This window comes from Nocardioides sp. (genome assembly GCF_035576065.1).
Lineage (GTDB): Bacteria > Actinomycetota > Actinomycetes > Propionibacteriales > Nocardioidaceae > Nocardioides.
The window spans coordinates 1-54,788 of sequence record NZ_DATLWX010000026.1; the positions used below are offsets into that span (position 1 = coordinate 1).

Below are 54,788 nucleotides of genomic sequence, written 5' to 3' on the forward strand. Positions count from 1 at the left end.
ACCCCAAAAAAGAGCCAACACAGGAAAAAGAGAGCCACATCCCCCAACATCAAACAAAACACTGACAAAAAATATTGTCAGAAATTATTGCTCATCATCAAAGAAACCACCACCACAACAACCACCCACCCAACCCAAAAAGGCCGAACGAGCAAAAGTCACGATGACGGGGCAAAACAAACTAATTCGTCGACTATGACACACTGTTGAGTTCTCAAACATCAGACGCACCCAAGCGCCTCCGGACTGGCCGGGCTTGTCTTGGGACAACCTGCACAAACTTACCCCTTCGGGTGAGGCCCGTCAAACTGGCTTCTGCCCTGCAGGGTGTCGCACGCGGCTGTACCCGGCTGATTCGACCGAGTGGGCCGAGGCGGGTGGTCGCTCGCGGCGACAAGAGGAAACATTAGACCCTGCCCGTCCAACTCGCCAACTCGGGGTGGCCAGTGCACCGTTCGTGCAGGTCAGAGGCCCTTGAGGGGCGCTCTGACCGTGGCGGGCCGGTACGTCGAGACACTCCGCTCCCCCGTCAGCCAGAAGCGCCAGGGGTAGTCAGCAGCTCCGCGCAGACCCACCCGCGGCCCACGCGAGACCGCGCCCGGGACGGGCGCGTCGCCGAGGGAGAGCCGGATCCGACCGTCCGTCAAGTTGTTGCCGTTGTCAGCCAGGTCGATGCCCAGGGCCCGGCACAGTCGAGCGGGACCCCTTGCCAGGTCGCGGTCCGTGGACCTGGACCGACGGTCGCGGGCGGTCCAGGTCCCCTCGACCACCTCGCCCGCCCGCAGGAGCACGGCGGCCGAGGTTCCTTCCGACCCACAGACCACGTTGGCGCAGTGGTGCATGCCGTACGTGAAGTAGACGTACAGGTGGCCCGGCGGCCCGAACATGATGGCGTTGCGCGGCGTCGGCCCCCGGAAGGAGTGCGAACCCGGGTCGTCAGCCCCCGCGTAGGCCTCGACCTCGGTGATCCGCACGGCCACGTCGCCGCAGCGCAGCGTCGATCCCAGCAGGGTCGGAGCCACGTCGAGCACCGGCCCCGCCAGGCGCGACGCCAGGTCAGGCAAGGCGCTCACGACAGGCCGCTGAGACGGCGGCGAGCTCGTCGATCTGTTCGCGGACGCGATCAGGGGCGGTCCCGCCCCTGCCGTCGCGGGACGCGACGGAACCCTCGGCGGTGAGCACCAGTCGCAGCTGCGGCGTCAATGCAGGCGAGATGGCGGCGAACTCCTCGTCGGTGAGGCCCTCGAGCTCGGTGCCCTTCGCCTCCGCTGCCCGCACGCAGGCACCGGCAAGCTCATGGGCTATCCGGAAGGGGGTTCCCTCTCGGACCAGCCACTCAGCGATGTCCGTCGCCAACGAGAACCCCTGTGGGGCCAGCACGGCCATCCGCTCCGTGTTGTAGGTCAGCGTCGCGACCTGACCCGTGAAGGCCGGCAGGAGCACCTCCAGGGTGTCGAGGGAGTCGAAGACCGGTTCCTTGTCCTCCTGCAGGTCGCGGTTGTAGGCCAGCGGGAGTCCCTTGAGCGTCGTCAGCAGGCCCGTCAGGTTGCCGACCAGACGTCCCGACTTGCCGCGGGCGAGCTCGGCGATGTCGGGGTTCTTCTTCTGCGGCATGATGCTCGAGCCCGTGGACCAGGAGTCGTGAAGGGTCACGAAGTCGAACTCCCTGGTCGCCCAGAGGATGATTTCCTCCGCGAGCCGCGAGACATCGATCCCGATCTGGGCACACACGAAGGCGAACTCCGAGACGAAGTCGCGCGAGGCGGTCCCATCGATCGAGTTGGCGCTCGAGCCGGTGAAGCCCAGCTCGGTCGCGACCAGCACGGGGTCGAGGCCCAGGCTCTGGCCGGCCAGTGCACCAGAGCCGTAGGGAGAGTCCGACCTCACGCGGTCCTGCCAGTCGGCGAGGCGGTCGACATCGCGCAGCAGCGCCCAGGCGTGGGCCAGCAGGTGGTGCGACAGCAGCACCGGTTGGGCGTGCTGGAGATGGGTGCGTCCCGGCATGATCGCCCCGAGATGCGTCTGCGCTTGTACGGCGAGCGCCTCGACGAGCTCGAGGACGAGCCCAGCGACCACACGACCGTGGTCGAGCAGGTAGCACCGGAACAGCGTGGCGATCTGGTCGTTGCGCGACCGCCCGGCCCGCAGCTTGCCGCCGACGTCCGGGCCGACCTCCTCGATCAGCAGGCGCTCAAGCGCGCCATGGACGTCCTCGTCGGACGGCGAAGGCTGCAGCCGGCCGGAGGTGAACGCTGCGGTGAGGACGTCGAGCCCACGGTGCAGCTCGTTCTGCTCGGCGGCGCTCAGCAGGCCGGCCGCCCCCAGGGCCTTGGCGTGCGCGTGTGATCCGGCGATGTCGTAGAGGGCGAGGCGCCAGTCGAAGTGGGTCGACCGGGACAGCGCCTCCAGCTCCGGAGACGGCCCGCCCTCGAAGCGGCCGCCCCAGAGCTTGCCCTCGTTGGTCGTGCTCAGCTCGCCCATCAGTCGGTCCCGGACTCCATGGCCGCATGGTCCAGGGCGCGGTCCGCGTCGGCCTCGGCCTCCGAGGACGGGTTGTCGGTGATCCGGTCGTAGCCGCCGGCCTCGATCTCCCCGAACAGGGTCCCGTTCTCGACAAGCACCTGTCCCTGGTCGAGCGGCTGGGCGGCGTACTGCTCGAGCTTGGCACGCGAGTCCGCGATGTCGAGGTTGCGCATCGTCAACTGACCGATCCGGTCGGCGGGGCCGAAGGCGGGGTTGTCGGTGCGCTCCATCGAGAGCTTGTCGGGGTGGTAGGAGAACGCGGGTCCGGATGTGCGTACGACGGTGTAGTCCTCACCCCGCCGCAGTCGGATAGTCACCTCGCCGGTGACCAAGGACGCGATCCACCGCTGGATCGACTCGCGCAGCATCAGCGCCTGCGGGTCCAGCCACCGACCCTGGTAGAGCAGGACGCCGAGCCGCCGGCCCTCGGCGTGGTAGTTGGCGAGTGTGTCCTCGTTGTGGATGGCGTTGAGCAGCCGCTCGTAGGCGATCCAGAGCAGGGCCATCGCGGGGGCCTCGTAGATGCCGCGGGACTTCGCCTCGATGATGCGGTTCTCGATCTGGTCGGACATGCCGAGTCCGTGGCGGCCGCCGATCGCGTTGGCCTCGTGGACCAGGGCCACCATGTCGGAGTAGATCGTGCCGTTGATCGCGACGGGGCGGCCGGCCTCGAACCGGACGGTCACGTCCTCGGCCTCGATCGAGACGGCGGGGTCCCAGAACTTCACGCCCATGATCGGCTCCACGACCTCCAGCGAGACGTCGAGGTGCTCGAGGGTCTTGGCCTCGTGGGTGGCGCCCCAGATGTTGGCGTCGGTGGAGTAGGCCTTCTCCTGGCTGTCGCGGTAGGGCAGCCCGTGGTCGGTGAGCCACGCGCTCATCTCGTGCCGGCCGCCGAGCTCGTGGACGAAGTCCGCGTCCAGCCAAGGCTTGTAGATGCGCAGGTCGGGGTTGGCGAGCAGCCCGTAACGGTAGAACCGCTCGATGTCGTTGCCCTTGAAGGTGGAGCCGTCGCCCCAGATGTTGACGCCGTCCTCGTGCATCGCGCGGACCAACATCGTGCCCGTGACGGCCCGGCCCAGGGGCGTGGTGTTGAAGTAGGCGCGGCCGCCGGACCGGATGTGGAAGGCACCGCAGGCGAGCGCCGCCAGGCCCTCCTCGACCAGCGGGGTCTTGCAGTCGACGGCGCGCGCGATCTCTGCGCCGTACTCCCTCGCCCGGCTCGGGACACCGGAGATGTCGGGTTCGTCGTACTGCCCGATGTCGGCGGTGTAGGTGCACGGGACAGCACCCTTGTCGCGCATCCAGGCGACCGCGACCGAGGTGTCGAGGCCGCCGGAGAAGGCGATGCCGACGCGTTCGCCGACGGGGAGGGAGGTGAGGACCTTGCTCACTTAGTGGTCGTCCTTTGCTGTCTGCGGGTTGGGCTGCTGGTTGGACTGCGGGTTGGCGAAGCCGAGGAACCGCTGGGCGAGGGCCTCGCCGCCGTTGGGGTCGCGGCCGATGATGAGGACAGTGTCGTCGCCGGCGATGGTCCCGAGCACGTCGCCGAGCTCGGCCCGGTCGAAGAGGCTCGCGAGGAACTGGGCCGCGCCGGGCGGCGTGCGGAGCACGACCAGGTTGGCGCTGGCCTCGGCGCTGACGAGCAGCTCGGCGCACAACCGGGCGAGCCGGTCGCGCGAGCCGGCCGACTCGCGCGCGCCGGTGGGACTGCGGTCGCCGCCCTCGGCGGGTACGGCGTAGACGAGCGTGCCCTCCGGACTGCGGACCTTGACCGCGTCGAGCTCGAGCAGGTCGCGGCTCAACGTCGCCTGGGTGACGTGCACGCCGTGCTGGGCCAGCAGCTCGGCAAGCTCGGTCTGGGACCTCACGTCGTGGTGCGTGACCAGGTCGATGATCCGCTGGTGACGGGCGTTCTTGGTCGCCGGGCTGACGGCGGAGTTGCTCATCGCGCCTCCTCGTTGTGGGTGTGCAGCCAGGTCAGGATCGCTTTCTGGGCGTGACGCCTGTTTTCTGCCTCGTCCCAGACCACGCTCTGCGGGCCGTCGATGACCTCGGCACTGATCTCGAGGCCCCGATAGGCCGGCAGGCAGTGCATCACGATGGCGTCCGAGGCGGCACCGGCGAGCAGCGAGCTCGTCACGGAGTAGGGCTCGAACAGGCCGGCGCGCGCGTCGGCCTCGTCCTCGCGACCCATCGAGACCCAGGTGTCGGTGACGACCACCTGCGCTCCTTCGACCGCCTTTGCCGGATCACGAGCGAGGGTGACACTGCCGCCGGTCTGCTCAGCGCGGCGGCAGGCCCGCTCGATGACTCCCCCGTCGGGCTCGAAGCCCTCCGGGGAGCCCACCACGACGTGCATCCCGGCGGTCGCACCGGCCAGCACCCACGAGTTGCCCATGTTGCAGGCACCGTCGCCGACGAAGGCGACCCGCGTGCCGGCCAGGGTCCCGACCCGCTCCTGCACCGTCTGCAGGTCGGCGAGGAGCTGGCAGGGGTGGAACTCGTCGGTCAATGCGTTGATCACAGGAACCCCGGCGTAGTCCGCCATCAGCTGGAGATCGCTCTGGTGGGCGGTCCTCCAGACGATGGCCGACGCCTGGCGACCGAGCACCCGCGCCACGTCCTCGACGGACTCGCGCGACCCCATGGCGGCGAGCCCGCCGTCGACGGTCATCGGATTGCCGCCGAGCTCGGCGATGCCGGCAGTGAAGGAGACCTGCGTGCGCAGGGTCGGTCGGTCGAAGACGAGCGCCACCGTCCTCGGTCCGGCCAGCGGCTTCGAGTCGTATGGCGCCGCCTTGAGCTCGGCCGCGAGCGCGAGCACCTCTGCCTGCTCGGCCGGGCTGAGGTCGTCGTCGGCGAGGAGGTGGCGCATCACGACGTCTCCCCCGCTCCGTCGAGGATCGCAGGCCAGGCGTCGATGAGGGCGTGGGCATCGTCGGCGGAGACGACCAGCGGCGGCACCAATCGGATCGTGCTGGGTCCGGTGGCGTTGACGATGAAGCCTGCCGCCATCGCTGAGGCCACTACGGAGGGGGCGTCCACCGTGAGCTCGAGACCGATGAGAAGTCCCTCGCCGCGGGTCTCGGAGACTCGGGGATCCTCTCCCAGGCCGTCGCGCAGGGTCTTCCCGAGAGCCGTTGCATGATCGAGCAGGTGGTCCTGGGCGACCGTGTCGAGCACGGCGAGCGCAGCGGCGCAGGCCACCGGGTTGCCGCCGAACGTGGTGCCGTGGTTGCCGGGTTCCAGGAGCGCCCCGGCCCGGCCGAGACCGATCGTGGCGCCGATGGGCATCCCGCCGCCCAGTCCCTTGGCGAGGGTGACGATGTCGGGAGTGACGCCCTGTCCGCTGGGCAGCTGGTGGGCGAACCAGGCGCCGGTGCGGCCGATGCCTGTCTGCACCTCGTCGAGCCAGAGCAGCGCGCCGTGGTCGTCGCACACCTGGCGAGCAGCCGCGAGGTGGCCGGGGGGCGGGACCCGCACGCCCGCCTCGCCCTGGATGGGCTCGAGCACGACGGCTGCCGTCTCGTCGGTCACCGCCTCGGCGAGGGCGTCGGCGTCGCCGTACGGGACGAAGGTGACGTCTCCTGGCAGCGGCTCGAACGGCTCGCGGTAGGCCGCCTTGGACGTCAGCGCGAGCGCGCCCATCGTGCGACCGTGGAAGGATCCCACGGCCGCGACGAGGTGGGTGCGACCCGTGCGCCGGGTCAGCTTGAGGGCCGCTTCGTTGGCCTCGGCGCCCGAGTTGGAGAGGAAGACCCGCCCGTCGGTCTCGAGCAGGGCCAGCAGGCGTTCGGCGAGGGCGAGCTGCGGCTCGGAGGCGAAGAAGTTGGAGACGTGACCCAGGGTCTGCAGCTGCGTCGTGACTGCATCGACGATCGTGGGGTGGGCGTGCCCAAGCGAGTTGACCGCGATCCCGCCGAGGAAGTCGACGTATTCGCGACCGTCGACGTCCCACACGTGCGCGCCGACGCCCCGGGTGAGCAGCAGCTTCGGGGTGCCGAAGGTGTTCATCAAGGACGACTCGTAGCGGCTCTGCCAGCTCATCGGTCCCCTCCCGTCGTGGTCCGGGCCTTGCGGAGCAGGGTCTTGACGCCGGGCAGCACCTGGGTGCCGACGCCCTCATCGGTGAAGAGCTCGAGCAGCACCGCGTGGATCTCGCGTCCGTCGACCACGGTGGCCCGAGGGACTCCGTTGGTGACCGCCTGGTGGCACGCGGTCATCTTGGGCACCATGCCCGCGTCGAGGGAGGGCAGCATCTCGCCCAGCGCCTCCGGGCCGATCTCCTGGATGACGTCGTCGGAGTTGCCGTAGTCGCGGTAGAGACCCTCGACATCGGTCAGGACGAGAAGCTTCTCGGCGCCGAGGGCGACGGCCAGTGCCGCTGCGGCGGTGTCGGCGTTGACGTTGTGGACCGTGCCGTGGACGTCGGGGGCCACGCTGGAGATCACCGGGATGCGCCCAGCGGCGACGAGGTCGGCGACGGCCTCGGGCCGGACGTGCGCGACCTCGCCGACCAGACCCAGGTCGACCTCCTCGCCGTCGACGATGGTGTTCGTCGCCTTGGCGGTGAACAGGCCGGCGTCCTCACCGGAGAGGCCGACCGCGAGCGGGCCGTGCTGGTTGATCAGGCCCACCAGCTCACGCTGGACCTGCCCGACGAGCACCATGCGGACCACGTCCATCGCCTCCGGAGAGGTCACGCGCAGGCCACCGCGGAACTCCGAGGTGATGTTGAGCCGGTCGAGCATGGCCGAGATCTGCGGGCCGCCGCCGTGGACGACCACCGGCTTGAAGCCGGCGAAGCGGAGGAACGCGATGTCCTCGGCGAAGGCCCTCTTGAGGGTGTCGTCGGTCATCGCGTTGCCGCCGTACTTCACCACGATCGTCTTGCCGTGGTAGCGCTTGAGCCAGGGCAGGGCCGCCGCGAGGGTCCTGGCCTTGTCGTGGTCGGGGGCGGGGGTCGAGGTCGTGGTCGGGGTCGGGTTCATGAGCTGTACGCGCTGTTCTCGTGGACGTAGGCGTGGGTGAGGTCGTTGGTCCAGACCGTGGCGCGAGCGTCACCGGTCTTGAGGTCGATGGTCACGGTGACCTCGCGCGGCAACAGATCGACCGCGGAGGGATCCTCGGCCGGGGTGGAGCTGCGGCACACCCACACGCCGTTCATGGCGACGTCGAGGTCGGCGGGGTCGAAGGCGGCCTGCGTGGTGCCGATGCTGGCGAGCACCCGGCCCCAGTTGGGGTCGTTGCCGAACACCGCCGCCTTGAAGAGGTTGCTCCGGGCAACGCTGCGACTGACCTCGACAGCGTCCTGCTCGGAGGCGGCGTTGAGCGTGGTGATGGCGATCTCGTGATCGGCGCCCTCGGCGTCCTTGAGCAGCTGCATCGCGAGGTCGGTGCAGGCCTGGACCAGCGCCGCGGTGAAGTCCTCGGGGGTCGGCGTGATGCCGCTGGCTCCGCTCGCCATCACAGTCACGGTGTCGTTGGTCGACATGCAGCCGTCGGAGTCGAGGCGATCGAAGCTGACCCGGGTCGCGGCACGCAACGCCTCATCGAGCTCCGTGGCGGGCACCACGGCGTCGGTGGACAGTACGACGAGCATGGTGGCCAGCTGGGGCGCGAGCATGCCGGCGCCCTTCGCCATGCCGCCGATCGACCAGCCGGCACCCTCGACGACGACGTTCTTGGCGACCGAGTCGGTGGTCATGATGGCCTCGGCGGCACTCGCTCCCCCGTCGGCCGACAGTGCGGCGTACGCGTCCTGGACGCCGGTCAGCAGGTCGTCGCGGCTGTTGGCGAGACCGATCAACCCGGTGGAGCAGACCACCACGTCGATGGCACCGATCCCGGCGAGCTCGGCGACCTTCTCAGCGACCGCGTGCGTGGTCTGGAAGCCGTCGGCGCCTGTGTAGCAGTTGGCGCCGCCGGAGTTGAGGACGACAGCCTTGACTGTGCCGTCCTTGACGACCTCTTGGCTCCACAGCACCGGATTGGCCTTGCAGCGGTTGGCGGTGAAGACGCTGGCGGAGTCGAAGGTCGGGCCGTGGTTGACGACGAGGGCCAAGTCCAGCGGAGGCTTGGCGTCCTTGGGTGTCTTCAGGCCGGCGGCGACACCGGCTGCGGTGAATCCGGCTGGATGGGTGATGCTCATTTCTTCGGCTTCTGCTTTCCGGGAGGGCTGGACTTCTTGGCGGGCTTGGCAGGGACGGCAGCGATCACCGTGTGTCCCTGTCGTCGCCAGGCCTCGGTCGCCTTCGCGCCGTCGACGAGCCGCACCATGATCCAGTCGGTGTCGAAGGTGGACAGCGTGTAGACGGGGATCTCCTCCTCCGCCAGGGGAACCAGCAGACCGGCCAGGATGCCGATGGCGTCGGGGTCGAGCGGTCCGCGCACCTGGAAGGCCGTCAGCGGCTTGATGCTCGGCGTCTTGGTCGGCACCGACCGGGTCGCGCAGATCAGGCTGGTCTCGGTGGCCGTCGCCGTGACCGAGAAGAGGCTGGCTGACTCCGCCCACTGGGGGACTTCGGCACCCGGGCCGAGGCGCACGATCGCCATCTTCTCGGGGAACTGGAGCAGGGTGAAAGTCGTGTCAGTCATGGTGCGAGTCCGATCGTGGAAAGGCCTGCGGTCTCGTCGAGGCCGAGGGCGAGATTCATGCACTGCACAGCGGCGCCGGCGGTGCCCTTGGTGAGATTGTCGATGGCGGCCACGGTGACGAGGCGGCCGGCCGCCACGTCGACGGCGACCTGGACGTGCACGGCGTTGGAGCCGACGACGGCCTTTGTCTGGGGCCACTGGCCCTCGGGCAGCAGGTGGACGAAGGCTTCCTGGTCGTACGCCGCAGCGTAGGCCGACCGCGCCTGCTCGTGTGTCGCGTTGCCGGCCAGGGGGGCCGAGACCGTCGCCAGGATGCCGCGGGACATCGGCACGAGCATGGGGGTGAAGCTGACGCGGACCTCACCGTCGTGGACCAGACCCAGGTTCTGGACGATCTCCGGAGTGTGCCGGTGCACGCCGCCCACGCCGTAGGCGCTGGCGTTGCCCATCGACTCGCTGCCGAGCAGGTGCGTCTTGAGGGACTTGCCCGCGCCGCTCAGGCCGCTGGCAGCGACGACGGTGATGTCCGGGTCGACCAGGCCGGCCGCCAGGGCCGGCGCGATCGCCAGGGTGGAGACGGTCGGGTAGCAGCCGGGGACGGCGACGCGTCGGGTCGAGCGGAGGACCTCGCGCTGCCCCGCCAGCTCCGGTAGGCCGTACGGCCAGGACCCCGCGTGCGGCCCGCCGTAGAACATGTCCCACTGGCTGGCGTCGGTCAGTCGGAAGTCGGCACCGCAGTCGATCACGACGGTCTCGTCGCCCAGCGCGGCCGCTAGGGTCGCCGACTGGCCGTGCGGCAGGGCCAGGAAGACCACGTCATGCCCGGAGAGCGTCTCCACGCTCGTGGGCTGCAGCGTGCGGGTGGCCAGCGGCAAGAGGTGCGGCTGCAGTGGACCGAGCAGCTCACCCGCGTTGCTACCGGCCGTCAGCGACCCAATCCGCGCATGCGGGTGGTTGAGGAGAAGTCGCAGCACCTCGCCGCCGGCATATCCGCTGGCGCCGGCCACGGCGATGGAGAACGAGGCGATCATGTGCATGACTATACACCAGATTGCATGTTCATCCGTCACTAGGGTGCGGGGGTGCTCCCGTTCTCCCGGCATCTGGACCTCCTCGCCCACGACACCATGCGGCTCATCGGTGCCATGCGTGGCGCAGATCCCGCGGCTCCTGTCCCCGGCTGCCCGGACTGGCACGCGACGGACCTCGTGGCCCACCTGATCGAGATGAACGACATCTGGGGGTGGCTGGTCGCCCACCGACCCCGGGACTTCACCGAGGGCTACGAGGCCCTCACCCTCCCGGAGGACCATCGGGACCGGCTCGAGCTGCTTGATACGACCAACCATGACCTCATCGAGGCGCTGCGCGCGTCCGGCGCCGACGACGAGATCTGCTATTTCGGCGAGACCGCCCCCGCCGCGCGGGCCGCGCGGTTGATGGCAGTCGAGACCCTGGTGCACTCACGCGACGCCGAGGAGTGCGCCGGGCTGGCGGTCAGCCCCGTCCCGCAGGACGTGGCCGTGGACGCCGCCGACCAGCAGCTGCACCATCTCAGCGACACCAGGCAGGCACCCTGGCTGCCCCGTGCGGTGACATTGAGGAGCGTCGACACCGATGACTCATGGACTGTGCTGGTCGCAGTCGAGCACGACGACGGCACGTTGCGCGTCGTCGACCCCGGTCAGGCCGAGGTGGGTGCAGAGGTCTCGGCGCCCGCCGCTGTGCTCGTGCCGTGGCTCTTCGGTCGGACCCACGTCGGGGACCTGGTCGCAGAATCCGGCGACGCCGAGCTCATCCACGCTCTCCATCTCGCCCTCGGACACGACGTGGCGCCGCTTGCCAATCCGGGCCGGGGAACGGGCCAGCGCCGGTGGTGGCGACGCTAGGTTCGCTGTCCAGTGTCGGCGAGTGGTCCTAGGTTGGGACCATGACCCAGCTGAGTCCTGAGGACTACCTCGAGCACATCCGCAACGAGTCCGCGCGCTTCCGTGAGGTGCTGACCACCTGTGATCCTGCTGCCCGGGTGCCGTCGTGCCCGGACTGGTCGGCCGCGGACCTGATCTGGCACCTCGTCACCGTCCAGTGGTTCTGGGCCACTGCGGTCATCGACCGGCCCGCGGAGGTGGACGAGGCGCAGGAGCCGGAGCGGCCGGAGGCGTACGACGACCTGCTGCGCGACTTCGACCAGTGGTCCGCGACCCTCGTCGGCGCCCTGGAGGGTGTCGACAAGGCCGAGGAGGCGTGGACCTGGTCCGGCGACCCGGCCGACCACACGGTCGGGTTCATCCTGCGGCGCCAGGCACACGAAGCGTTGATCCACCGACTCGACGCCGAGCTCGCCGCTGGCGTGTCATCCGAGGTCCCGGCCGAGCTGGCGGTCGACGGGGTCGACGAGGTGCTGGCGGTGATGTACGGAGGCTGCCCGCCGTGGGGCTCGTGGGCACCGCTCCCCCACTACGCACGGGTCGACTCGACCGACACCGGCCACGAGATCTGGATCCAGCTCGGTCTCTTCAGCGGCACTGATCCCAAGACCGGTGAGCAGATCGTCGACGAGGAGGATCTCCACGTCGTTGTGGCGCCCGAGGACATCGAGCCCGACGTCGTGATCGACGGCCCCGCTGCTGCGCTGGACGCCTGGTTGTGGCACCGCGCAGACGACTCCGAGCTCGCCACCGTCGGCGACCGGGCGGTGCTCGACCGGTTCCTGGCCGTGCTGAGCCAACCGATGGACTGAGTGGGGCGACGGCGTCCGCAGACGATGGGTCTGAGCGCGGACGTCGTCACCCCGATCGGGCTTCAGCGCTGGACGGCGCCGGCTCGCTCGGCGGCGAGTGCCACAGCAGCATCGCGGGCTGCCGCCGCCTCGCCCTCCTTGAGGGTCCGGTCCGGCGCGCGGAACCTCAGGGCGTACGCCAGTGACTTCCGGCCGTCGCCGACCTGGTCCCCCGTGTAGACGTCGAAGAGTCGGATCGACTCCAGCAGCTCTCCTGCACCCTCGCACAGCGCCGCCTCGACTGCCGCGGCCGGCACCGAGGCGTCCACCACCAGTGCCACGTCCTCCTTCGCGACCGGGTAGGAGGAGAACTGAGGCCCGGGCACGATGCGGGTCGCCAGCTCCAGCAGCGCGTCGAGATCCACCTCGGCGACCGCCGTGCGAGCTGGGACGCCGTACGCCTTGCAGACCCGCGGGTGGAGCTCGCCGGCGTGACCCAGGACCCGATCGCCATTGCGGATCTCCGCACATCGACCCGGGTGCCAGGGGGCCCGCGTGCCGGCGACGACCTCGAGCTCGACACCCAGTTCACCAGCCAGCGTGCGGATGGTGCTGATGGCATCGGACCACGACGCGCTCCGGCCCTCACCCCACCAGCCGGGCGCCTCTGACTGGCCGGTCAGGGCGATGGCGAGGTGCCAGGGCTGGTGCGGGACCGCCTTCTCGATGCTGGCCCACTCTGCTGCGGTGGGTCGGCGGTCGACGCCGAGGATCGGCGCCTGCTCGTCACCGGTGGGAGCGAAGACGAGGCTGGTCTCGAACAGGGCCGCGTCGACGTTGCCGCGTCCGACGTTGCGGGCCAGGGCCTTGAGAAGCCCCGGGAGCAACGTGGTCGTGAGCAGCGGCTCCTCGTTGTTGAGGGGGTTGACGACCCGTAGTGCCGTACGCCGATCGTCGTCGGTCGGCAGACCGAGGCGCGCCCAGTCGTCCTCACCGACGAACGGGTAGCTGATCGTTTCGACGAGACCAGCGCCGGCCAGAGTGAGGCCCACCCGGCGGCGCAGCTTCTGCTCCTCGCTCCGACCGCGCCCGGGCGGCGCCGGGGGCAGCACCGAGGGGACCTGGTCGTAGCCGACGATCCGCACGACCTCCTCGACGAGGTCGTAGGGGTCGGTGAGGTCCGGCCGCCAGGAGGGAGCGACGGCGGTGAGGTCTGCCCCGCCCTGCGAGACCTCGCAGCCGACTGCCGTCAGGTGGGCGACGGTGGTCTCCGGCGAGATGGAGATGCCGCTGACCCGAGCCGGCAGGTCGACGGGGATCGTGATCGACACCGGCTTCGGAGGGGTGCCGACGACCGTGACGCCGGGATCGATCGTGCCGCCGCCGTGCTCGGCGAGGAGTTCGACCACGCGGTCCGCGGCTGCCTCGCAGATCGTCGGGTCGACGCCGCGCTCGTTGCGCTTCCCGGCCTCGGACGTCAGCCGGTGCCGCCGGCCCGTGCGGAACATCGAGGTGGCATCCCAGTGCGCAGCCTCGATCAGCACCCGGGTCGTCGACGCGGACACCTCGGTGGTCTCCCCGCCCATGACGCCCCCCAGGCCGATGATCCCGGAGTCGTCGGTGACGACCAGGTCCTCGGTCGAGAGCTCGCGGTCCGTGCCGTCCAGCGTGGTCAGTCGCTCGCCTTCGCGGGCGCGGCGCACAACGAGCGGCCCGGTGAGCTTGTCCGCGTCGTAGCCGTGGATCGGTCGTCCGAGCTCGAGCATGACGTAGTTGGTGACGTCGACCGCCAGCGAGATCGGCCGCATGCCGGCCTGCTCGATCCGCCGAGCCATCCAGTCCGGGGTCGCAGCATCCGGGTCGAGCCCACTGACGGTGCGGGCGACGAACACCGGACATCCCGCGGTGTCGTCCACCACGACGTCGTAGCCCTGGTCGTTCGGGGCTGGGACGTCCCGCAGCGCGGGGTCGGTGAACGGGACGCCGAGGCCGAGCGCGGCCTCACGCACGATCCCACGCAGCGAGAGCGCATAGGCGCGGTCCGGGTTGATCTCGAACTCGATGACCGGGTCGTCCATGCCCAGCACGCCGAACGCTTCGTCACCGGGCGCACCCGCATCGGCCGGCAGCACGATGATGCCGTCGTGGTCGGTGCCCAGGCCCAGCTCGGCGGCCGAGCAGATCATGCCGGCGGAGAGGTGTCCGTAGGTCTTGCGAGCACTGATCTCGAAGTTCCCCGGCAGCACGGCCCCCGGCAGGCAGACCACGACGAGGTCGCCCTCGACGAAGTTGTGGGCGCCGCAGACGATGCCCTGGGGCTCTCCCGTGCCGTTGGCGTCGGCCACGTCGACCATGCACCAGTTGATCGTCTTGCCGTTCTTCTGCGGCTCCTTCTCGAGGGTCAGCACGCGACCCACGACGAGCGGACCCGTGATCGCATCCGCCGGATTGGTGACCGCCTCGAGCTTGAGCCCGAGCATCGTCAGCCGGTCGGTGAGGGCACTCAGCGTGACGTCGGCCGGCAGGTCGACGTACTCCGTGATCCAGGACAGTGGCGCCTTCATCAGATCTCCGTTCCGAACGCGCTGGCGAAGCGGACGTCGCCTTCGAAGACGTCACGCAGGTCGGTGACGTTGTGGCGGAACATCAGCATGCGGTCGATGCCGAATCCGAAGGCCACGCCCGAGTAGACGTCGGGGTCGATCCCGCAGGCGGTCAGCACGCGCGGGTTGACCACGCCACAACCACCCAGCTCGATCCAGCCCTCGCCGCGACAGGTGCGGCAGGAGGAGCTCTCCACGCCGCGGCAGACGAAGCAGACCATGTCCATCTCTGCGGACGGCTCGGTGAACGGGAAGTAGGACGGCCGGAACCTCGTGGTGATGCCCTCACCGAAGAGGGCGGTCGTCATGTGGTCGAGGGTGCCCTTGAGGTGGGCCATCGTGATGCCCTTGTCGACGACGAGCCCCTCGATCTGGTGGAACACCGGCGAGTGCGTCGCGTCGACCTCGTCGGTGCGATAGACGCGACCCGGACACACGACGTAGATCGGCGGCTCCTGGGTCAGCATGGTGCGGGCCTGCACCGGCGAGGTGTGGGTGCGCAGGACCAGCGCGGCCTCGGCAGGCTCGAGCCAGAACGTGTCCTGCATGGTGCGCGCCGGGTGGTCGGCGCCCATGTTCAGGGCGTCGAAGTTGAGCCACTCCGCCTCGACCCACGGGCCCTCGGCCACCTCCCAGCCCATGGCGAGGAAGACGTCGGCGAGGCGCTCGGAGAACGTGGTGATCGGGTGCCGGGCTCCACGAGGTCGACGGTCGGTCGGCAGCGTGACGTCCACCGCCTCCTCGACGAGCATGCGCGCCTCGTGCTCCTCCTCCAGGACGACGGTGCGGGCGGCCAGGGCCTGGTTGATCGCGCCGCGGGCCTGGCCCACACGGGCGCCGGCCTCCTTGCGTGCCTGCGGCGGCAGCGCGCCGATCTCCCGGTTGGCCAGAGCGAGCGGCGACCGGTCGCTGGCGTGGTCGAGGCGGACCTGCTTCAGCTCGTCGAGGTCGGAGGCCCCGGCGATGGCGCCCAGCGCCTCTTCGCGCATGCGCTCGACCTCTTCAGCCTTGAGCGGGGTGACCTCGACGGGGTCGTAGTCAGTGTTGGGGCCGGACATGGCTCCCCTTCCTTGCGCCCGTTGGACGGCGGAGTAGGTAGATGGGGTCGGACGGGGGTTCTCCCCGGACCCGGCGACGTCTCGGAGCGCGTGTCGGTCAGGCAGATCGACGGGCACCCGGACACGTGTGAGGTCCGGGGCGCAGAAATCGGCTGCTGAGGCTCACGGTGCAGACCCTACCGCGCGGGGCCTGTGGCATACGCGGCCATGGTCAACCTGCATTGATCGAACTCAGTAGCTCCGACCGGCACGGTCCCCAATTGCACGCTGGCTATGTCGAGCCCCGCCAGCGCGCGCCTTGCCTGCCAACGACCGAGGTTCCAGCCGAGCGGTCCGTCGAATCTTTGGAACAGCCGCTCCTCCTGCAGATAGCGCAACGTGCAGGCAGCGACCTTGGCCGGCAGCCGCTCTGCGATGACCGGAGCGGCGTCGGCCGACAAGGTCTGCAGATAGTTGAGATCCAGTTTTCCCGTCGCCTCGTAGCGGTCGATGTTGCGACCGGCCACCCAGGCGTCCGGATTGATCGCCGCCAGTCCGAGCAGGGCCACTGCCCCGGTGATCAGAGCGAGCCGCGGCAACCAGCGACCGAACCCGAGGCCCCCGACAACCATGACGAGCAGCACCACGACCCCCAGCCAGCCCTCGAACACGTCGACGGTCAGCCGCAGCGTCGTGAAGCCGTAGGACTCCTGGTAGAGATGCATGCGGTGCAGCGCGGAAGCGACAACCACCAGGGTCAACAAGCACAGCAGGCCGAGCGAGAGGCGCATCCACAGCCGGTCGGCAGGAGCGTCCTTGACCTTGCGGGCCCCGGCCCACACGACGAACAGCGTCAGCAGCGTCGCCAGGGTGAGCTGCCCGAAGCCCTGGTGCACGTAGTCGGCGTACGTCAGGCCGGTCGTGTCCTCTACGTAGGCGTGGCCACCGAAGACGGCCGAGGTCTGCGCGACGAGGAAGAGGAGGAACACTGCGTCCACGATCAGCACCGGCACCAGCCACTCGAAGCGGTTGCCGAGCGGCTCGACCGGGCGTCGCGCGGGTTCGACCCGCGACGGGTTGAGGGCGAGGTAGGCCGCGGCCAGGGTCAGTCCGAAGACCAGGCAGCTGACGAAGATCCTCACCACCAGGTCGCTGAAGGTGAGGGCCGGGACGAGGGCGTCGATCCAAGTGGCGAAGACGGCATCTGCCGAGGCGAACAGGGCGCCGAACACGGCCAGTGCGAGCAGCGACACCACGACAGTGCGTACGACGGCCGGCACCCGGCCGCCGGTGCCGACAACCCGCAGGGCGCGGCCGAACCACGGCAGCCCACGCAGGGAGGACAACGGCCACGACACACCGGCGAGGAGGAACCCGGCCGGTGTACGCGCATCCGTCACCCCGATGAGGAACACCCCAGCGGCAGCAAAGACGCCCAGCACGGCGATCCCGTCCGCGTCGAGCAGCATCAGCGGCAGCACGAGCAACGACGCCAGCGCGGTGCAGCCGATGGTGAAGACGTTGCGGCGGTGCCGCGCAGTGAGGTACGCCGCAGTGCCGGCGCCGAGCAGCACGAGCACCCACGACAGGCCGGGCAGGGTGAAGGTCATCGTGGCTCCGGCCAGGATCCCGATCAGGGCACAGGCCACGACCACGCGCAGGCCTGCCAGCCTGCGCGGTTCCGGCCAGAACCCGCCGAACATGCTGTCCATCCCCGCCGGGTTGCCGGGGCCGGACGCGACCAGGGGGCGGTACTGCACCGGGGTCCCGGGCGGGCCCGGCGCAGGCCGCCAGGGATCGGGAGCAAGCGGCTGCACGGGAGCAGGAGGTGGCACGGGAGCCGGGACTGTCACGGGCGCCTTCTCGGGCATCGGGGTACGGGTGAGGTCGGGGAGGTCCAGCCGGAGCAGCGCTCCGGCGGCGCCCTGCTCCGGGTCGGTGAAGCGGAGGGTGCCGCCGTGGAGCTGGGCCACCCAGCGTGCGACCGCCAGCCCCAGTCCGGTGCCGCCACCGCCCGGGTCGGTCCCGAAGCGCTGGAACACGCGCTCGCGGTCCTCCGCGGCCACGCCCGGTCCCTGGTCGGCGACCGTGAGCCACCAACCGGTCGGACCGCGGCCGGCGCCGACCTCGACCGGCGAGCCGGCGGGGGCGTGCCTGGCGGCGTTGTCGAAGACGTTGATGAGCAGCTGCCGCAGGCGAGCGCCATCGGCTTGGACGAGCAGGTCGCCCGGGACCTCCAGCTCGAAGTCGCCCGTCCGCCCGGCTGCGGCCACCTCTGCGACACAGTCGGCGACGAGGGCCCGCACGGGGACCTCGGACGCCTGCAGGTGCGTCACTCCGGCCTCGAGCCGCGACAGGTCGAGCAGGTCGGTGACGAGCTGACGAAGCCGTTCGGCCTGGGCCAGCGCCCCGTCGAGGTGCTCACCATCTGCGGGCACCACTCCGTCGGCCAGATTCTCCAGTACCGCGATCATGGCGGCCAGCGGAGTGCGCAGCTCGTGCGAGACGGTCGCGATCAGGTCGCGGCGCTCGGCCTCGACGAGCGCCAGGTCACCGGCCATCTGGTTGAAGACGGCCGCCAGCCTGCCCACCTCGTCGGTCGAGGTCGTGTGCACGCGGCCGGAGTAGTCGCCGCGCGCCATCTGCTGCGCCACCTCGGTCATGGCGCGCAGCGGCGCGACCATCCCGGCAGCGAGCAGCTGCGTCACGCCGAGGGTCAGGAGCACGGCCACGGGCAGGGTCAGCCACACGGGTACGCCCGCCGAGGAACCCAGCGTCGCCAACAGGGCGACGACGATGACCGAGACGACCACGAGCGCACCGAGCTTGACCTTGATGCTCGTGATGGCGTCCAGCAGGGTCAGCATGTCGGCAGCTCGAGGGCGTAGCCGACACCGTGCACCGTGCGGATCCAGCCCTGGCCCAGCTTCTGCCGCAGTGCCTTGACGTGGCTGTCCACCGTGCGGGTGGCCACCCCGCCCCTCGTCGCGTCGCCCCAGCCCCAGACGTCCGCCAGCAGCCGCTCGCGGGTCAGGACCTGTCCCGGCTCTCGCGCCAGGCAGACGAGCAGGTCGAACTCGGTCGGCGTCAGGTGCACCTCGACCTCGCCGATGGTCGTACGCCGCCTGCCCGGGTCCACCCGGAGCGAGCCGTGGACCACGGGGTCCCGATCGGTGGTGGCCGCCAGCTCTGCCGCCCGCTCCACCCGGCGCAGGAGCGCCGCCACGCGAGCCACGACCTCGCGCATCCGGAACGGCTTGGTGAGGTAGTCGTCGGCGCCCACGCCGAGCCCGACGAGGATGTCCGCCTCGTCGTCACGGGCTGTGAGCATGAGCACCGGCACCGGCCGCTCGGACTGGATGCGCCGGCACACCTCGTGCCCGTCGAATCCGGGCAGCATCACGTCGAGCAGGACGACGTCCGGCTGGGTCTCGGCGATGAGCGTCACGGCAGACGGTCCGTCGAAGGCTTGCGTGACGACGTACCCCTCGGCCCGCAGTCGCTCCGTCACCTGGTCGTTGATGACCCGGTCGTCCTCGACCACCACCACCTGTTGTCCGCTCATGAGCCTGAGCCTAGGAGCGGACCTGCGCAGGATGCGGGGCCGACTCGTGAAGGTTCCGTGGAGATGTCGGCGAGGCAGCGACGCTCATCGACCGGTTTGGTGTGGCCCAGGGATCGGCTGGTCCCTAGGCTTGGACTCGTGCCCACCAGCAACCAGCTCCTCGCCTTCGCGCTCGCCTCGATCCTGTTCATCCAGGTGCCGGGCCCGAGCCTGCTGTTCACCATCGGACGAGCGCTGACGGTCGGGCGCCGGGCCGCCCTCCTCTCGGTGGTCGGCAACGGACTCGGTCTGCTGGCTCAGGTCATCGCAGTGGCGCTGGGGCTCGGTGCGGTGGTGGCCGCGAGCGCCACGGCGTACACGCTGCTCAAGATCGTCGGGGCGGCGTGGGTCGTGTGGCTGGGTGTGCAGGCGATCCGGCACCGAGGTGACGCCCGCATCGCACTCGAGCTAGGCCGATCCAGCGAGGGCACGGGCACCGCGCTCCGCACCGGGTTCATCGTCGGCTCGACCAATCCGAAGACCATCATCTTCTTCGTGGCGTTCCTGCCGCAGTTCACCAACGCCGCGGCCGGTCACGTCGGGGCGCAGGTCGCGGCCCTGGGCCTGTTCTTCGCGATCCTGGCGGTGGCATCCGACTCGGTGTGGGCGCTGGCTGCCAGCAAGGCGCGCGACTGGTTTGCCCGCGAGCCCCGTCGGCTGGACGCGATGGGAGCAGCGGGAGGCGTGATGATGATCGGTCTCGGGGCAACGCTCGCAGCGACCGACTGACTTACCCGGGTCGGAGGTCCTCGCTCGGCCAGTCCACCATCACCCGGGCTCCGATCTCCGGCGCATCGGTGACGGTGACCAGCCCGCCGTGCGCCCGGGTGAGCCCGCCGACGATGTACATGCCGAGGCCGGAGCCTCCGCTCGCGCCGTGCTTCCAGAACTTCGTGAAGATCCGGTTGCGCATCTCCTTCGGGATCCCCTCGCCCTCGTCGTCGACACAGACCCGCACACCTGCGTGAGCGGCGTCGTCGGGCAGGCCGACCAGCGAGACCTTCACCCGTCCCTGCCCGTGCCGCACCGCGTTCTCCACGAGGTTGGTCAGCACCTGCGTGAACTTGTCGGGGTCGGCGAAGATCTCTGGCAGCCCATCGGGGGGCGTGGACAGCTCGATCCTCCGACTGGTCCCTGCCCCCACCGAGTCGACCACGCGCCGGGCGAGCAGCGCCGCGTCCACCTGGCGCGGGTAGAGCGACAGCCGACCGGTGTCGATCCGGGCCACGTCGAGCAGCTCGGCGATCAGCCGCACCAGGCGGTCCGCATCCGCGTTGACGGTGGTCAGCATCAGCTTGCGCTGGTCGTCGGAGAGCTTGTCCCAGCGGTTGAGGAGCGCCTGGACGAACCCCTTCACCCCGGTCAGCGGTGACCGGAGCTCGTGGGCGACCGTGGCGACCAGGTCGGATCGCTCGCGGTCCAACCGCGCCCGTCCGTGGCCGCTGCGGATGGCGATGGCGATCCCGACGACGGGCCCGCGCTTCCCGTCCCGGACGAGGCGGGCGGTGGTCAGCACCTCCTCACCGGAGGCGTTCAGCCAGGACTGCTCGGGGATGGCGGTCCGGATGGACAGGCTGCCGATCGGGTCGTTGAACTGCCACCAGTTGCAGCCCTCCTGGTCCTGCAGTCGGAGCACGTCCTCGATCCGGCCGCCCGTCGCCGCGTCAACCGTCGTGGCGAGCAGCTGAGCCCCACGGTCGTTGATGAGCGTGACCTGGCCGTCGACGGTGGCGCCGACGACGCCGTCGGGGTAGAGGTCGGCCAGCGATCGCAACCGCGAGGGCCCAGGGTCGATGCGGGACACCGACACACCTTAGTCCGCAGGGACCGCCTTGGGTCGTCGCAGTCCGGCCCGTCGCAGGCGGGTCACGAGGTCGCGTGAGGTCACCGGCACGGCGCCTGCGGCGACCATGACGGCGTACCACTCGGACGGTACGTCGTAGTGGTCGCGGTCGAAGCCACGCTCCGGCACACCCGCAGCGCGCGCGAAGTCGTGCAGCTCCTCGAAGGAGTGGTCGCTGGCCAGGTGCGACCAGAGGCGGCCCCAGCGCTCGACCGCGGGCGGATCGATGATGATCACGGCTGCGGCACCACTGCCAAGGGAAGGTCGATCCAGAAGGTCGATCCCTTGCCCTCCGTGGACGTGAAGCCGGTGGTGCCACCATGGGCCTCCGCGATCGAGCGAGCAATGCTCAGGCCGAGCCCCGTGCCGGGCACGGCGTGCTGCCGGGCCAGCGATGAGCGGAAGAACCGCTCGAAGATGCGCTGCTGGTCTTCCGGTCCGATGCCGAGTCCGCTGTCCTGCACGGAGATCCTGGCCATCGCGTCGACGGTGGCCAACCGCACGCGGACTGTGCCCGCACCTGGGCTGAACTTGATCGCATTGCTGACGAAGTTCAGGATCACTCGTTCAATCTCCTGCTGATCAGCATGGACGTGGAGCGGATGCTGCGGGACCTGGATGTCGACCCGGAGGTCCGAACGGCCCTCAGGGACGACCGCGGCGTCCTGCGCCGCTTGGAGGCAGTCCCGCAGGTCGATCAGACGCTTGTCCGGGGCCCACACGCGCTCGTCGATTGCCGAGACCAGCAGCACGTTCTCGGCCAAGGAGAGCAACCGGTCGGCGTTGCGGGAGACCCGGGCCAACATGTCGGCACGGTCATGCCCGGGCAGGTCGATACTGTCCTGCAAGACCTCGACGTAGCCGACGATGCTGCTCAGCGGAGTGCGGAGCTCGTGGCTGATCGTGCTGATCATCTCGTTCTTGGCCTGGTCCATCGAATGCATGCGGCGGTTGGCCGCACGCTCGAGATGCAGCGCCGCCACGGTCGCCGCCTCGACCTCGCGCTGCTGGGCCACCATGGCCAGGCCGCGCTCGCGCTCGAGGGACAGCCCGGTCGCGAAGATCAGCCCGATCAGGACGCTGGTCGCCATGAAGCTCTGCATGCCGCCCAGCACCGTCACCAGGGTCGAGTCAACCGACAACACCTCGAATGGCCCCACGCCGCGCTGGGCGAACCACGTGATCAAGCCGCCCAGGACCATGAGCTCCAGGACCACCCAACGCAAGGGAAAACGCGCCGCAGCCCAGACCGCTCCAGCCGTCATCAGGAAGGCGCCCGTCCGGGTGTTGTCAGGCGCATGGGAGATGGCCGTCACGCCCGCCATCAGGGCGATGTGGGCCACCACCTCTGTCCGGGAGACCGCAGGCGCCGGGGGTCGGCTGGTCACGAGCAGCATCAGCACGAGGTTGCAGCCGAAGTGGTTGATGAACACCCAGGCCGCGACCACGGAGAAGCTGCGGTCGAGAGCCGTCACGGAGAGAAGTAGCGCCATGAGTGCCGGCACCACGCTTGCCAGGGCCATGACCACGACGTAGCGACGCAGGTCGAGCCACGATCGGAGTCGGGCCGGGCCTGACCAGTTGAGGGTCAGCATCCGGGCGATGACGTAGGACTCGACGCCATTCGCCAAGGCCAGTCCCGGGGCGCTGATCGGCTCGCGGCCACCCAGGACGTTGCCTGCCCCCGTCAGCACGACCACCCCGGTGAACAGCCACCAGGCGTGGCTGCGGGGTGATGCGACCATCGCGCAGGCACCGATCGCCGAGGCCACCCACCACTGCGAGACGCCGTCACCGCCCGGCGAGGTCCAGACGGCGAAGTAGCTCGTCCCGAACACCAGCAGCATCGCGGCCGCCTGGCGCACACGCAGACCCGTGAAGTCCTTGCTGGAGGAGCTCGCCAACAGTTCGGGCACAGGCGGAGCCTAGTGGTCGGGTCCCCCCGAGGAGGGCAATCGCGCATCGTGGGCGCGAGCACTGGCATAGAGGCACACGGCCGCAGCCGTCGACAGGTTCAGGCTCTCGGCCCGGCCGTGGATCGGGATCGCCACCCTGTGGTCGGCGAGGCCCGCCAGGTCTGCCGGCAACCCCCAGGCCTCGTTGCCGAACAGCCAGGCCGTCGGCCCACCGAGCTCGGCGGTGAACAGGTCGACCTCGCCCGCCCCGTCGGCGGCCAGCACCGTGCAGCCCGCAGCGCGAGCGCGCTGCACGACGGCGGCCGAGTCGGTCTCGACGGCGATGGGCAGGTGGAAGGCGCTGCCGGCGCTGGCCCGCAGCGTCTTGGGGTTGTAGAGATCGACCGACTGGCCCGTCAGCACCACAGCGTCCGCGCCGGCCGCGTCAGCGGTCCGGATCACCGTCCCGGCATTGCCGGGGTCGCGGACGTCGGCGCAGATCACCACGAGGCGCGGCTCCCCGCCCAGGGCCTCGTCCAGCGCCACGTCGAAGTGGCGGCACAGCGCGACCAGCCCGGCCGGGCTGACGGAGTCGGACAGCGATGCCAGGGCGCGCTCGTCCACGAGCGTGACCAGTGGCGCGGCGGCCAGCACGTCGGCGTACCGAGTGGACGCCGCTTGCGTGGCGAAGACCTCGATCACGCACTCGGGCACGCCGAGCGCGGCTGTCACCGCGTTGGCGCCGTCGGCAAGAAAGAGCCGCCGCTCGGTCCTGACCGAGCGGCGGCTCAACTTGCGAGCGTCCTTGACGCGGGAGTTCCCCGCAGTCAAAGGCTCCATGAACTACGCAGAGACCTTGGGTGCGTTGACGTCCTCGGGCAGCGCTGCCTTGGCGGCGTCGACGAGGGCGGCGAAGGCCGGGGCGTCGTTGACGGCCAGCTCGGCGAGGATCTTGCGGTCGACCTCAATGCCAGCCAGGTTGAGGCCCTGGATGAAGCGGTTGTAGGTCATCCCCTGGGCGCGGACAGCGGCGTTGATGCGCTGGATCCACAGCTTGCGGAAGTTGCCCTTGTTCTTGCGGCGGTCGTTGTAGCTGTAGACCAGGGAGTGGGTGACCTGCTCCTTGGCCTTGCGGTAGAGGCGCGAACGCTGACCGCGATATCCGGAGGCGCGCTCGAGGACTACCCGGCGCTTCTTCTGGGCGTTGACCGCCCGCTTGACGCGTGCCATAACTTTGCTCCTTGTTTCAAAAATCTTCGGGGTACAGCGGGGGCGGGTCAGGAACTCAGAGACCCAGCATCTTCTTGGCACGAGGCTTGTCGGCCTTGGCGATCTCGACGGTGCCCGTCAGGCGGCGGGTGACCTTGGAGGCCTTCTTCTCGAGGTTGTGTCGCTTGCCGGCCTTCTCCCGAAGGATCTTGCCCGAGCCGGTGACCTTGAAGCGCTTGCTGGCACCCGAGTGGGTCTTGTTCTTCGGCATGTCTGCCTCTACTTCCTATTCATTGGTGCGGGGTGCTCATGGTTGTCACGGCTCCGCCGCGACTTTGTTCGACCGAGTCGTGACTTCGTCACGCCTCGATCTCAGGATCGAGGTTCTCGGAGCGGCCGCGCTCCTTCTTCTGTGCCACCGGCCCGGCAGCGTGCGCTGCTTCGCGCTCGGCGCGCTCGAGGTCCTTGTCGGCGGCGCGCTCGGCCATCTTCTCTTCCTTGGCGACAGCGGCGTCGATCCTGGCGTCGGCCTTCTTCTTGTGCGGGCCGAGCACCATGATCATGTTGCGGCCGTCCTGCTTGGGCGAGGACTCGACGAAGCCCAGCTCGGTGACGTCCTCGGCCAGGCGCTGCAGCAGGCGGTAGCCCAGCTCGGGGCGGTGCTGCTCGCGACCGCGGAACATGATCGTGATCTTGACCTTGTCGCCGGCCTTGAGGAAGCGGACCACGTGACCCTTCTTGGTCTCGTAGTCGTGCGCGTCGATCTTGGGACGAAGCTTCATCTCCTTGATGATCACGTTCGTCTGGTTGCGACGCGCCTCACGAGCCTTCTGGGCGTTCTCGTACTTGAACTTGCCGTAGTCCATGAGCTTGCAGACAGGCGGCCGGCCCTGAGGAGCGATCTCGACCAGATCGAGGTCTGCCTCTTGGGCAAGCTTCAACGCCTGATCGGTCGGCACGATGCCGACCGTCTCGCCATTGGGCCCGACAAGACGGACCTCGGGAACTCGGATCCGCTCGTTGATGCGCAGCTCGGTGCTGATGTGTCCTCCAGTGGATTGGTGTGTGTTGGACCAGGAGGAGACAGTGGCGAAAATGAAGAACTGGCTCCCACCTTGTCCAAGCGGAAGCCAGCATCGGGTCCACGAAAATCGAGGACCCGGTCCGGACCGGAACCCGACGACCTCGCGGTCGATGCGGGTGGGAGACGAACCAGCTGTCTCCGCTTGGTGGATCGGCCCCGCAAGCGGGACTGATCGGTCAACACCGAAGGTTAGCCGATCATTCCGGCCCCGAGCCAATCCACGCGGTCCGGTCTCCGAGCGGCGTCAGCCGCCATCCTGCTGCCAGGGCGGTCAGGTCGTCGCCCTCCACGACCAGGGTGCTGGGTCCTGCGATGTCCACCACCACCGCGGCAGCGTTGTCCTGCACGGCCGCCTTGGCAGCCAGCCCGGCAGCGACAGGCACTGGACGGGCCTCGCTGTTCCAGCGGGACAATGTGTCGCTGGACGTGAACGCCAGCAACCCGACTCGTCCGTCAGGGCGTTGGATGAGCACCACGGCCATGTCGCTCGTCTTGTCGTGGGCCAGGCCCTGCTCGTCGATCTCGACCTCGCCCAGCACTGCTACGACGGGGACCAGCAAGCGCGAGTCCTGCAGGACGAGCAGCACGTCGCCGTGGCTGGCCTCGCCCTCGGCGTACGCCGCAAGTGCGGCCGCCAGCGCCGGGTCAGCGGTGCCGGTGTCGCCCGCAAAGCCGGGGTCGGGGATGAGTCGCTCCACGAACCCATTGTCCACTGTGCAACTCTGAGCACGTGGACGAGGCAACCTGGGCGGCGCTCGCCGCCACCCTGACCCTGCTGGGACTCGCGTGGACCTGGGTGACCTTCCGCCGACGAGGAGCCACCGCGGCCATGAGGGCGCTCGGCTTCACGGTGCTGCCAGTCGCCGCGTGGCTGACCGGCACCCTCGAGATGTTCACCGAGATCGCCGGCTCGGTGACCGACTGGGCGACGAGCCTTGTCTTCAACCCGATCACGTGGACCGGGATCGGGTTGGCGGGTCTGGGCGTCGTGCTCATCGTGGTCTCCGGCATCCTGCGGGACCGTCAGCTCGCCCGCGGCAGCGACCGCCCGCCTGCCCGGGAGAGCCGCGCCAAGCTCCCGGAAGCATCGTCGACCCGAGGTGGTGCCGCCAGCGCGCCGGTCGTGGACGACGACCTGGCCGACATCGAGGACATCCTCAGGCGTCGAGGCATCAAGTGAGCGACTTCGTCGCTCGCAACCGCCTGTGGGCCAGGTTGAACACGGCCGTCTCCCGGCACTCTGATCACCTCTCCACTCCCCTGGTCGTCGTCGACCTCGATGCCTTCGACGCCAATGCCGCCGACCTGGCGCGGCGGGCGGGCGACACGCCGATCCGGGTCGCCTCGAAGTCCCTGCGGGTCCCGGCGCTGATCCAACGCGCCCTGACCCTCCCCGGGTTTCGTGGTGTCCTGGCCTTCACGCTGCGCGAGGCGCTGGTCCTGCACGAGCTCGGCGTCAGTGACGACATCGTGGTCGGCTACCCGAGCCTCGACCGTGGGGCGCTGGCCGACCTCGTCGCGTCCCCCTCGGCAGCGGCGGCGATCACACTGATGGTCGACGACCTCGCCCACCTCGACGTCGTCGACTCCGTGCGCACGTCCCGCGCCGTTCAGATCAGGGTCGCCCTCGACGTGGACGCGGGCCTGCGACTCGGCAACCAGCACGTCGGGCCCAAGCGGTCGCCCCTCTACGACCCCGCGGCAGTCGGTGCGCTGGGACGGGCCGTCGCGGCTCGTGAGGGCTTCCGGCTGGTGGGGGTGATGACCTATGAGGGCCAGGTCGCCGGCGTGCCGGACGACGTGCCCCGACAACGGGCGCGGTCGATGGTGGTGCGGCGCCTCAAGCAGGCCTCGGTCACGCAGCTCGCCGTACGCCGCCGCGAGATCGCTGAGGCCCTGGCGAAGATCGCCGAGCTGGAGTTCTTCAATGCCGGTGGCTCCGGGTCGATCGAGAGCACCGTCGCAGACCCGGCTGTCACCGAGGTCGCCGCGGGCTCGGGACTGCTCGTCCCGGGACTGTTCGACCACTACCAGTCCTTCACCCCCCGACCGGCGGCCTTCTTCGGACTACGGGTCAGCCGCAAGCCCACGCCCACGCTGGCCACGGTCCACGGCGGCGGCCTGATCGCCTCCGGCCCCGTCGGGGACGACCGGGCACCAGTCCCGTGGGCTCCCCCCGGGCTCCACCTGATCGGCCTCGAGGGTGCCGGCGAGGTCCAGACGCCACTGACCGGCCACCCCGCAGCGATGCTGAGCATCGGCGACCTGGTGTGGTTCCGGCACGCGAAGTCCGGGGAGCTCTTCGAGCACGTCAACACGGCGCACCTCGTGCGGGGCGAGGAGATCGTCGAGGCGGTTGCGACGTACCGCGGCCTCGGTCATGCCTTCTGAGGACTGGGCCACCCAGGCGCTCGATCACGCCCTGGCCGCCCCACCGACGTTGGGATCCGGGCGGCTGATCTGCATCGACGGCCTGGCCGGCGCGGGCAAGACGACGCTGGCCGCATCCTTGGGGGATCTGACTGGTGCGCCGGTCCTCCATGCCGACGAGCTGCTGGCGGGCTGGGGCGGGTTGCCGTGCCTCGGAGCGACCATCGAGGCCGTGCTGCGCCCCTTGGCCAGCGGCCGAGCGTCGTCCTGGCGGCGATGGGACTGGCTTTCGTCTCAGTGGGCGGAGACCCACCCCCTCGAGCCGACCCCGCTGCTCGTCATCGACGGCGTGGGGTGCGCTGCTTCGACGTACGACGACCTGATCACGACCCTCGTCTGGATCGAGGCGGACCGTGACGTGCGGCTCGCCCGAGGGCTCGAACGCGACGGCGACGACATGCATGCCCACTGGGAGCAGTGGCTCGACGAAGAAGCGGCCCTCCATGTGCGCGATCGCACCCGGGAGCGGGCCGACCTGGTCTATTCGACGAGCGCGTAGTTGTCCTGCCGGTAGCGCACCGAGTAGCCGGCCCGCTCGTAGATCCCCAGCGCACCCGTCGGGTTGGCGGTGTCGACGTCGAGGCTGGAGGTGTCGAACCCCGCGGCCTTGCAGGCATGCAGGGTGTGCGCGAGGAGGTTGGTCGCGAGCCCGCGCCCGCGGTGGTCCGGCAGAGTGCCGACGTAGGCGACGTAGGCCTCTCGACCCTTCTCCCCCGACGGCGCGAGGGCGTATTCGTGGGTGAAGACGTAGGCCGCCACTGCGTTGTCGCGGGCGGGGTCGCGCAGCACGAAGGACTGGTCGTGGCGGGCGTGCGCGCCCTTGATCATGAACGGGGTCCAGTTGGCCTCGTCGATGTCGCTGTAGCTGGGGTAGTCACGGAAGGCGAGGTTCTGCGCTGCCCGCAGCTCGTCGGAGTCGGCCGGGTCGAAGGTGCTCAAGATCAGGTCATCGGGCAGCACCGGGTCCGGCAGCGAGTCCAGGGTCGAGACCATCAGGAAGTTGTGCCGGTCGAGGGTGAACCCGTGACTGGTCAGGAGGTCGGCCTGGTCGGCCCTGCCGTCCAGCGCCCGGGTGCCGAATCGCGCCTTCTCGTCCGGCGCATCCTGATCGTGGACGGCACGCGCTGCGGCCAGTGCCCGCTCGAGCATCACCGTGCCGAACCCCTGCCCGAGGTGCGCCGGATCCACGTCGCCGAAGAACAGGAAGGGATGCACTCCGTCGACCGGCGTCCTGGGCAGGACGGCGGTGTAGGCCACCAGCCCGCCTGCATACCAGCCGCCCTCGATGATGACGCCCGGGTATTCCCCCATCAGCTCGACCACCTCGCTCGCGGCGAGCTCGAACCCGGTGGGGTGGTCCTCGGCGATGCGCACCATGAGCTGGGCCACCGCCTCCGCGTCGGCCGCGGTGATGGCTCTGGGGTCGAGGCGCATGGAGTGAAGAGTAGGGCGTGTCTAGGGTGGGGATCATGACGTCCCCCTCGGGTGAGCAGTACGAGATCGCAGCCGCCGGCTACACCGCCATCATCACCGAGAGCGGTGCCGCGCTTCGCGTCCTGTCGCACTCCGGACGCCCGTTGGTCGACGGCTTCGCGCCCGACGAGATGTCGTCCGGCGGACGCGGTCAGCTGCTCATGCCCTGGCCCAACCGGATCCGCGACGGCCGGTTCTCCTTCAACGGTCGCGACCACCAGCTCGCCCTCACCGAGCCGAAGCGGTCGCACGCCTCTCATGGGCTCGCCCGCTGGGCGGCCTGGACGCTGGAGGAGCACACGGCCAACTCGGTGTCACTGGTCTGTCGGGTGATGGCGCAGTCGGGCTATCCGTGGACGGTGGACCTGCACGTGCTCTACGACCTCGGTGCCGACGGGCTCACCGTGACGCAGACCGCGACCAACCTCGCCGGCGAGCCTGCGCCGTACGCCTGCGGCGCCCATCCCTACCTGTGTGTCGGGACGCCCGCCAACGGCGCCATCGACCACCTCGAGCTGACCCTCCCCGCAGGCACCCGCACCCTGACCGACGAACGGCTGATCCCGACCTCGACGGTGCCCGTCGACGAGGCGCACGACTTCCGGGCGGGCAGGGCCATCGGCACCGTCGCCTTCAATGAGACGTACGGCGACCTGGAGCGGGTCGACGGGATCGCGACCACCACCTTGCGTCGGCCCGGTGGCGGCCCCGGCGTCGCCCTGTGGGTGGGCGAGAACATCTCGTGGGTGCTGCTGTACAGCGCCGACGACGTGCCAGGCAAGGAACGCCGCTCACTTGCGGTGGAGCCGATGACGGCCCCGGCCGACGCGTTCAACTCCGGCACCGACCTCGTGACGCTCGCCCCGGCAGGCGAGCCGGGAGACGAGCTGTCCATCATCTGGGGCATCCGGGCCGTGGCGGCCGACTAGGTCACCTGCCGGGCAACAGCCGGTGGTCCACCTTCAGCGGTGCGGCCAGTGTGATCTCGAGATACTCGTTCTGGTCGGGCTGGCTGCTCGAGCGGCCGCCGGTCGCCGGGAAGTTGTTGTCGTTCATCACCGCGATGGTCTGCGCGTCGAGGATCTCGACATCCTCGATGGTGACGAACGGGAAGGTGAAGGGGTCACCGTAGGGCGAGAGCCCGTCGGGGTTGGTGACGTTCATCAGGTCGACGAGCAGGCGCTTCTCGACGTAGCCGTTGCCATCCGCGTCGCGCAGGTCGACCAGGTAGATCCGCTTGAACACGGCGGTGGCGCCCTGACCCCCGTCGCGCTCGATGACGAGAGCTTCGTCCTTGTTGATCTGGATGAAGTCGCCGAGGGCGTTGCCGGCGCTCTCCATCCGGTAGCGCAGGAAGCTCTCTGCGTACTCCCCCTTGCGGACGGTGTAGATGCGCAGGTCGTTGGCGAGGCCGGCGGCCTTGTCCTCTGCCGTCGCTCCTTCGAGCATCGGGTGCAGCACCTGGCCGTTGGGGCTGATCGACATCCCCTCGAAGCCCTTGGAGTCAAGGATCTCAGGGACGGCGCCTCCCAGCGTCGGGTTGGACGGGCTCTTCACGCCCGGGGTCGGGATCGGTGCCTCGATCAGCTCGCCCCCGGCGTTGAGGTGCAGGAGGAACGGTCCGAACTCCTCGCCGACCCAGAAGGTTCCATCCTTCGCGACCTGCAGCGACTCGGGGTCGAAGTCCCAGCCAGTCAGCTGCCGATCAGCGGTCGGGCACGCGTAGCCGGCGGGCAGCGATGCCGCCTGCTGGCAGGCCCCGTCGCGCCAGATGGGCCATGGGACGAGGTGGTCAGGGTCACTCATCGTGAAGAGTGTCTTGTCGTAGGTCGTTGCGCCGTCACCATCCGCCGCGACGGTCTCCGGGGTGATGCGGTGGAGCGAGAGCAGGAAGTCCGCGCTGTTGCTCTTGCGGCCGAAGCCGTTGTCACTCAGGACCAGGAAGGAGCCGCCCCCGAGGGCGTGGGTGCCCGAGAAGCCCTGGACGGGCTGTCCCGGGTAGGGCGCGGGGATCGCGGCGTTGCCGCTCGTCCAGTGGCCGCTGGTCTCGCTCCCCGGCACGTAGGTCGCCGCCGGCAGCACCGACCAGGCCGACAAGGTGGCCCCCTCGGGTGCGACCGGGGAGCCCTGCGGTGCCCGCTCGGCAGCGTGGGCGGGCAGCACCGCGGCAGAGACGACGATGGCAGTGAGCGCGAGCGCGCGGAGTCCGAGTGTCATGGCCACAACCCATCAGCCCCCGGTGGCCGGGGGGTGACGCTGACGCAAAGGTTCAGCGATCGATCAGTGCACGCAGCGTCCGCACGGCACCGCGGGCGCGGTCCCCGTCGGAGCCCTGGATCGCGAGCAGCGACGCCGTCGTGCCGTCGGCCAGGTCGATCGTGGCCCACGGGGCGCCCGGCGGCAGGTGGACGGCAAGCACCTCGGGCCACTCGTAGTCGCGGCGACGGTAGCCGTTGACGACGGCCAGACCCTCCTCGGAGGCGACGACCCGCGAGCGCCCCAAGGCGTAGCCGACGGAGCCGGCAAGCAGGCCGAGGAAGACGAGCGTCGAGCGCTGGAAGAAGGTGAACTTCGCGCGTACCTCCGGGTCGAACCCGAGCCAGGCGAAGGTGCAGAGCATCAGCAGTATCGTCCCCAGCACGATGACCGCGATGCGGGCCCCGAACGGCCGCCACGTTCGTGGCAGCGACGAGACGTCGGGCACGGCCATGTCAGAGGGCATGTCAGAGACGGCAGGCGTGGATGTCGGTCAGCAGGATGGCGCGGGCGCCGAGGCCGTAGAGCTCGTCCATCAGCCGCTGGGAGCCAGCGCGCGGCACCATGACCCGGACCGCGACCCAGCCCTCCTTGCCGAGCGGGGAGATCGTCGGACCCTCGAGGCCGGGCGCCAGCGCTGCGGCCCCGTCCAGGTTGGTCCGCTCGATGTCGTAGTCCATCATCACGTAGCCGCGGGCGACCATGACGCCGTCGACCCGGCGCTTGAAGATCTCGAACTCGGCACCGTCCGCACCGTCGCGGGTGATCATCACGGCCTCGGACTCCAGGATCACCTCGCCGAAGGTCGCGAGCCCGGCGGCCCGGAGCGTCGAGCCGGTCTCGACGACGTCGGCGATGACGTCGGCCACGCCGAGCTGGATGCTCGTCTCGACGGCACCGTCGAGGCGCGTCACGGTCGCCTCGATGCCGTGCTCTGCCAGGAACGCCTTGACCACCCCGACGTACGACGTGGCGATGCGCTTGCCCTGGATCTGGTCCAGGCTGGTGTACTCCCCCGCCGGGCCGGCGAAGTGGAACCGCGAGCGGCCGAAGCCGAGCTGCAGTGCCTCGGTGGCCTGCGCGCCCGAGTCGAGCAGCAGGTCGCGGCCGGTGATGCCGACGTCGAGGGTGCCCTCGCCGACGTACAACGCGATGTCACGTGGCCGGAGGTAGAAGAACTCGACGTCGTTCTCGGCGTCGATGAGCACGAGCTCCTTGGAGTCGGCGCGCTGGCGGTAGCCGGCCTCGCGGAGGATGTCGCTGGCGGCCTGCGACAAGGCGCCCTTGTTGGGTACGGCGATGCGGAGAGTCATCTCGGGTTTACCGGTCCTCAGAGGTGGGCGTAGACGTCGTCGAGGGTGAGTCCGCTGGCGAGCATCAGCACCTGTGCGTGGTAGAGCAGCTGGCTGATCTCGAGGGCCGTGGCGTCCTTGCCCTCGTGCTCGGCGGCCATCCACGACTCGGCCGCCTCCTCGATCAGCTTCTTGCCGATCGCATGGACGCCGGCGTCGAGCTGTTGAACGGTGCCAGAGCCCTCCGGCCGCGTGGCGGCCTTCTCGCTCAGCTCGACCCAGAGCTCCTCGAACGTCTTCACGAGCGCCAAGCCTAGGCGGTCGGGCATGCCCGCCCCGCCCCGGTCCACGCGACTGTGCGCGAGACTGACCCGCATGGACGACCTCACCGGAGTCCCCGACTGGGGACGCCTCTCCTGGCCGCGCGTGACCGAGCGCCTCACCCTCCGCCCGGCGACCCCGGACGACGCTGACGCGATGTTCGGCTATCGCAGCCTCGAGCACGTCTCCCGCTGGATGACCCAGCTCCCGACCGACGCCCGGCAGTGGCACGCAGACTGCGACCAGCGCTGGCCATTCGCCCTAGTGATCTGCCGTGACGACAAGGTGATCGGCGACCTGTTCCTCAAGACCGAGGACGCCTGGGCACAGGCCGAGGTGCGTGACCGTGCGCACGACGTCTTCGCCGAGATCGGCTGGTGTCTGTCCCCTGCCCACGCGGGTCAGGGGTTGGCGACCGAGGCGGTCCGCGAGCTGCTGGCCATCGCCTTCGACGGCCTGGGCCTGCGCCGCGTCACGGCCAACTGCTTCGCAGACAACGAACCCTCCTGGCGCCTCATGGAGCGGGTGGGAATGCGCCGAGAGGCACACAACGTCAGCGACACCCTGCACCGCGACGGCGAGTGGTACGACGGGCTCGTCTACGCCCTGCTCGCCGATGAGTGGCGGGGTCGCTAGGGGACGTCGGGAAGAGTCCAGTCCGGCGGGGGGTCAGCCTCGAACCGCACAGCGTCGACCTCGGTGCGTCCGTCGAGCCACGCTCGGGCGATCCGGTGTCCGCCATCCATGAGGCCGCCGCTGACATTCAGGATGACTGGGTGGCTCAGGTCGGCGGCCTCGATGCGACGTGCGTGCTCAGCGACCTCACGACAGGTGGGAGGGCGGTCACCGAACCACCAGTTCTGATCGAACTCGGCGATATCGGCGATGGGAACTGATTCGGGAAGCAGTCCCTCGGCTGCAGCCCAGAGGCTCTCGGTCCACCAGAACTCGCGAACACCGTCGACGACGCGTGAGTGGGTTTCTCGCTGACTCTCCACAGGACGAGTATCTCGCGTCGTTCTGCTCGCTCCTGCTGCGAGTGGGGCCTGCTCAGGTCGAGCTCCGCGCTTGAGGCGAATGCGAACTAGGGTTGGTCCGTGGATGTGGACGACGCGCGACGCATCGCAGAGATCGAGCTTGCTCGATGGAACGACACGTTGACGCCTGACAGGTTGAGGAACCTTCAGGCCACGGCCCATGACCCGGACGACGAGTTCGTGGTCACGGAGATCGAGACCCACTCGCGAGCCTGGATTGTCCACTTCGCGACCCGACGGTGGGTCAGGACGCGCAGCTTCTCGGACCAAGCGGTGGGCGCTTGTCCTCTTGCAGTCGAAAGGACGACGGGAGACCTCTTCAGCTACGGGTCCGGTGATTACGCAAGGTCCAAGCATGGGTCGACAGCCCGTCCCGTTAGTCGACAAAGGATCCGCTACACCTTGACGCTCGCGGACCTGCCGATGCGCGGGCACTACTCCGAACCCATGATGCGTTCGCGTAGCCAGTCCCAGTCCTGCTCGTCGTAGAGGGTCCACGTATCAGCTCCCGCTCCCCGATCGACTCGATCGTGTCGGGGCGCCCCGACACGATCTCGTCGACGGTGAGGCGGTCCTCGAGGGACAGGCAGGCGGTCTCGCGGGCAACAATCGTCGCCTTCCACTCCGTGATCCGCCCCGTCCGCCAAGCGGTCCACGTGTGCGGCAGCTCCGACTGGACGATCTTCGCCAGGCCCAGATGCTGCCGCCCGCGATGGGGAGACTCGCGACGAGCCAACGCCACCTGTTCGACAACACCCCGGCCACGCCGCGCCGCTAGAACTCCTGCGGCCTCCTGCTCGGCTCGCTGGGAGACGTCGAAATCACAGGCGAGACGGGCCTGGGCAGCAGTGACGACACAGGCCAGCCGCTCCAACGCCCGCAGGGCATCGATCCGCTCAGCGTCACTCAGGTCACTGACGCCCTCGATCGCCGAGGACAACCCATCTGCCCACGCCTCAAGGTTTCTCGCGCTCACCACGCCCGCAGCGCCGCCTGAGGGCGGTGCAGCCGAGGAGGCGGATATCGTGTCGAACATGTGTTCGATTCTATCGGCGCTGGGGCAATTTGGAAAGGGGAAGCACCCGTCGTGTGGATCCCCTTTTCCGTGCCCTCCCCTTCACTCGTGGGTACTGGCCGCCGGACGTGGGCACCTGGCTCGAAGTCCTCCACCCGCCACGCGGAGCCACAGTCAGCAGATCCTTGACCGCAGGTGACGTCGATGCGAAGCGGGAAGCCGCGCCGGTGGTCGTAGACGATCTCGACGTCGACGTCGTCGTCGAAGAACCCCGGCCGATTGTCAGCTGCTACTTCGAATACGCCCTCAATGGTGGGCGCGTGCTCTGCCGCAGACTGGCCGCAGCCCGCACCTCGAGTGACCGCCTCGACGACCTCGCCGTCGCGGACCGTGACCCGGGACGGGGCAGTACAGGCACATGCCACTGCAGTAGACGTATTCGAAGGAGTACACCGCCGGCTCCTGCGACTCCCACCGGGCGAGCGCCTGGTCGTAGTCCCGGTCCGCGACCGCACCGGAGGCAAGGAGCAACCACGCGGCCACGACGAGGACGCCGCTGATGACGCTCGCTCCCACGGCACGGGCCTTCAGGTCGGTACGCGAGGTCGACGACAAGACGGTCAGACGCCAATCCGGACGGCAGCGTTCCCTCACAATGCTCGAGCTGGGCAATCTCAGCGCCGGGACCAGGTCGGGAGGAGATCGATCGCATCGATCCTGAGGACGACCGGCCCACCCCGGCCACGGTAGACCCGAGCGGTGTCACGTCAGGCCCGAACCCTCAGATCGGACCGAGCTCAGGACGAGCGCGGTCGCCAACGCTGCGCTGGTCGCCTCCCAGCCCTTGTCCTCCTTCGAGCCCTCGAGACCGGCCCGATCCAGCGCCTGCTCGTCGTTGTCACAGGTGAGTACGCCGAAGCCGACCGGCACACCGGTGTCGAGGGTGACCCGGGTCAGTCCGTCGGTAGCGGCGCTGCAGACGTAGTCGAAGTGGGGGGTGCCGCCGCGGATGACGACGCCGAGGGTCACGACCGCGTCGTACCCCTGCTGGGCCAGGGCGAGGGCGACGACGGGCAGCTCGAAGGTGCCAGGCACGCGGACGACCTTGGCGTCCGCGACCTGGTGGGCACTCAGCGCGCGTTGCGTGCCGGCGAGGAGGCCGTCCATCACCTCGGTGTGCCAGCTCGCCGCGACAACGGCGACCTTCAGCCCGGACGCGTCGAAGGCAGCCTGGTCGGGGGATCCATGTCCGCTCACTGGTGCAGCTCCTCGGTCATCAGCTCCGGCAGGTCCGGCAGCACGTGGCCCATCCGGTCGCGCTTGGTGCGGAGGTAGTCGATGTTGTCGTCGGTGGGGTGGATGGCGAGCGGGACCGTCTCGGTGACGGAGATCCCGAACTCCTCGAGGCTGGCGGTCTTGGCGGGGTTGTTCGTCAGCAGGCGCACCGACTCGACGCCGAGGTCACGCAGCACCTGGGTGGCGGTGCCGTAGTGGCGGCTGTCGGCCGGCAGGCCGAGGTCGAGGTTGGCGTCGACGGTGTCACGGCCCTTGTCCTGCAGCGCGTAGGCCTGGAGCTTGGCGACCAGACCGATGCCGCGACCCTCGTGACCGCGGAGGTAGACCACCACTCCCCTGCCCTCGGCGACGATCTGTGCCATGGCCTCGTTGAGCTGCGGACCGCAGTCACAGCGGTGGCTGCCGAAGACGTCGCCGGTCAGGCACTCGGAGTGCACGCGCGTCAGCACGGGCGCCGGGCCCGAGACGTCGCCGTACACCAGCGCCACGTGCTCGCTGTCGTCGATGGTGATGCGATAGCCGTACGCCGTGAACTCCCCGTGCGCCGTCGGCAACCGGGTCTCCGCGACGCGCTCGACGTGCAGCTCGTAGCGGCGGCGGAACCGGACCAGGGCCTCGATGGAGATCATCGCGAGGCCGTGCTCGTCGGCGAACTCACGCAGCTCGGGGCCGCGCTTCATCGTGCCGTCGTCGTTGACGACCTCGACCAGCACGCCCGCCGGCGTCAGCCCGGCCAACCTGGCGAGGTCGACGGCCGCCTCGGTGTGGCCGCGGCGCACGAGCACGCCACCGTCGGCATAGCGCAACGGGAAGACGTGGCCTGGACGCGTGAGCTCCCACGGCTCGGTGGCCGAGTCCGCCAGCGTCCGCGCCGTGTGCGCGCGGTCGGCGGCACTGATGCCGGTGCTGACACCGTCGCGGGCGTCGACCGAGATCGTGTAGGCGGTGCGGAGCTTGTCCTTGTTGTGCGGGGTCATCAAGGGGATCTCGAGGCGGTCGAGCATGCGCGCCGGCATCGGCACGCAGATCACTCCGCTCGAGTGGCGGATCGTGAAGGCCATCAGCTCCGGGGTGGCCTTGGCGGCCGCGAAGATGATGTCCCCCTCGTTCTCGCGGTCCTCGTCGTCGACGACGATCACGGCCTTGCCGGCGGCGATGTCTGCGATCGCCCGTTCGACGCTGTCGAGGCGTATGGACTCGCTCATGAGCCCACTCCTTCCGGTTGCTGAGTCTGTTGCGATGGGATTCATGCGTCGTTCCCCCTGGTCGCGAGGCGGTCGAGATAGCCCGCGGCGAGCAGCTTCTCGACGTGCTTGGCGATGACGTCGACCTCGAGGTTGACCCGGTCGCCGGGCTGACGGCTGCCCAGGGTGGTCCGGGCCAGGGTCTCGGGGATCAGGCTCACGGTGAAGCTGGCGTCCTTGGCCTCGACGACCGTCAGGCTGACGCCGTCGACGGTGATGGAGCCCTTGTCGACGAGATAGCGCCCGAGCTCGGGCGGCATCGAGATCTCGACGACCTCCCAGTGCTCGCTGGGCGTACGCCGCACGACCTCACCCACTCCGTCCACGTGCCCTTGCACGATGTGACCGCCGAGGCGCTTCTCCACCGTGACCGCACGCTCGAGGTTGACCCGGTCGCCGGGCGCCGCGCCGTGGAGGCTGGTCTTGTCGAGCGTCTCCTGCATGACGTCGGCGGTCCACGAGTCCCCGTCGATGGTCACGACCGTCAGGCAGCACCCGTTGACCGCGATCGAGTCGCCAAGCCCGGTGCCCTCAAGAACGGTGCTGGCCCGCACGGTCAGCCGGATCGCGTCACCCTGCTCCTCGATGCTCGAGATGCTTCCGAGCTCTTCCACGATGCCGGTGAACATCAGTTGTCTCCTCCGGGAGTGAGGGTGAGGCGGACGGTCGCATCGGCGCCCGTGCCGAGGACGCCGGCACGCTTGAGGTGCCAGCGCAGCTGGTCGGTGATGGTGGTGATGCCGAGGTCCCCGACAGCGCTGGCGCCGGAGCCGAGGAAGGTCGGCGCGACGTAGGCGATGATCTCGTCGACCAGGCCCGCTGTGAGGAACGCCGCCGCCAGAGTCGGTCCCCCCTCGAGCCAGACGTGACGACGTCCGTCGTCGTAGAGCTGCTCGAGCGCCTTGGCCGGGTCACGGGTGACGAGACGCCGTGCCTCGCCGGGTCCGGCGAAGATGTGGCTCTCGGCCGGGACGTCGCGCTCGCCCATCACGACGCGCAGCGGCTGGTGCGGGCGGGGTTGGTCGACCTCGTCGCGGACGGTGAGGCGGGGGTCGTCGATGAGGACGGTCCCGGTGCCGACGAGGACCACGTCGCACTCGGCCCGCATCGCGTGGGTGTCGCGGCGGGCGTCGGCGCCGCTGATCCAGCGGCTGGTGCCGTCGGCTGCGGCGCTGCGCCCGTCCAGCGTGGCGGCGAACTTCCAGGTGACGAAGGGTCGCCCGTGCTCGACGGCGAAGGTCCACGCCCGGTTGATGCCGCGGGCGACAGGCTCCATGACGCCGGCCTCGACCTCGATCCCGGCTTCGCGAAGTGCCGTCGCCCCGCCGGCGGCGATCGGGTTGGGGTCGCGTTGGGCGAAGACCACACGGCGGACGCCGGCGCCGATCAGCGCCTCGACGCACGGGCCGGTGAGGCCAGTGTGGTTGCAGGGCTCGAGGGTGACGACCGCGGTGGCTCCGCGCGCGGTCCCGCCCGCCTGGGCCAGCGCTGCCAGTGCCGCAACCTCGGCGTGCGGCGTACCTGCTCCGCGGTGGAAGCCCTCGGCCACGACCGCGCCGTCGGCATCCAGCAGTACGCAACCGACCCGGGGATTGGGTCCGAGGGGCACGCCGGGGGTCGCCGCGAGCACGAGGGCGCGGCGCATCGCGGCCTGCTCGGCTGGTGTGGTGGTCATCGCTGTCCCTCTGGTCCGTGAAATGGACTCCGGGGGCGCGGGCGCAGGCGTCGCTCGGACGCCAGACGCTTGCGTGTTCTTCTCATCCGGACTTTGACCGTCGGTCCAGGATTCTCACCTGGTCAACCGGCCACTGGCTGTGGCCGGGTCGCGGACTGCCGATCGAAGCGTTGGCTTCGACCAGTTCACCGCCGGTGCGGATTTTCACCGCCCCCAGAGCACGCTCTTGCTGGGCCGAACTCTGTCACACCCGCAGACATTCCCGGGCGGGTGTCCGGTGTGATGTCGGCGACGTCCTGCTCTCTCGCGGCCCTAGTCGGCCCACACCAGTTCCCCGTCGGCTTCGAGGGTGATCTCTTCCTTCTCACACACTCGCCGATCGGCGAACTCGTGCCGCACGAACACGGTGCCGTCGCGCCGGACCACCTCGAAGTAGCCGTCAGACGCGACGTAGCACTGAAGCTCACGATCACTCTCGACCCACTGGGTGTCGAAGGAGTAGACCTCCTCGAGCCGGCCGCCCTCCTGTCGGACACCATCGGGTCGACGCACGACCACCCGCATCCCCTGCTCGCCGGTCTCGTTGAGGAGGAACGCTTCGCCTTCGTTGATCGGCTCGCATGCGCTGAGGAGCGTCACCGCGACGGACGTGATCGCCAGCACTGCGCAGAGTCGGTTCATGTCGTCATGCTCCTCCTCGTCGCTGCCTCATGCACGCGAGGCGGTCCCGGCGCGTCGGACGTGACGAAGTTCCCTGTCCGTACGGCGCTGAGCGCGCCCGCGGCGTACGAACCCGACTTCCACCCGTCCGACCCGCCGCCCACCGAGGTCAGCGACCGAGCGCGTGCTCCCGCAGCCACGTCTCGGCGCGACGACGCGATGCCTGGGCGAGCCAGGCGTCCTGGACCAGCTCGACGATCTCGTCGCGGTCCACCTCACCGACCCGCGAGCCGCGCAGGAGCACGGAGGGATGTCCGTCGAAGTGCGGCGTGGTGAAGAACGGCGAGGTCTCGTCCTGCACCAGCGCGAGCTTGTCGCCCTCGGAGGCGACCCAGAAGACGATCACGTCGTCGTAGCGCTCGCCGGTCTCGGGATCGACGGTGTCGGGCCGCGGCGTCCGGAAGAAGACGAACGACTTGCTGCCGACCTGGTAGATCGGGAGCGTGCCGGCCCGGGTCACGGTGACGTGCGGCATCGCCAGCGCCGCGGCGTGGATGTCGTCGATCGTGGCCGGGCGGCTCACGTCGCTGCAGCCTCGGCCTTCGCCCTGAGCTCACGCACCATCGCGTCAGGGTCGGCAGCGGAGAAGACGGCGCTGCCCGCGACGAACACGTCGGCGCCGGCCTCCGCACAGCGCTCGATCGTCTCGAGGCTGACTCCCCCGTCGACCTGCAGCCACGTCTCGACGCTGTGCTTGCGCATCATCGCCCGGGCCGTTCGGATCTTCGGCAGGCACAGGTCGAGGAACTTCTGGCCACCGAAGCCGGGCTCGACGGTCATGATCAGCACCATGTCGAGCTCGGGCAGCAGGGCCTCGTAGGGCTCGATGGGTGTGGCGGGCTTCAGCGCCATGCTGGCCCGGGCGCCCTGGTTGCGGAGCTCGCGGGCGAGGCGCACGGGAGCCTTCGTCGCCTCGACGTGGAAGGTGACGCTGCTGGCGCCCGCCTCGGCGTACAACGGCGCCTGGGTGTCGCAGTCCTCGATCATCAGGTGGGCATCGAGCGGGATGTCGGTGGCCCTGCTGAGCGCCTCCACCATCGTGGGCCCGAACGTCAGGTTCGGGACGAAGTGGTTGTCCATCACGTCCACGTGCACCCAGTCGGCGCTCCCGATGCGGCCGACCTCCTCGCCGAGCCTGGCGAAGTCGGCGTTCAGGATGGACGGAGTGATCTGGATTCCCACGGGCGCCAGCCTAGGGTGCCGCGGCCCTCAGCCGAGGAGGGAGTCGTCGTACGACGCCGTGAGCTCCCCGCCGGCGGTGCCTGTGTTGACCACGCCCGCCGGTTCGATCAGCATCACCGCGACGTCCCCGTCGGTGATCGGACAGTGCTCGACCCCGCGCGGGACCACGAACAGCTGCCCCGGGCCCAGGGTGACGTCGCCGTCGCGCAGCTGGATGGTCAGGCGGCCCTCGATCACGAGGAACAGCTCGTCGGTGTCGTCGTGGGTGTGCCAGACGAACTCGCCCTTGAGCTTGGCCAGCTTGATCTCGTAGTCGTTGAGGCGAGCGATCACCTTGGGTGACCAGTGCTCGGAGAACAGCGACAGCTTGTCGGCGATGTCGATCGGCTCGGCGGGAGACATGCTCCAGATCCTAGGCCGGAGGAGCCGCGTCGGACTCCGGATCGGCGGGCGGCTCGGCACCAGCTGCCTCGTCGCGCTCGGCCCACTCGAGCAAGGGCGCTATGTCGAAGACCTCGTCGTCGATGCCGGCGTGGAGGTCACCGATCTCGGCGAAGCGGGCAGGCATGGTGAAGATGGTGAAGTCGTCCGGCTCGCAGTGGTCGATCTCATCCCACCGGACCGGGGCAGACACGCGGGCGTTGGGGACGCCGCGAACGGAGTAGGCGGCGGCAATGGTGTGGTCGCGCGCGTTCTGGTTGTAGTCGACGAACAGCTCCTCCGGCGACCGGTCCTTGCGCCACCACGCCGTCGTGACATCGCCGTCCGCACGGCGCTCGACCTCACGGGCGAAGGCGAGCGCGCCGCGGCGTACGTCCGCGAACCCATGGTCGGGCGGGATGCGGACGTAGATGTGGAGGCCGGAGCCTCCGCTCGTCTTGGGGAAGCCGACGGCGCCGAGCTCGTCGAGCACCTCGTGCGCCACGTGGGCCACCCTCTGGACCGTGGCCCAGTCGCACTCCGGCCCCGGGTCGAGGTCGATGCGCCACTCGTCGGGAAACTCGACGCCTGTCCTGCGTGAGTTCCAGGGATGGAACTCGACGGTGGACATCTGCACCGCCCAGATGACGCTGGCGAGCTCGGTGACGCAGAGCTCGTCGGCGGTGCGATTCCAGCGCGGGAAGTGCAGGCGCACCGTCTCCAGCCAGGGCGGGGCCCCAGCGGGGATGCGCTTCTGGTGGACCTTGTCCCCGGCGAGCCCCTTGGGGAAGCGGTGCAGCATGCACGGCCGCTCGCGGAGCGCGTTGACGATGCCGTCACCGACAGCGAGGTAGTACTCCACCAGGTCGCGCTTGGTGGCTCCCGACTCCGGGAAGTAGACGCGGTCGGGGTTGCTCACCCGCACCACGCGGTCGTCCACCTCGATCTCGATGCTGGGTGAGGACGCCATGAGGTGACCCTAGCCAGTCGGCGCGACGTGGATCAGGGCGCGACGCTCACCAGGACCGGCTCGCTGGCTCCCTCGTCGGCATACTCGCTCTCCGGCCGCAGCCACCGGAGCTCCTGGGTCTCGGTGACCTTGATCGTGGCCCACGATGCGCCGTCCGGACCCGAGTAGGTCAGCGGCGACACATCGGTCCACTCGCTGGCCCCGGGGGCGCGCGACTGGAGCACCAGCGGGTCTCCGGTGACCCTGCCGCCGACGTCGGTCACCGAGCCCGCGATCGAGAGCTCGTCGCCGGACGCCAACCGGGTGGCCGAGGGCAGGATCGCCGTTTCGAGAGCCATCCCCTCGAAGTCCCACGTGCGGTCGTTGCCGCGGACCGCGTCGAGGTTGAAGGCCTGGCCGTCGCAACCGAACCCGGTCACCAGCAGGCCGGGGCCGTCACCGTGCGCCGCCACGAACTCAGCAGGCGTCGCCGACTCCTCGGCCAGGGTCTGTCCGGAGGGGACGTCGACCAGGACCCACTCGTGGCGAACCGTGGCGGTCTCCACGTGCTGCCAGGTGCCCGGCGTGACGTCGAGGGCCGCGCGGCCACGCCACACCTGGCCAGGCGCGATGTCAGGGGTGGTCACCCAGAGGTAGGAGGCTCCCGTGGTGCCCGACGCAGCGTGCACGTCCACTCCGGCCTCCAGCGCGCCGAGTGAGAGGAAGGACAGGCTCGGCCCGGAGGCGGTGCCGGCTCCGGACGGCACCAGACCGAAGCTGCGCCGGCCGATCGGTGCCACGTCGGGGCCACGGTTGATCCGGGTCGTCGGCGCCGACGCAGGCGCGTCCATCGAGTCGCAGCCGACGTAGGTGAGGAACATGCCGTCGAGGGGCGAACCGGGACCGGCCATCCTGGTGACGGGGTCCGTGACCTGCGCCTGTGCCGGAGCCGTCACCGCGGTGGTGGCCGACGAGACGGACAACAGGACTGCAGCCGCGGTGGCGGCTCGTAGTCGACGACGCACAGAAAACCCACTCATCCCAAGATCTGACGATCCCCTCGATCGCTCCCCGGACATCATCATGCACGCCACCAAACGCGGGGGGACCACCCGTCGGGGGGATGATGAACAAATGGCGCTAGCCGCGCCGGATCGTGGCGATGAACATCGCGTCCGTGCCGTCGCGATGCGGCCACAACTGCCGTGAACGCTCCAGCGTCGCATCGCTCCGGCGGCCCAGCACCGCCTCGACGACCTCCGTGGTCTCGGCCAGGACGGGCGAGCAGGTCGCATAGACCACCACTCCCCCCGGCCTGGTGGCGGTGATGGCTGCGCCGAGCAGGGCCGTCTGCAGGGGCACCAGCGCGTCCAGGTCGGCGGGAGTACGCCGCCAACGCGACTCGGGGCGCCGCCGGAGCGCCCCCAGCCCCGAGCACGGGGCGTCGACCAGCACCCGGTCGAAGGTCTGCTCACGCCACGGCGGCCTGGTGCCGTCACCGGTCACGACGCCGAGCATCCCCGACGACGTCGCGCGGGTCCCGCGCGTCACCAGTCGCGCCCGGTGCTGCTGACGTTCGTTGGCGAGCAGCCGTGCGCCCCTCTGGGCAGCCAGCGACGCGAGCAGGGCTGCCTTCCCGCCCGGCCCGGCGCACACGTCGAGCCATCGCTCGTCCCGGCCCGGGAGCTCAGCCTGCGCCAGCTCCAGGGCCACCAGCTGGGAGCCCTCGTCCTGCACACCGGCACGGCCGTGGGCGATGGCGGAGATGGCCGACGGGTCGCCGCCGGTCAGCTCGACGGCGTACGGCGACAGCGTGCCGCGTGTCCCGCCGGCAGCCACCAGCTCCTCGATGGTGGCGAGCCCGGGCAGGGCGACGAGCATCACCCGAGGCGCGGCATTGTCCGCAGCGAGCAGCGCGGGCAGCTCCTCGGGGCTGCCCAGCGCCTCGTCCAGCGCCTCGACGACCCACCGCGGGTGGGAGTGGGCGATGGAGGCGAACCCGACGGGGTCGCGCCCCTGGTCCGGGGCGACCTGGCGGACCCACCCGTCCAGGTCGTGTCCAGAAACCTTCCTCAGCACCGCGTTGACGAGCCCGGCCGGACCGACGCCGACCCGGGCCCGGACCAGGTCGACGCTGGTGCTGATGGCGGCGTGGTCGGGCACGCGCATCGCCAGCAGCTGGTGGACGCCCAGCCGCAGCGCGTCGCGCACCTTGGCCTCGAGGCGGGGCTTGGTCAGGCAGGCATCGATGATCGCGTCGTAGGTGCCCTGCCAGCGGATCGTGCCGGACACCAGCTCGGTGGTGAACGCGGCGTCGCGGCCGGACAGCCGGTGCTCGGCGAGCACCAGCGGCAGCGCGAGATTGGCGTAGGCGTCGTCGAGTCGCACCGCCTTGAGCACGTCGTAGGCGGCGAGCCGCGAGGGGTCGACCCGGTTGCGCTCAGTCATCCGCAAGGAACTCCCTGCACAGTCGCTTGGGCGCCACGGCGAGCCACGCCTCGTGGACGACCTCGGTGAGCTCATCGAGGCTCAGCTCACCGAGCCGCGACTGCTGGACCAGCACGGCGTTGAAGTTGCGGAAGTGGTCGATGGTGAAGAAGGGCGAGTCGCCCTCGACCAGCGCAGCCTTGTCGCCCGCGTCTGCGGTGCGGACGACGAGCAGGTCGTCGTACTGCTCACCGGACACCGGGTCGACGGCGCTGGGGTGCGCGGGCCGATAGAGCACGAAGCCCCTGCCCTTGTCCCCCGCCGGCACCAGCCAGGTCGGCACGTCGCCCCAGGACGTGCCGAACTCCGTGCTCGGCAGGGCGGCGCAGATCTCGTCGACGTCCTCTGGTCGGGCTGGCCTGCTCACGAGAGGCGAGCCTAGACCCGGTCAGCAGGACTTGTCGTAGACGCCCGCTCGAGTGGGCGGTGCGTCCACCGACAGCGTGTTGGGGGCCTCGAGGGTCCAGTGACGGACCCAGTCCATCTGCATCCGGCTGACGTTCATGGCGCGGTCCGGCTTCGCCTCCATCGTGAAGCGCACCGTGAGCGGCACTCCCGAGACCAGCTCGGCGCGGTTCTCGGTGAAGACGACGTGCGCGTCGATGAACCACGAGATCCGCTCGCGCGTGACCTCGACCGCGTAGGTGTGCCAACGGTCGCGGCCCAGGTCCATGCCCGTCCGTGACGCTCGGTGGGCCACGTCGGGCAGGGCCCGGGCGTAGACGTGGGCGGTGCTGGCGTTGGGGGTGTAGCTGACCATGGAGATGTTGCGGCCACCGCAGTTCTGCTCGGCACCGGCAGCGGGCACCAGCTCCGCGAGCACGCGGAAGCGGCCGTTGCCGCGGCCGTACTGCCGACTCCGCAGCCTCGTCTCCCAGCGACCGACTGCTGCTCCCGGGCCGGCCAGCGTCGCGCTGAGGCTGTCGGCGCCGGTCGTGTTCAGGGTCAGCATGCCGTTCTGGTGCCAGACCTGACCGGGGCCGGACGGCTGCCACTGGGGGCCCATCTGACCGGTGTACGGCACCTCGAACTCTTCGCGCCACCCCACGCCCTGGTTCCACCAGCCGTAGGTGGTGCCGGCGTGGATCGGGCCGGGCTCGGCACCGGCGTGGTCGGCATGGGCAGGAGCGCTGGTCAGCGCAGGACTCAGCAGGGTGGCCAGGACGACGCCGGCGAGAACGACAGCGCGGCGGGGTCGGGCACCGAGAAGCGAGGAGGTCATGGTGACCGACCGTACGCGGTGTCATCGGGATGGGGGCAAGTTCCGGAGAAGCTCCGCCCGCCCCTCAACCGGGCGAACGCCTGACTCAGTCGCCGAGGCGCGCCCCGGCAGGCACGGTGGTCCCCCGCGCCCAGTCGGCTGCCCGCATCTGCTTGCGGCCGTGGGGCTTGACCTCCCCCAGCTCGACCGGATCCGTGGCAGTGCCGACGAACACGGCGTTCTTGGTGACCTCCAGGACGCCCGGCTCGAGCCGCTCGCCGCCCCGGACGACGCTGACCGGGCCGAGCTTGAAGCGCTCGCCCTCCCAGGTGCTCCAGGCCCCCGGCGCGGGGGTGCAGGCGCGGATCTGGCGGCCCAACCCAGCGGCGGGCTCCTGCCAGTCGATCCGCGCGTGGTCGACGAGGATCTTCGGAGCGAAGCTCACGCCCTCGCCGGACTGGTCACGCGCCGCGAGGGAGCCGTCGGCGATGCCGTGCATCGTCTGAACGAGCAGCTCGGCACCACCCAGCGCGAGTCGCTCGAGCAGCTCACCGGCGGTGTCGGTGGGGCGGATCCGCTCGGTCATCACCCCGAACACCGGTCCTGCGTCCAGCTCCTTGACGATCCGGAACGTGCTGGCCCCGGTCAGCTCGTCGCCGGCCCAGATCGAGTGCTGGACCGGAGCCGCGCCTCGCCAGGCCGGCAGGATCGAGAAGTGCAGGTTGATCCAGCCGTGCTCGGGGATGTCCAGGGCCGACTGGGGCAGCAGGGCGCCGTAGGCGACGACGGGGCACGCGTCGGGGCTCAGGTCCTTCAGCGCGGTCTGGAACTCAGGGTCACGGGGATGCCCGGGCTTGAGCACCGGCACGCCGAGCTCCTCACCGCGTATGCCGACCGGGCTGGCGACGAGCTTGCGGCCACGCCCCGCGGGTGCATCGGGGCGGGTGACGACCCCGACGAGCTCGTGACCGGAGGCCGCCAGGGCGTCCAGGGCAGGGAGGGCGACGTCGGGCGTGCCGGCGAACACGAGGCGCATCAGAGACCGAGTCCGAAGGTGCTGTGCGGGCTGACCTTGACGCTGGGCCGCTCGAGCCCGAACCACTCGGAATCGCGGATCTCCTTCATGGCGGCCTTGCGGGCCTCGGTGTCCAGCTTGTCGATGAACAGGATCCCGTCGAGGTGGTCGGTCTCGTGCTGGATGGCCCGGGCGAGCAGCTCGGAGCCCTCGATGCGCTGCTGTTCGCCGTACATGTCGAAACCGGTCGCGACGACCGAGAGTGCGCGGAGGCACTCGTAGGTGAGCTCGGGCAGGCTCAGGCACCCTTCGGCGCCGTCCTGGGTCTCGTCGCTCAGGGAGAGGACGGGGTTGACGAGGTGACCGACCTCGCCGTGGACGTTCCAGGTGAAGACACGCAGCCCGATGCCGATCTGGGGGGCCGCGAGGCCGGCACCGGGGGCGGCGAGCATCGTGTCGGTGAGGTCCTGGACCAGCGTGCGGATCTCCTTGTCGAAGTCGTCGACCTCGATGGCCCGTCTGCGCAGGATGGGGTCGCCGAACAATCGGATGGGCTGGACGGCCACAGGGTGCTTCTCCTCGGTCGGGAGGCACCAATCCTAGAGGCGGACCCAGGGCGGTCCGGCATCAGCGCCGTGCTCGGTCAGATCACCAGCGGATCGACCTGGATGCGGACGGCGTCGAGCTTGCGGGCGCTGCGAACCCGCTGCAGCTCACCCAGGGCATCGGACAGCGCCTGCCCGGATGCGAGAGGCACCCGGATGACGACTCGTTGCTCCCCCTTGTCGCTGTCCACCGGCACCGGTCCCAGGACGTCCGCCACATCGGGGAGGGCGAGCAGGGTGAGCGCGTCGTCCAGGGCACCGGGCACCCCCGTGATCGTGGCGAGGCGGGCCGCGGGCGGGAGATGGGTCTGCGACCGCTCCCCGAGCTCCCGGCTCGCGAACCCAGCCGGGTCCCAGCGGACCAGCGCCTGGAGGACCGGGAGAGCGGGATCGCCGACCGCCACCACCCTTCCCCCCGGGCGCACCAGACCGGCGGCTCCGAGCCAGCGGCGCAGCGCCTCCTCCGACGAGCGAAGGTCGTCGCGGGCCAGGGTGAGCCACGTGTCGAGGATGACCACCGCGGCATATCCACCCTCAGCAGGCGGCTCGGCGCCGACCGTGGCCACCACGATGTCGCAGCGGTCCGAGACTCCAGCGAGCACACGGTCACTGCTCGAGGTCCGGATCGTGGTGCCGGCGAACGACCGACCCAGCTCCTCGGCCGTCCGGGCCTCCCCCCGGATCGGCGCACGCAGTCCGCGGTGGCCGCACTCCCGGCACGCCCAGGCCGGGTCGGGCGTCCCGCACCACCGGCAGGTCGGCGGTGTCGTCGGGCCGCCCAGCACGAGCGGCCCGGCGCAGGACTGGCACCGCGCCGGTGTCCGGCAGCGCTCGCACGCGAGGGACGGGGCATAGCCGGCGCGCGGGGTCTGGACCAGGACCGGGCCGGTCGTCAGTCCCTCCCGGATAGCGTCGTACGCCGCCCGCGGGATTCGTGACCCCACGGCACGGTCCTCCCCCGGCACCACGTCGACCCGCGCCCGGTCACGGAGCACCGACCGCTCCGTCGTGAGCTCGTGAGCCCAGCCGGACGCGAGCAGCAGCACGCTCTCGCACGTGCGGGCGAACCCGGCGACGAGCATCGCAGTGCCCTGCACCTCAGCACGCATGGCGAGCATCTCGCGGACATGCGGGTATGGCGCCCGCGGCTCGGCGTGCAGGTCGTCGCCGTCGTCCCAGATGACCACCAGACCGAGATCGCAGACCGGGGCCAACGCAGCCGACCGGGCGCCGACGACCACCCGACGCGCTCCCCGTGAGACGGAGAGGAAGTCGCGGTATCGCTTCGCGGGACCGGCCTCGGCACTCAGCACCACGTGTTGGTCGGGGCCGAGAACGGTCTCGAGGGCTGCGGAGACTCGCGTCGCGTCCCGCTGGTCAGGGACACAGATCAGCGAGCCACGGCCCGCGGCGAGGGTGGCCGCGACCGCGTGGGCGAGCATCGTCGGCCAGTCGTCGCCCGGGGCGGCGTTCCACACCGCCCGTGGCGTGCTCCCGGCGCGGAGGTGCGCCAGGAACGTCGCCCCATGGACGACGTGCCCCCACGTCTGCGGGTCCGATTGGGCGCTCAGAGCCGGGGCGGGTGGCGAGGGTTCCTTCTCGACGGCGGCGTGACGCGGGGGCACGGCCAGCCGCATGACGTCGGCGCGCGCTCCGGCGTACCTCTCGGCAATGCGGGCCGTGAGCTCAGCCACCTCCGGGCTCAGGACCGGCTCGGCGCTGATGACCCGGCGCAGTGGCTGCAGCTTCCCCGGGTGCCCGCTGCCGTCCGCGCGCTCGAGGACGAACCCGTCGACGTCCTGGCCCGCGAAGCGGACCTTGACCCGAGCACCCGGCACAGCCGTCGCCGCGTCCTTCATCGGCACCGCGTAGTCGAAGGGGCGGTCGAGATGCGCGAGCGGTATGTCGACCAGCACCCTGGCGACCGGATCGACGTCGGCCGGCTCGAACTCCGCCGCCCGGCGCGCCCGCGTCGCCGCTGCCTTCACCTTGGCGTCCGCCACGGCAGCGCGCAGACCGGGCAGCATCTGCGCTGGCTCGGTCTCAGGGCTGGTCATGCGGCGCATTCAACCAGCGGCCACCGACGACTCTCTCGGCCCACGGACTTCCTGACCGAGTCATGCACTTCGTGGCCTTTGCAACGGTAAGGAAGTGCAGGAGTCCCCGCTTAAGCGGGGACTCCTGCACCCACAAGCAGACCTCAGGCGCCCGCAGCAGCCTTGAGCTTCTCGGCCCGGTCGGTCGTCTCCCAGGTGAACTCGGGAAGCTCGCGCCCGAAGTGGCCGTAGGCCGCCGTCTTGGCGTAGATGGGACGGAGCAGGTCGAGGTCGCGGATGATCGCGGCCGGCCGCAGGTCGAAGACCTCGAGGACCGCCTGCTGGATCGCCTCGTCGGAGACGATGCCGGTGCCGAAGGTCTCGATGAAGACGCCGACGGGCGCGGCCTTGCCGATGGCGTAGGCGACCTGCGCCTCGCAGCGACGGGCGAGCCCGGCGGCAACGACGTTCTTGGCGACCCAGCGCATCGCGTAGGCGGCCGAGCGGTCGACCTTCGAGGGGTCCTTGCCGGAGAACGCTCCACCGCCGTGGCGGGCCATCCCGCCGTACGTGTCGACGATGATCTTGCGCCCGGTCAGGCCGGCGTCGCCCATGGGCCCGCCGACGACGAACTTGCCGGTGGGGTTGACGAGCATGCGATAGCCGTCGGAGGGGATGCTGAAGCTGGCCAGCACCGGGTCGATGACGTGCTGCTTGATGTCGGCCTCGAGGGTGGAGTGCCCCACGTCCTCGGAGTGCTGGGTGGACAGGACCACGGTGTCGACGCGGGTGGGACGGTCGTCCTCGTCGTAGGCGATCGTGACCTGGGTCTTGCCGTCCGGACGCAGGTAGTCCAGCGTGCCGTCCTTGCGGACCTCGGTCAGCCGCTGCGAGAGCCGCTGGGCGATCATGATCGGCAACGGCATCAGCTCAGGGGTGTCGTCGCAGGCGTAGCCGAACATCAGGCCCTGGTCGCCGGCTCCGCGCATGTCGAGGTCGTCCTCGGAGTCACCGACGCGGGCCTCGATTCCTTGGTCGACGCCCGCGGCGATGTCCGGGGACTGGGCGCCGATCGCGACCTGGACGCCACACGTGGTGCCGTCGAAGCCCTTGTCGGAGGAGTCGTAACCGATCTCGAGGATCTTGGCGCGGACGATGTCGGCCACCGGGGCGTAGGCCTGGGTGCGGACCTCGCCGGCGACGACGACGAGGCCGGTCGTGAGGAGGGTCTCGACGGCGACGCGGAGGTTCTCACGGTCGGAGTCGTGCTCCATGAGGTAGTCCAGGACGGCGTCGCTGATCTGGTCAGCGATCTTGTCCGGGTGACCCTCGGTCACGGACTCCGAGGTGAAGAGGCGTCCAGCCACAGTCGGTGCTCCTGTCATCGGTGCTCACTTGCTTGAGCCACGGTATCGGAGGCCCACTATGCAAGATCTGCGTCTCACCCAACGAATCGAGAAACGAGAAACGTCACGCCCCGACGGATGATCCGTCGGGGCGCGCCGTACGCGTGAGACTCAGAGCGAGGTGTCAGGACGTGCCTGGTGCTCCTGGACGCGCTGCTGGGACTCCGTGGTGCTCTGGCTGACGTCCGCGGCCTGCTGCTGGCCCTCGGCCTTCACCGTTGCCGCCGCGTCCTGGGCGGTCGTCTTGACCGAGTCGGCAGCCTCCATGGCGGGCTCCTTGAGGTTGGCGGCCGCCTCCTTGCCCAGCTCCTGGGCCTCCTCGAGGAGGGGCTGAGCCTTCTCCTTGACCGACTGGGCGGCCTGGCGCTCCCGCTCGCTGGCGGGGAGCATCGAGCCCACGAGCCAGCCGGCGCCGAGAGCGACGAGCCCTGCGGCCATCGGGTTGCCCTGTGCCTTGGTCTTGGCCGTGCTCGTGGCCTGACCCGGCATGCCGGCGATCCCGGAGGCGGTGCCGCTGACGCTGCCGCCCACCGAGCTGGCGGTGTCGTGGGCCGAGCCCATGACCTTGTCCTTGACGCCCACAGCGGCCCCCTTGACCTTCTCGGTCTGACGCTTGGCGATGTTCCCGGGGGTCACGGCCTCGCCGAGCGCGTTGACGTTCTGGCTCAGGTTGGCGCGAGTCTGGTCGATCTCCGCACGCAGGGCGTCCGGATCGTTGCTCGTGCTCACGTTCTGGTTGGGGTTGTCGTAGTTGGTCATCGTGTTCCCTCATTTCCCTTCAGTGCATCGGGCACGCGCTTCGCCGTGTCGGCGGTGCGCTCCAAACCGGTCACTTCCTTGAGCTCCTTGCGCCCCATCGACGCCAGCACGGCGGCGACGATGCCCCAGAGGACGGCGACGATCAGGAACGCCCAGCCCCAGCTGCCGTCGAGCAGCTCGACAAGGAGCACCCACAGCGCCAGGGACAGGAACAGCAGGACGAAGTGCCCTGCCACGCCAGCACCCGCCAGCATCCCGCCGGCCTTCCCGGCCTTGGTCGCCGACTGGGTGGCCTCGGCCTTCGCCAGCGCCACCTCCTGGCGCAGGAGCGTGGTGAGGTCGGTGGAGATGTCGGAGATCAGCGCCCCGATGGACGAGACCTCCCCCTTCTCGTAGGTCCCGTGCGAACCTTCCAACGGCTCCGCGGGCGGGATGGCGTCGGCGATCGAGCGATCGCCTCCACCCACGCCCGAGCTCGCGGTCGAGCCGCTCATCAGCGCTTCTCCTCGCCGTACGGCCCCGACGGCTCTCCGCCCCAGGTCCGGGTGGTGTCGGTCAGCGGGTCTTCGACCGAGGTGCCGGTGACCAGCGCGTCGTCGTTGATCGGGTCGTTGAACGAGGTGGTCGCCGGGGTGGGCGGCATCGTCGACATGCCGACCGGTGCGTCGGTGTAGGCACGCTGGCCGGGCACGGAGGTGTAGGAATCCGTCGCCGGGGTCGACGCCATGCGGCGACCGCTGGCGACGTCGCTGCCGCTGTCGTCGCGTGCCTGGTCGGCCAGGCCTCGGGTCATCCGGCCGCCGATGAGTCCGGCGACCGCGGCTGCGGCCAGGAACGCGCCGGGGCGACGGCGGGCGAACGAGCGGACCTCGTCGAGCACCTCGCCGGGCTGGCGCTGCTCGAGCCACTGCGCTGCCTCACGAACTCGGTCGCTGGCCTGCTGCGCGAGGTCGTGGACGAGACCCTCCTGCGAGCCGGTGCCCTGCACCAGGCCGGAGAGCTCGTCGGCCAGTGCGCTCAGCCCGCCTGCGGCGCGCTGGTGCTGGCTCTGGACCTGCTGGTCGAGCTCGACCTTGGCCTGGTCGTAGACCTGGCGGGCTTGCACCTTCGCCTCGCCTGCCACCTGGGCGGCCTGGTCCTTGGCGGTCGCTGCGGTCTGCTGCCCCGCCGACTTCGCGTCACCCGCGACCCCGCGCGCCTCTTCGGCTGCGACGTCACGCGTGCTGTCTTGCGCGCTGCCGGAAGTCCAGTCGGTGGGCTGGTCGCTGTCGCCGCCGGCTCCGCTGCTGGAGGGAGTGCCATAAGTCTGGGACATTGATCGCTCCTGTCGGTCGTGGAGGACGGTCGTCCCCCAGCACCCGACACTTCCCACCTTCGCCCAGACTCGCTACACCCCAGTGGGTCAACGGCATCGATCTTCACCCCTTCGGGGGAGAGATCGGGCAACTTGGGCGGATTCAGCGAGCGAGGTCGCCGGCGAACCGGCGGGCCACTTCGTCCCAGATGACTTGGGCGAGGGCCGCCTTCGTGCCACGGGGTACGTCGACACTGGTGCCGTCCGCTCCGAGGATCACCGCCTCGTTGTCCGGACTCCCGAACACCGCTCCGCCGCTCACGTCGTTGACCACGAGCAGGTCGCAGCCCTTGCGGGTCAGCTTGGCGCGCCCGAGCTCGAGGACGGAGCCCTGCGAGTCACCCGTCTCGGCGGCGAACCCCACGATGACCGAGCCCTCATGGAGCCGGCGGTGGGAGATCTCGCGCAGGATGTCGGGGTTCTGCTCGAGCTCGATCACCGGCGACGTCCCGTCGTCGGCCTTCTTGATCTTGTCCTCGCTGACCACCGTCGGCCGGAAGTCCGCGGGGGCGGCTGCCATCACCACAGCGTCCGCGGACGCAGCGGCCGTCACCACAGCGTCGTGGAGCTCGGCCGTCGTCTCGACGGTGACCACCTTCACCCCGGCGGGGTCGGGCAGCGACACGTTGGCCGCGACCAGGGTGACCTCGGCCCCCCTGGCAGCTGCGACCCGAGCCAGGGCATAGCCCTGCAGGCCCGAGGAGCGGTTGCCGAGGAAGCGCACCGGGTCGAGGTATTCACGCGTGCCACCGGCGCTCACCACCACGTGGCGGCCGGCCAGGTCGGGACGCGAGACGCCACGGGACAGCACGTCCATCGCGATGTCGAAGATCTCCGAGGCCTCGGGCAGGCGGCCCTTGCCGGTGTCCTTGCCGGTCAGGCGACCCTCCGCCGGCTCGATCACCACCGCACCACGCCCGCGCAGGGTGGCGACGTTGGCGACGGTCGCGGGGTGCTCCCACATCTCGGTGTGCATCGCCGGAGCGAACACGACCGGACAGCTGGCCGTCAGCAGGGTGTTCGTGAGCAGGTCGTCGGCCAGACCGTGGGCGGCCCTGGCCATGAGATCGGCCGTGGCCGGAGCCACGACCACGAGGTCGGCATCCTGACCGATCCGGACGTGCGGCACGGCGTGGACGTCGGTCCACACCTCGCTCGAGACGGGTCTGCCGGACAACGCGGCCCAGGTCGCGGCACCCACGAACTCGAGCGCGGAAGAGGTCGGCACGACGGTGACGTCGTGACCCGACTCGGTGAGCCGACGAAGGAGCTCGCACACCTTGTACGCCGCAATGCCGCCACTCACACCGAGGACGACCCGGGGCCCAGAAGGTGCGACGGGGGTGGCCAGAGACCCTCCGTCATGAGCGCGAGGCCGCGCCCCCTCAGGGGGCACGGCCTCGACGGACTCAGTGGTCACACGTCACTCAGCAGCGTTGAACTGCGCCTGAGCCTCGGCGCGGGCGGTCGCGGCAGCGGCCTCCTCGGCGGCGAGCAC

The 54,788-nt window shown here is 70.0% G+C and carries 62 protein-coding genes and 1 riboswitch (1 of these 63 running past the window's edge); of the genes, 9 read left to right on the forward strand and 53 right to left on the reverse strand.

The features are described 5' to 3' along the window. The coding region (locus VNJ48_RS12595) for a hypothetical protein (RefSeq protein WP_325602592.1) at nucleotides 1-199 on the forward strand (199 nt) is incomplete at its 5' end. A 265-nt stretch (nucleotides 200-464) separates the two neighbouring features. On the opposite strand, the gene VNJ48_RS12600 is transcribed toward VNJ48_RS12595, so the two are convergent. Genes VNJ48_RS12600 through argC form a run of 10 tightly spaced genes read right to left on the reverse strand, consistent with a single transcriptional unit; the run spans nucleotide 465 to nucleotide 10,154 of the window. Next, entirely contained in the window at nucleotides 465-1,064 is a 600-nt protein-coding gene (locus VNJ48_RS12600; RefSeq protein ID WP_414689950.1) for a DNA-3-methyladenine glycosylase, read from the reverse strand. Then, on the reverse strand, nucleotides 1,057-2,481 hold the full coding sequence (gene argH, locus VNJ48_RS12605; protein ID WP_325602596.1) for an argininosuccinate lyase: 1,425 nt from the start codon (nucleotides 2,479-2,481) through the stop codon (nucleotides 1,057-1,059). Before argH ends, VNJ48_RS12600 begins: the two co-directional genes overlap by 8 nt. Next, nucleotides 2,481-3,917, reverse strand: a complete 1,437-nt coding sequence (gene argG / locus VNJ48_RS12610; RefSeq protein WP_325602598.1) for an argininosuccinate synthase — start codon at nucleotides 3,915-3,917, stop codon at nucleotides 2,481-2,483. Before argG ends, argH begins: the two co-directional genes overlap by 1 nt. Then, a complete protein-coding gene (locus VNJ48_RS12615; RefSeq protein ID WP_325602600.1) occupies nucleotides 3,918-4,472 on the reverse strand; it encodes an arginine repressor in 555 nt (184 codons plus the stop codon). Beyond that, complete coding sequence (gene argF, locus VNJ48_RS12620; protein WP_325602602.1) at nucleotides 4,469-5,404, reverse strand: ornithine carbamoyltransferase; 936 nt, start codon at nucleotides 5,402-5,404, stop codon at nucleotides 4,469-4,471. The genes VNJ48_RS12615 and argF overlap by 4 nt, the downstream gene beginning before the upstream one ends. Continuing rightward, nucleotides 5,401-6,573: an acetylornithine transaminase gene (locus tag VNJ48_RS12625; protein ID WP_325602604.1), complete on the reverse strand. Its 1,173-nt coding sequence runs from the start codon at nucleotides 6,571-6,573 to the stop codon at nucleotides 5,401-5,403. The genes argF and VNJ48_RS12625 overlap by 4 nt, the downstream gene beginning before the upstream one ends. Further along, complete coding sequence (gene argB, locus VNJ48_RS12630; protein ID WP_325602606.1) at nucleotides 6,570-7,517, reverse strand: acetylglutamate kinase; 948 nt, start codon at nucleotides 7,515-7,517, stop codon at nucleotides 6,570-6,572. The genes VNJ48_RS12625 and argB overlap by 4 nt, the downstream gene beginning before the upstream one ends. Then, nucleotides 7,514-8,677 (reverse strand): bifunctional glutamate N-acetyltransferase/amino-acid acetyltransferase ArgJ, encoded by a 1,164-nt coding sequence (gene argJ, locus VNJ48_RS12635; RefSeq protein ID WP_325602607.1) that lies wholly within the window; start codon nucleotides 8,675-8,677, stop codon nucleotides 7,514-7,516. Before argJ ends, argB begins: the two co-directional genes overlap by 4 nt. Continuing rightward, nucleotides 8,674-9,123: an ACT domain-containing protein gene (locus VNJ48_RS12640; protein WP_325602608.1), complete on the reverse strand. Its 450-nt coding sequence runs from the start codon at nucleotides 9,121-9,123 to the stop codon at nucleotides 8,674-8,676. The genes argJ and VNJ48_RS12640 overlap by 4 nt, the downstream gene beginning before the upstream one ends. Beyond that, nucleotides 9,120-10,154 carry an N-acetyl-gamma-glutamyl-phosphate reductase gene (gene argC / locus VNJ48_RS12645; protein WP_414689945.1) on the reverse strand — a complete coding sequence of 345 codons (1,035 nt, stop codon included), beginning with the start codon at nucleotides 10,152-10,154 and terminating at the stop codon, nucleotides 9,120-9,122. The genes VNJ48_RS12640 and argC overlap by 4 nt, the downstream gene beginning before the upstream one ends. A 51-nt stretch (nucleotides 10,155-10,205) precedes the next feature. On the opposite strand from argC, the gene VNJ48_RS12650 reads away from it, so the two are divergent. Both VNJ48_RS12650 and VNJ48_RS12655 read left to right on the forward strand, forming a co-directional pair. Next, the gene (locus VNJ48_RS12650; protein WP_325602612.1) at nucleotides 10,206-11,012 is read left to right on the forward strand and encodes a maleylpyruvate isomerase N-terminal domain-containing protein; all 807 of its coding nucleotides are present in this window, start codon (nucleotides 10,206-10,208) and stop codon (nucleotides 11,010-11,012) included. Nucleotides 11,013-11,053: 41 nt separating this feature from the next. After that, nucleotides 11,054-11,863 (forward strand): maleylpyruvate isomerase family mycothiol-dependent enzyme, encoded by an 810-nt coding sequence (locus VNJ48_RS12655; protein ID WP_325602613.1) that lies wholly within the window; start codon nucleotides 11,054-11,056, stop codon nucleotides 11,861-11,863. 62 nt (nucleotides 11,864-11,925) lie between these two features. On the opposite strand, the gene pheT is transcribed toward VNJ48_RS12655, so the two are convergent. From pheT to VNJ48_RS12675, 4 genes are all read right to left on the reverse strand, one after another. Beyond that, nucleotides 11,926-14,406 (reverse strand): phenylalanine--tRNA ligase subunit beta, encoded by a 2,481-nt coding sequence (gene pheT / locus VNJ48_RS12660; RefSeq protein ID WP_325602615.1) that lies wholly within the window; start codon nucleotides 14,404-14,406, stop codon nucleotides 11,926-11,928. Further along, a complete protein-coding gene (gene pheS, locus VNJ48_RS12665; RefSeq protein ID WP_325602616.1) occupies nucleotides 14,406-15,503 on the reverse strand; it encodes a phenylalanine--tRNA ligase subunit alpha in 1,098 nt (365 codons plus the stop codon). The genes pheT and pheS overlap by 1 nt, the downstream gene beginning before the upstream one ends. Before the next feature lie 176 nt (nucleotides 15,504-15,679). Further along, on the reverse strand, nucleotides 15,680-18,349 hold the full coding sequence (locus VNJ48_RS12670; RefSeq protein ID WP_325602618.1) for a DUF4153 domain-containing protein: 2,670 nt from the start codon (nucleotides 18,347-18,349) through the stop codon (nucleotides 15,680-15,682). After that, nucleotides 18,343-19,047 (reverse strand): response regulator transcription factor, encoded by a 705-nt coding sequence (locus VNJ48_RS12675; RefSeq protein WP_325602620.1) that lies wholly within the window; start codon nucleotides 19,045-19,047, stop codon nucleotides 18,343-18,345. The genes VNJ48_RS12670 and VNJ48_RS12675 overlap by 7 nt, the downstream gene beginning before the upstream one ends. Nucleotides 19,048-19,185: 138 nt before the next feature. On the opposite strand from VNJ48_RS12675, the gene VNJ48_RS12680 reads away from it, so the two are divergent. Beyond that, entirely contained in the window at nucleotides 19,186-19,815 is a 630-nt protein-coding gene (locus VNJ48_RS12680) for a LysE family translocator (RefSeq protein ID WP_325602622.1), read from the forward strand. Nucleotide 19,816: 1 nt separating this feature from the next. Here VNJ48_RS12680 and VNJ48_RS12685 read toward each other — a convergent pair whose 3' ends face one another. The 8 genes from VNJ48_RS12685 to VNJ48_RS12720 all read right to left on the reverse strand — a co-directional run bounded on the left by VNJ48_RS12685 (nucleotide 19,817) and on the right by VNJ48_RS12720 (nucleotide 25,815). Then, nucleotides 19,817-20,890, reverse strand: a complete 1,074-nt coding sequence (locus VNJ48_RS12685) for a PAS domain-containing sensor histidine kinase (RefSeq protein ID WP_325602624.1) — start codon at nucleotides 20,888-20,890, stop codon at nucleotides 19,817-19,819. Between the two features lie 9 nt (nucleotides 20,891-20,899). Beyond that, entirely contained in the window at nucleotides 20,900-21,166 is a 267-nt protein-coding gene (locus VNJ48_RS12690) for a DUF4031 domain-containing protein (protein ID WP_325602626.1), read from the reverse strand. Continuing rightward, nucleotides 21,163-22,845, reverse strand: coding sequence for an ATP-binding protein (locus VNJ48_RS12695; protein WP_325602628.1), 1,683 nt, complete (start codon nucleotides 22,843-22,845; stop codon nucleotides 21,163-21,165). Before VNJ48_RS12695 ends, VNJ48_RS12690 begins: the two co-directional genes overlap by 4 nt. 9 nt (nucleotides 22,846-22,854) lie before the next feature. Further along, nucleotides 22,855-23,664 carry a TrmH family RNA methyltransferase gene (locus VNJ48_RS12700; protein ID WP_414689946.1) on the reverse strand — a complete coding sequence of 270 codons (810 nt, stop codon included), beginning with the start codon at nucleotides 23,662-23,664 and terminating at the stop codon, nucleotides 22,855-22,857. Between the two features lie 3 nt (nucleotides 23,665-23,667). Beyond that, nucleotides 23,668-24,054, reverse strand: a complete 387-nt coding sequence (gene rplT, locus VNJ48_RS12705; RefSeq protein WP_325602632.1) for a 50S ribosomal protein L20 — start codon at nucleotides 24,052-24,054, stop codon at nucleotides 23,668-23,670. Nucleotides 24,055-24,109: 55 nt separating this feature from the next. Continuing rightward, nucleotides 24,110-24,304: a 50S ribosomal protein L35 gene (rpmI, locus tag VNJ48_RS12710; protein ID WP_325602634.1), complete on the reverse strand. Its 195-nt coding sequence runs from the start codon at nucleotides 24,302-24,304 to the stop codon at nucleotides 24,110-24,112. Between the two features lie 88 nt (nucleotides 24,305-24,392). Continuing rightward, nucleotides 24,393-25,130 (reverse strand): translation initiation factor IF-3, encoded by a 738-nt coding sequence (gene infC, locus VNJ48_RS12715; protein WP_325602738.1) that lies wholly within the window; start codon nucleotides 25,128-25,130, stop codon nucleotides 24,393-24,395. A gap of 184 nt (nucleotides 25,131-25,314) precedes the next feature. Further along, nucleotides 25,315-25,815 (reverse strand): SseB family protein, encoded by a 501-nt coding sequence (locus VNJ48_RS12720; protein WP_325602636.1) that lies wholly within the window; start codon nucleotides 25,813-25,815, stop codon nucleotides 25,315-25,317. Between the two features lie 32 nt (nucleotides 25,816-25,847). On the opposite strand from VNJ48_RS12720, the gene VNJ48_RS12725 reads away from it, so the two are divergent. The 3 genes from VNJ48_RS12725 to VNJ48_RS12735 are packed head-to-tail and all read left to right on the forward strand — an operon-like array spanning nucleotide 25,848 to nucleotide 28,046. Further along, nucleotides 25,848-26,297 (forward strand): hypothetical protein, encoded by a 450-nt coding sequence (locus VNJ48_RS12725; RefSeq protein ID WP_325602638.1) that lies wholly within the window; start codon nucleotides 25,848-25,850, stop codon nucleotides 26,295-26,297. Then, a complete protein-coding gene (locus VNJ48_RS12730; RefSeq protein WP_325602640.1) occupies nucleotides 26,294-27,508 on the forward strand; it encodes an amino acid deaminase/aldolase in 1,215 nt (404 codons plus the stop codon). The genes VNJ48_RS12725 and VNJ48_RS12730 overlap by 4 nt, the downstream gene beginning before the upstream one ends. After that, nucleotides 27,498-28,046: a 4-amino-4-deoxy-L-arabinose transferase gene (locus tag VNJ48_RS12735; protein ID WP_325602642.1), complete on the forward strand. Its 549-nt coding sequence runs from the start codon at nucleotides 27,498-27,500 to the stop codon at nucleotides 28,044-28,046. Before VNJ48_RS12730 ends, VNJ48_RS12735 begins: the two co-directional genes overlap by 11 nt. Here VNJ48_RS12735 and VNJ48_RS12740 read toward each other — a convergent pair. Beyond that, on the reverse strand, nucleotides 28,028-28,981 hold the full coding sequence (locus VNJ48_RS12740) for a GNAT family N-acetyltransferase (protein WP_325602644.1): 954 nt from the start codon (nucleotides 28,979-28,981) through the stop codon (nucleotides 28,028-28,030). The genes VNJ48_RS12735 and VNJ48_RS12740 overlap by 19 nt on opposite strands. Before the next feature lie 35 nt (nucleotides 28,982-29,016). On the opposite strand from VNJ48_RS12740, the gene VNJ48_RS12745 reads away from it, so the two are divergent. Then, nucleotides 29,017-29,949, forward strand: coding sequence for an aldose 1-epimerase family protein (locus VNJ48_RS12745; RefSeq protein ID WP_325602646.1), 933 nt, complete (start codon nucleotides 29,017-29,019; stop codon nucleotides 29,947-29,949). A 1-nt stretch (nucleotide 29,950) separates the two neighbouring features. On the opposite strand, the gene VNJ48_RS12750 is transcribed toward VNJ48_RS12745, so the two are convergent. The 4 genes from VNJ48_RS12750 to VNJ48_RS12765 are packed head-to-tail and all read right to left on the reverse strand — an operon-like array spanning nucleotide 29,951 to nucleotide 32,870. Beyond that, nucleotides 29,951-31,237 (reverse strand): esterase-like activity of phytase family protein, encoded by a 1,287-nt coding sequence (locus VNJ48_RS12750; protein WP_325602648.1) that lies wholly within the window; start codon nucleotides 31,235-31,237, stop codon nucleotides 29,951-29,953. A 52-nt stretch (nucleotides 31,238-31,289) separates the two neighbouring features. Next, entirely contained in the window at nucleotides 31,290-31,742 is a 453-nt protein-coding gene (locus VNJ48_RS12755; RefSeq protein ID WP_325602650.1) for a PH domain-containing protein, read from the reverse strand. A 1-nt stretch (nucleotide 31,743) separates the two neighbouring features. Continuing rightward, complete coding sequence (gene hisG / locus VNJ48_RS12760) at nucleotides 31,744-32,589, reverse strand: ATP phosphoribosyltransferase (protein WP_325602652.1); 846 nt, start codon at nucleotides 32,587-32,589, stop codon at nucleotides 31,744-31,746. A gap of 17 nt (nucleotides 32,590-32,606) precedes the next feature. Next, nucleotides 32,607-32,870, reverse strand: coding sequence for a phosphoribosyl-ATP diphosphatase (locus VNJ48_RS12765; RefSeq protein WP_414689947.1), 264 nt, complete (start codon nucleotides 32,868-32,870; stop codon nucleotides 32,607-32,609). Nucleotides 32,871-32,943: 73 nt separating this feature from the next. On the opposite strand from VNJ48_RS12765, the gene VNJ48_RS12770 reads away from it, so the two are divergent. After that, nucleotides 32,944-33,525, forward strand: coding sequence for a GNAT family protein (locus tag VNJ48_RS12770; RefSeq protein ID WP_325602656.1), 582 nt, complete (start codon nucleotides 32,944-32,946; stop codon nucleotides 33,523-33,525). Here the strand turns inward: VNJ48_RS12770 and VNJ48_RS12775 are convergent. The 26 genes from VNJ48_RS12775 to rpoZ all read right to left on the reverse strand — a co-directional run. Then, nucleotides 33,522-33,887, reverse strand: a complete 366-nt coding sequence (locus VNJ48_RS12775) for a hypothetical protein (RefSeq protein WP_325602658.1) — start codon at nucleotides 33,885-33,887, stop codon at nucleotides 33,522-33,524. The genes VNJ48_RS12770 and VNJ48_RS12775 overlap by 4 nt on opposite strands. A 415-nt stretch (nucleotides 33,888-34,302) precedes the next feature. Beyond that, nucleotides 34,303-34,962: a hypothetical protein gene (locus VNJ48_RS12780; RefSeq protein ID WP_325602660.1), complete on the reverse strand. Its 660-nt coding sequence runs from the start codon at nucleotides 34,960-34,962 to the stop codon at nucleotides 34,303-34,305. Beyond that, nucleotides 34,899-35,366: a DUF6174 domain-containing protein gene (locus VNJ48_RS22680; RefSeq protein WP_414689948.1), complete on the reverse strand. Its 468-nt coding sequence runs from the start codon at nucleotides 35,364-35,366 to the stop codon at nucleotides 34,899-34,901. Before VNJ48_RS22680 ends, VNJ48_RS12780 begins: the two co-directional genes overlap by 64 nt. After that, nucleotides 35,248-35,517, reverse strand: a complete 270-nt coding sequence (locus VNJ48_RS12785) for a hypothetical protein (RefSeq protein WP_325602662.1) — start codon at nucleotides 35,515-35,517, stop codon at nucleotides 35,248-35,250. The genes VNJ48_RS22680 and VNJ48_RS12785 overlap by 119 nt, the downstream gene beginning before the upstream one ends. A 186-nt stretch (nucleotides 35,518-35,703) precedes the next feature. Next, the gene (gene ribH, locus VNJ48_RS12790; protein WP_325602664.1) at nucleotides 35,704-36,198 is read right to left on the reverse strand and encodes a 6,7-dimethyl-8-ribityllumazine synthase; all 495 of its coding nucleotides are present in this window, start codon (nucleotides 36,196-36,198) and stop codon (nucleotides 35,704-35,706) included. Further along, nucleotides 36,195-37,442, reverse strand: a complete 1,248-nt coding sequence (locus VNJ48_RS12795; protein ID WP_325602666.1) for a bifunctional 3,4-dihydroxy-2-butanone-4-phosphate synthase/GTP cyclohydrolase II — start codon at nucleotides 37,440-37,442, stop codon at nucleotides 36,195-36,197. Before VNJ48_RS12795 ends, ribH begins: the two co-directional genes overlap by 4 nt. 41 nt (nucleotides 37,443-37,483) lie before the next feature. Next, nucleotides 37,484-38,110: a riboflavin synthase gene (locus VNJ48_RS12800; RefSeq protein WP_325602668.1), complete on the reverse strand. Its 627-nt coding sequence runs from the start codon at nucleotides 38,108-38,110 to the stop codon at nucleotides 37,484-37,486. Further along, nucleotides 38,110-39,156 carry a bifunctional diaminohydroxyphosphoribosylaminopyrimidine deaminase/5-amino-6-(5-phosphoribosylamino)uracil reductase RibD gene (ribD, locus tag VNJ48_RS12805; RefSeq protein WP_325602670.1) on the reverse strand — a complete coding sequence of 349 codons (1,047 nt, stop codon included), beginning with the start codon at nucleotides 39,154-39,156 and terminating at the stop codon, nucleotides 38,110-38,112. Before ribD ends, VNJ48_RS12800 begins: the two co-directional genes overlap by 1 nt. A gap of 69 nt (nucleotides 39,157-39,225) precedes the next feature. After that, nucleotides 39,226-39,382, reverse strand: a riboswitch (FMN riboswitch). An 86-nt stretch (nucleotides 39,383-39,468) separates the two neighbouring features. Continuing rightward, nucleotides 39,469-39,837 (reverse strand): hypothetical protein, encoded by a 369-nt coding sequence (locus VNJ48_RS12810; RefSeq protein WP_325602672.1) that lies wholly within the window; start codon nucleotides 39,835-39,837, stop codon nucleotides 39,469-39,471. A gap of 148 nt (nucleotides 39,838-39,985) precedes the next feature. Further along, nucleotides 39,986-40,399 carry a hypothetical protein gene (locus tag VNJ48_RS12815; protein WP_325602674.1) on the reverse strand — a complete coding sequence of 138 codons (414 nt, stop codon included), beginning with the start codon at nucleotides 40,397-40,399 and terminating at the stop codon, nucleotides 39,986-39,988. Then, nucleotides 40,396-41,058, reverse strand: a complete 663-nt coding sequence (rpe, locus tag VNJ48_RS12820; protein WP_325602676.1) for a ribulose-phosphate 3-epimerase — start codon at nucleotides 41,056-41,058, stop codon at nucleotides 40,396-40,398. The genes VNJ48_RS12815 and rpe overlap by 4 nt, the downstream gene beginning before the upstream one ends. A gap of 27 nt (nucleotides 41,059-41,085) precedes the next feature. Further along, nucleotides 41,086-41,460, reverse strand: a complete 375-nt coding sequence (locus VNJ48_RS12825; protein WP_325602678.1) for a cupin domain-containing protein — start codon at nucleotides 41,458-41,460, stop codon at nucleotides 41,086-41,088. 10 nt (nucleotides 41,461-41,470) lie between these two features. Continuing rightward, complete coding sequence (gene ligD / locus VNJ48_RS12830) at nucleotides 41,471-42,448, reverse strand: non-homologous end-joining DNA ligase (protein WP_325602679.1); 978 nt, start codon at nucleotides 42,446-42,448, stop codon at nucleotides 41,471-41,473. A gap of 32 nt (nucleotides 42,449-42,480) precedes the next feature. Continuing rightward, on the reverse strand, nucleotides 42,481-43,467 hold the full coding sequence (locus VNJ48_RS12835) for a hypothetical protein (protein WP_325602681.1): 987 nt from the start codon (nucleotides 43,465-43,467) through the stop codon (nucleotides 42,481-42,483). 100 nt (nucleotides 43,468-43,567) lie between these two features. Further along, on the reverse strand, nucleotides 43,568-44,875 hold the full coding sequence (locus VNJ48_RS12840) for an RsmB/NOP family class I SAM-dependent RNA methyltransferase (RefSeq protein WP_325602683.1): 1,308 nt from the start codon (nucleotides 44,873-44,875) through the stop codon (nucleotides 43,568-43,570). Continuing rightward, nucleotides 44,868-45,281, reverse strand: coding sequence for a hypothetical protein (locus tag VNJ48_RS12845; RefSeq protein ID WP_325602684.1), 414 nt, complete (start codon nucleotides 45,279-45,281; stop codon nucleotides 44,868-44,870). The genes VNJ48_RS12840 and VNJ48_RS12845 overlap by 8 nt, the downstream gene beginning before the upstream one ends. Nucleotides 45,282-45,302: 21 nt before the next feature. Continuing rightward, nucleotides 45,303-46,136, reverse strand: a complete 834-nt coding sequence (locus VNJ48_RS12850; RefSeq protein WP_325602686.1) for a hypothetical protein — start codon at nucleotides 46,134-46,136, stop codon at nucleotides 45,303-45,305. An 85-nt stretch (nucleotides 46,137-46,221) separates the two neighbouring features. Beyond that, nucleotides 46,222-47,151, reverse strand: a complete 930-nt coding sequence (gene fmt / locus VNJ48_RS12855) for a methionyl-tRNA formyltransferase (protein WP_325602688.1) — start codon at nucleotides 47,149-47,151, stop codon at nucleotides 46,222-46,224. Then, nucleotides 47,151-47,696 (reverse strand): peptide deformylase, encoded by a 546-nt coding sequence (gene def / locus VNJ48_RS12860; protein WP_325602690.1) that lies wholly within the window; start codon nucleotides 47,694-47,696, stop codon nucleotides 47,151-47,153. The genes fmt and def overlap by 1 nt, the downstream gene beginning before the upstream one ends. Nucleotides 47,697-47,773: 77 nt before the next feature. Further along, complete coding sequence (locus tag VNJ48_RS12865; RefSeq protein ID WP_325602692.1) at nucleotides 47,774-49,792, reverse strand: primosomal protein N'; 2,019 nt, start codon at nucleotides 49,790-49,792, stop codon at nucleotides 47,774-47,776. Between the two features lie 143 nt (nucleotides 49,793-49,935). Further along, entirely contained in the window at nucleotides 49,936-51,138 is a 1,203-nt protein-coding gene (gene metK / locus VNJ48_RS12870) for a methionine adenosyltransferase (protein ID WP_325602694.1), read from the reverse strand. A gap of 150 nt (nucleotides 51,139-51,288) precedes the next feature. Continuing rightward, entirely contained in the window at nucleotides 51,289-51,936 is a 648-nt protein-coding gene (locus VNJ48_RS12875; protein WP_325602696.1) for a DUF3618 domain-containing protein, read from the reverse strand. Beyond that, nucleotides 51,933-52,430 (reverse strand): phage holin family protein, encoded by a 498-nt coding sequence (locus VNJ48_RS12880; protein ID WP_325602698.1) that lies wholly within the window; start codon nucleotides 52,428-52,430, stop codon nucleotides 51,933-51,935. Before VNJ48_RS12880 ends, VNJ48_RS12875 begins: the two co-directional genes overlap by 4 nt. After that, a complete protein-coding gene (locus tag VNJ48_RS12885; protein ID WP_325602700.1) occupies nucleotides 52,430-53,251 on the reverse strand; it encodes a hypothetical protein in 822 nt (273 codons plus the stop codon). Before VNJ48_RS12885 ends, VNJ48_RS12880 begins: the two co-directional genes overlap by 1 nt. Nucleotides 53,252-53,393: 142 nt before the next feature. Then, nucleotides 53,394-54,596, reverse strand: coding sequence for a bifunctional phosphopantothenoylcysteine decarboxylase/phosphopantothenate--cysteine ligase CoaBC (coaBC, locus tag VNJ48_RS12890; protein WP_325602702.1), 1,203 nt, complete (start codon nucleotides 54,594-54,596; stop codon nucleotides 53,394-53,396). Nucleotides 54,597-54,713: 117 nt separating this feature from the next. Continuing rightward, a protein-coding gene (gene rpoZ / locus VNJ48_RS12895; protein ID WP_325602704.1) for a DNA-directed RNA polymerase subunit omega crosses the window boundary here: on the reverse strand, nucleotides 54,714-54,788 show its 3' end. It continues 264 nt past the right edge of the window; 75 of the gene's 339 nt are visible here — the last part of the coding sequence; its start codon lies off the right edge, out of view; the stop codon is at nucleotides 54,714-54,716.

Coding starts and splice junctions, on each gene's coding strand:
- argH (WP_325602596.1), bottom strand. CDS start 2,481: ATGGGCGAGCTGAGCACGACCAACGAGGGCAAGCTCTGGGGCGGCCGC.
- VNJ48_RS12615 (WP_325602600.1), bottom strand. CDS start 4,472: ATGAGCAACTCCGCCGTCAGCCCGGCGACCAAGAACGCCCGTCACCAG.
- VNJ48_RS12625 (WP_325602604.1), bottom strand. CDS start 6,573: ATGAGCTGGCAGAGCCGCTACGAGTCGTCCTTGATGAACACCTTCGGC.
- argB (WP_325602606.1), bottom strand. CDS start 7,517: ATGAACCCGACCCCGACCACGACCTCGACCCCCGCCCCCGACCACGAC.
- argJ (WP_325602607.1), bottom strand. CDS start 8,677: ATGAGCATCACCCATCCAGCCGGATTCACCGCAGCCGGTGTCGCCGCC.
- VNJ48_RS12640 (WP_325602608.1), bottom strand. CDS start 9,123: ATGACTGACACGACTTTCACCCTGCTCCAGTTCCCCGAGAAGATGGCG.
- argC (WP_414689945.1), bottom strand. CDS start 10,154: ATGATCGCCTCGTTCTCCATCGCCGTGGCCGGCGCCAGCGGATATGCC.
- VNJ48_RS12655 (WP_325602613.1), top strand. CDS start 11,054: ATGACCCAGCTGAGTCCTGAGGACTACCTCGAGCACATCCGCAACGAG.
- pheT (WP_325602615.1), bottom strand. CDS start 14,406: ATGAAGGCGCCACTGTCCTGGATCACGGAGTACGTCGACCTGCCGGCC.
- pheS (WP_325602616.1), bottom strand. CDS start 15,503: ATGTCCGGCCCCAACACTGACTACGACCCCGTCGAGGTCACCCCGCTC.
- VNJ48_RS12670 (WP_325602618.1), bottom strand. CDS start 18,349: ATGCTGACCCTGCTGGACGCCATCACGAGCATCAAGGTCAAGCTCGGT.
- VNJ48_RS12675 (WP_325602620.1), bottom strand. CDS start 19,047: ATGAGCGGACAACAGGTGGTGGTGGTCGAGGACGACCGGGTCATCAAC.
- VNJ48_RS12700 (WP_414689946.1), bottom strand. CDS start 23,664: ATGGAGCCTTTGACTGCGGGGAACTCCCGCGTCAAGGACGCTCGCAAG.
- rplT (WP_325602632.1), bottom strand. CDS start 24,054: ATGGCACGCGTCAAGCGGGCGGTCAACGCCCAGAAGAAGCGCCGGGTA.
- rpmI (WP_325602634.1), bottom strand. CDS start 24,304: ATGCCGAAGAACAAGACCCACTCGGGTGCCAGCAAGCGCTTCAAGGTC.
- VNJ48_RS12735 (WP_325602642.1), top strand. CDS start 27,498: ATGCCTTCTGAGGACTGGGCCACCCAGGCGCTCGATCACGCCCTGGCC.
- VNJ48_RS12740 (WP_325602644.1), bottom strand. CDS start 28,981: ATGCGCCTCGACCCCAGAGCCATCACCGCGGCCGACGCGGAGGCGGTG.
- VNJ48_RS12745 (WP_325602646.1), top strand. CDS start 29,017: ATGACGTCCCCCTCGGGTGAGCAGTACGAGATCGCAGCCGCCGGCTAC.
- VNJ48_RS12750 (WP_325602648.1), bottom strand. CDS start 31,237: ATGACACTCGGACTCCGCGCGCTCGCGCTCACTGCCATCGTCGTCTCT.
- VNJ48_RS12755 (WP_325602650.1), bottom strand. CDS start 31,742: ATGCCCTCTGACATGGCCGTGCCCGACGTCTCGTCGCTGCCACGAACG.
- hisG (WP_325602652.1), bottom strand. CDS start 32,589: ATGACTCTCCGCATCGCCGTACCCAACAAGGGCGCCTTGTCGCAGGCC.
- VNJ48_RS12770 (WP_325602656.1), top strand. CDS start 32,944: ATGGACGACCTCACCGGAGTCCCCGACTGGGGACGCCTCTCCTGGCCG.
- VNJ48_RS12780 (WP_325602660.1), bottom strand. CDS start 34,962: ATGTTCGACACGATATCCGCCTCCTCGGCTGCACCGCCCTCAGGCGGC.
- VNJ48_RS12795 (WP_325602666.1), bottom strand. CDS start 37,442: ATGAGCGAGTCCATACGCCTCGACAGCGTCGAACGGGCGATCGCAGAC.
- VNJ48_RS12800 (WP_325602668.1), bottom strand. CDS start 38,110: ATGTTCACCGGCATCGTGGAAGAGCTCGGAAGCATCTCGAGCATCGAG.
- ribD (WP_325602670.1), bottom strand. CDS start 39,156: ATGACCACCACACCAGCCGAGCAGGCCGCGATGCGCCGCGCCCTCGTG.
- VNJ48_RS12810 (WP_325602672.1), bottom strand. CDS start 39,837: ATGAACCGACTCTGCGCAGTGCTGGCGATCACGTCCGTCGCGGTGACG.
- VNJ48_RS12825 (WP_325602678.1), bottom strand. CDS start 41,460: ATGTCTCCCGCCGAGCCGATCGACATCGCCGACAAGCTGTCGCTGTTC.
- ligD (WP_325602679.1), bottom strand. CDS start 42,448: ATGGCGTCCTCACCCAGCATCGAGATCGAGGTGGACGACCGCGTGGTG.
- VNJ48_RS12835 (WP_325602681.1), bottom strand. CDS start 43,467: ATGAGTGGGTTTTCTGTGCGTCGTCGACTACGAGCCGCCACCGCGGCT.
- VNJ48_RS12840 (WP_325602683.1), bottom strand. CDS start 44,875: ATGACTGAGCGCAACCGGGTCGACCCCTCGCGGCTCGCCGCCTACGAC.
- VNJ48_RS12850 (WP_325602686.1), bottom strand. CDS start 46,136: ATGACCTCCTCGCTTCTCGGTGCCCGACCCCGCCGCGCTGTCGTTCTC.
- fmt (WP_325602688.1), bottom strand. CDS start 47,151: ATGCGCCTCGTGTTCGCCGGCACGCCCGACGTCGCCCTCCCTGCCCTG.
- VNJ48_RS12865 (WP_325602692.1), bottom strand. CDS start 49,792: ATGACCAGCCCTGAGACCGAGCCAGCGCAGATGCTGCCCGGTCTGCGC.
- VNJ48_RS12875 (WP_325602696.1), bottom strand. CDS start 51,936: ATGACCAACTACGACAACCCCAACCAGAACGTGAGCACGAGCAACGAT.
- VNJ48_RS12880 (WP_325602698.1), bottom strand. CDS start 52,430: ATGAGCGGCTCGACCGCGAGCTCGGGCGTGGGTGGAGGCGATCGCTCG.
- VNJ48_RS12885 (WP_325602700.1), bottom strand. CDS start 53,251: ATGTCCCAGACTTATGGCACTCCCTCCAGCAGCGGAGCCGGCGGCGAC.